The organism is Verrucomicrobiia bacterium (assembly GCA_035765895.1).
Lineage (GTDB): Bacteria > Verrucomicrobiota > Verrucomicrobiia > Limisphaerales > DSYF01 > DSYF01.
Genome location: DASTWL010000092.1, coordinates 1 through 57,671, shown reverse-complemented (window position 1 = coordinate 57,671; position 57,671 = coordinate 1). Strand labels below are relative to the sequence as shown.

48 protein-coding genes are annotated in these 57,671 nt (G+C 63.0%); 22 read left to right on the top strand and 26 right to left on the bottom strand.

Annotated features, from left to right (window positions below; genetic code table 11):
* Positions 1-37: 37 nt before the first annotated feature.
* The 6 genes from VFV96_18600 to murJ all read right to left on the bottom strand — a co-directional run bounded on the left by VFV96_18600 (position 38) and on the right by murJ (position 4,918).
* Positions 38-490 (bottom strand): R3H domain-containing nucleic acid-binding protein, encoded by a 453-nt coding sequence (locus VFV96_18600; GenBank protein HEU5072416.1) that lies wholly within the window; start codon positions 488-490, stop codon positions 38-40.
* 21 nt (positions 491-511) lie between these two features.
* Positions 512-2,305 (bottom strand): membrane protein insertase YidC, encoded by a 1,794-nt coding sequence (yidC, locus tag VFV96_18595; GenBank protein HEU5072415.1) that lies wholly within the window; start codon positions 2,303-2,305, stop codon positions 512-514.
* Between the two features lie 5 nt (positions 2,306-2,310).
* On the bottom strand, positions 2,311-2,607 hold the full coding sequence (yidD, locus tag VFV96_18590) for a membrane protein insertion efficiency factor YidD (protein ID HEU5072414.1): 297 nt from the start codon (positions 2,605-2,607) through the stop codon (positions 2,311-2,313).
* Complete coding sequence (rnpA, locus tag VFV96_18585; protein ID HEU5072413.1) at positions 2,604-2,987, bottom strand: ribonuclease P protein component; 384 nt, start codon at positions 2,985-2,987, stop codon at positions 2,604-2,606. Before rnpA ends, yidD begins: the two co-directional genes overlap by 4 nt.
* A 4-nt stretch (positions 2,988-2,991) precedes the next feature.
* Positions 2,992-3,129 (bottom strand): 50S ribosomal protein L34, encoded by a 138-nt coding sequence (rpmH, locus tag VFV96_18580; GenBank protein HEU5072412.1) that lies wholly within the window; start codon positions 3,127-3,129, stop codon positions 2,992-2,994.
* Between the two features lie 211 nt (positions 3,130-3,340).
* Positions 3,341-4,918: a murein biosynthesis integral membrane protein MurJ gene (murJ, locus tag VFV96_18575; GenBank protein ID HEU5072411.1), complete on the bottom strand. Its 1,578-nt coding sequence runs from the start codon at positions 4,916-4,918 to the stop codon at positions 3,341-3,343.
* Between the two features lie 183 nt (positions 4,919-5,101).
* Between murJ and pyrH the strand changes: the two genes are divergently transcribed.
* Both pyrH and VFV96_18565 read left to right on the top strand, forming a co-directional pair.
* Positions 5,102-5,827 (top strand): UMP kinase, encoded by a 726-nt coding sequence (gene pyrH / locus VFV96_18570; protein HEU5072410.1) that lies wholly within the window; start codon positions 5,102-5,104, stop codon positions 5,825-5,827.
* Positions 5,828-5,906: 79 nt separating this feature from the next.
* A complete protein-coding gene (locus VFV96_18565) occupies positions 5,907-6,560 on the top strand; it encodes a phosphoribosyltransferase family protein (protein HEU5072409.1) in 654 nt (217 codons plus the stop codon).
* Here the strand turns inward: VFV96_18565 and pyk are convergent.
* Positions 6,557-7,963, bottom strand: coding sequence for a pyruvate kinase (pyk, locus tag VFV96_18560; protein HEU5072408.1), 1,407 nt, complete (start codon positions 7,961-7,963; stop codon positions 6,557-6,559). The two genes, VFV96_18565 and pyk, sit on opposite strands and share 4 nt — an antisense overlap.
* Before the next feature lie 104 nt (positions 7,964-8,067).
* Here pyk and mutM point away from each other — a divergent pair, with 104 nt between their 5' ends.
* Positions 8,068-8,916, top strand: coding sequence for a bifunctional DNA-formamidopyrimidine glycosylase/DNA-(apurinic or apyrimidinic site) lyase (gene mutM, locus VFV96_18555; GenBank protein ID HEU5072407.1), 849 nt, complete (start codon positions 8,068-8,070; stop codon positions 8,914-8,916).
* Between the two features lie 19 nt (positions 8,917-8,935).
* On the opposite strand, the gene VFV96_18550 is transcribed toward mutM, so the two are convergent.
* The 11 genes from VFV96_18550 to VFV96_18500 all read right to left on the bottom strand — a co-directional run bounded on the left by VFV96_18550 (position 8,936) and on the right by VFV96_18500 (position 25,264).
* Positions 8,936-9,730, bottom strand: a complete 795-nt coding sequence (locus VFV96_18550) for a M48 family metallopeptidase (GenBank protein ID HEU5072406.1) — start codon at positions 9,728-9,730, stop codon at positions 8,936-8,938.
* Between the two features lie 9 nt (positions 9,731-9,739).
* Positions 9,740-10,477, bottom strand: a complete 738-nt coding sequence (locus VFV96_18545) for a prolipoprotein diacylglyceryl transferase family protein (protein HEU5072405.1) — start codon at positions 10,475-10,477, stop codon at positions 9,740-9,742.
* Positions 10,474-11,868, bottom strand: coding sequence for a radical SAM protein (locus VFV96_18540; protein ID HEU5072404.1), 1,395 nt, complete (start codon positions 11,866-11,868; stop codon positions 10,474-10,476). The genes VFV96_18545 and VFV96_18540 overlap by 4 nt, the downstream gene beginning before the upstream one ends.
* Position 11,869: 1 nt before the next feature.
* Positions 11,870-12,211 carry a hypothetical protein gene (locus tag VFV96_18535; protein HEU5072403.1) on the bottom strand — a complete coding sequence of 114 codons (342 nt, stop codon included), beginning with the start codon at positions 12,209-12,211 and terminating at the stop codon, positions 11,870-11,872.
* 93 nt (positions 12,212-12,304) lie between these two features.
* On the bottom strand, positions 12,305-14,185 hold the full coding sequence (locus VFV96_18530) for a TRAP transporter large permease subunit (GenBank protein ID HEU5072402.1): 1,881 nt from the start codon (positions 14,183-14,185) through the stop codon (positions 12,305-12,307).
* 10 nt (positions 14,186-14,195) lie between these two features.
* Entirely contained in the window at positions 14,196-15,200 is a 1,005-nt protein-coding gene (dctP, locus tag VFV96_18525; GenBank protein ID HEU5072401.1) for a TRAP transporter substrate-binding protein DctP, read from the bottom strand.
* A gap of 8 nt (positions 15,201-15,208) precedes the next feature.
* Positions 15,209-16,141 (bottom strand): TRAP transporter TatT component family protein, encoded by a 933-nt coding sequence (locus VFV96_18520; GenBank protein HEU5072400.1) that lies wholly within the window; start codon positions 16,139-16,141, stop codon positions 15,209-15,211.
* Between the two features lie 105 nt (positions 16,142-16,246).
* Positions 16,247-20,458, bottom strand: coding sequence for an ankyrin repeat domain-containing protein (locus VFV96_18515; GenBank protein HEU5072399.1), 4,212 nt, complete (start codon positions 20,456-20,458; stop codon positions 16,247-16,249).
* A 100-nt stretch (positions 20,459-20,558) separates the two neighbouring features.
* Positions 20,559-21,635 (bottom strand): adenylate/guanylate cyclase domain-containing protein, encoded by a 1,077-nt coding sequence (locus tag VFV96_18510; GenBank protein ID HEU5072398.1) that lies wholly within the window; start codon positions 21,633-21,635, stop codon positions 20,559-20,561.
* Positions 21,636-21,641: 6 nt separating this feature from the next.
* Positions 21,642-22,055, bottom strand: a complete 414-nt coding sequence (locus tag VFV96_18505) for a response regulator (GenBank protein HEU5072397.1) — start codon at positions 22,053-22,055, stop codon at positions 21,642-21,644.
* Entirely contained in the window at positions 22,052-25,264 is a 3,213-nt protein-coding gene (locus tag VFV96_18500) for an MASE1 domain-containing protein (GenBank protein HEU5072396.1), read from the bottom strand. The genes VFV96_18505 and VFV96_18500 overlap by 4 nt, the downstream gene beginning before the upstream one ends.
* 227 nt (positions 25,265-25,491) lie before the next feature.
* On the opposite strand from VFV96_18500, the gene VFV96_18495 reads away from it, so the two are divergent.
* From VFV96_18495 to VFV96_18470, 6 genes are all read left to right on the top strand, one after another.
* Positions 25,492-26,373, top strand: a complete 882-nt coding sequence (locus VFV96_18495; protein ID HEU5072395.1) for a LysR family transcriptional regulator — start codon at positions 25,492-25,494, stop codon at positions 26,371-26,373.
* A gap of 282 nt (positions 26,374-26,655) precedes the next feature.
* On the top strand, positions 26,656-27,741 hold the full coding sequence (gene pilM, locus VFV96_18490; GenBank protein ID HEU5072394.1) for a pilus assembly protein PilM: 1,086 nt from the start codon (positions 26,656-26,658) through the stop codon (positions 27,739-27,741).
* A 2-nt stretch (positions 27,742-27,743) separates the two neighbouring features.
* Positions 27,744-28,493 (top strand): hypothetical protein, encoded by a 750-nt coding sequence (locus VFV96_18485; GenBank protein HEU5072393.1) that lies wholly within the window; start codon positions 27,744-27,746, stop codon positions 28,491-28,493.
* A 3-nt stretch (positions 28,494-28,496) separates the two neighbouring features.
* A complete protein-coding gene (locus tag VFV96_18480) occupies positions 28,497-29,075 on the top strand; it encodes a hypothetical protein (GenBank protein HEU5072392.1) in 579 nt (192 codons plus the stop codon).
* Between the two features lie 9 nt (positions 29,076-29,084).
* Positions 29,085-29,558 carry a hypothetical protein gene (locus VFV96_18475; GenBank protein ID HEU5072391.1) on the top strand — a complete coding sequence of 158 codons (474 nt, stop codon included), beginning with the start codon at positions 29,085-29,087 and terminating at the stop codon, positions 29,556-29,558.
* Positions 29,512-31,386 (top strand): secretin N-terminal domain-containing protein, encoded by a 1,875-nt coding sequence (locus tag VFV96_18470; protein HEU5072390.1) that lies wholly within the window; start codon positions 29,512-29,514, stop codon positions 31,384-31,386. Before VFV96_18475 ends, VFV96_18470 begins: the two co-directional genes overlap by 47 nt.
* A gap of 65 nt (positions 31,387-31,451) precedes the next feature.
* Here the strand turns inward: VFV96_18470 and VFV96_18465 are convergent, their stop codons facing one another.
* The gene (locus VFV96_18465) at positions 31,452-31,808 is read right to left on the bottom strand and encodes a DUF971 domain-containing protein (GenBank protein ID HEU5072389.1); all 357 of its coding nucleotides are present in this window, start codon (positions 31,806-31,808) and stop codon (positions 31,452-31,454) included.
* A gap of 59 nt (positions 31,809-31,867) precedes the next feature.
* Between VFV96_18465 and VFV96_18460 the strand changes: the two genes are divergently transcribed.
* From VFV96_18460 to VFV96_18435, 6 genes are all read left to right on the top strand, one after another.
* Positions 31,868-32,545, top strand: a complete 678-nt coding sequence (locus VFV96_18460) for a metal-dependent transcriptional regulator (protein HEU5072388.1) — start codon at positions 31,868-31,870, stop codon at positions 32,543-32,545.
* A gap of 10 nt (positions 32,546-32,555) precedes the next feature.
* Positions 32,556-33,923 (top strand): Nramp family divalent metal transporter, encoded by a 1,368-nt coding sequence (locus VFV96_18455; GenBank protein HEU5072387.1) that lies wholly within the window; start codon positions 32,556-32,558, stop codon positions 33,921-33,923.
* A 98-nt stretch (positions 33,924-34,021) separates the two neighbouring features.
* On the top strand, positions 34,022-34,477 hold the full coding sequence (locus VFV96_18450) for a universal stress protein (protein HEU5072386.1): 456 nt from the start codon (positions 34,022-34,024) through the stop codon (positions 34,475-34,477).
* Positions 34,478-34,551: 74 nt separating this feature from the next.
* Complete coding sequence (gene der, locus VFV96_18445) at positions 34,552-36,099, top strand: ribosome biogenesis GTPase Der (protein ID HEU5072385.1); 1,548 nt, start codon at positions 34,552-34,554, stop codon at positions 36,097-36,099.
* A 283-nt stretch (positions 36,100-36,382) separates the two neighbouring features.
* Positions 36,383-39,502, top strand: coding sequence for a vitamin B12-dependent ribonucleotide reductase (locus tag VFV96_18440; GenBank protein ID HEU5072384.1), 3,120 nt, complete (start codon positions 36,383-36,385; stop codon positions 39,500-39,502).
* Between the two features lie 123 nt (positions 39,503-39,625).
* Complete coding sequence (locus VFV96_18435) at positions 39,626-41,212, top strand: hypothetical protein (GenBank protein ID HEU5072383.1); 1,587 nt, start codon at positions 39,626-39,628, stop codon at positions 41,210-41,212.
* 24 nt (positions 41,213-41,236) lie between these two features.
* On the opposite strand, the gene VFV96_18430 is transcribed toward VFV96_18435, so the two are convergent.
* Positions 41,237-41,737 (bottom strand): fibronectin type III domain-containing protein, encoded by a 501-nt coding sequence (locus VFV96_18430; GenBank protein ID HEU5072382.1) that lies wholly within the window; start codon positions 41,735-41,737, stop codon positions 41,237-41,239.
* Positions 41,738-42,149: 412 nt separating this feature from the next.
* Positions 42,150-43,010, bottom strand: coding sequence for a pantoate--beta-alanine ligase (panC, locus tag VFV96_18425; protein ID HEU5072381.1), 861 nt, complete (start codon positions 43,008-43,010; stop codon positions 42,150-42,152).
* Between the two features lie 186 nt (positions 43,011-43,196).
* Between panC and VFV96_18420 the strand changes: the two genes are divergently transcribed.
* Together VFV96_18420 and VFV96_18415 are read left to right on the top strand one after the other, a co-directional pair.
* The gene (locus VFV96_18420; GenBank protein HEU5072380.1) at positions 43,197-43,595 is read left to right on the top strand and encodes a hypothetical protein; all 399 of its coding nucleotides are present in this window, start codon (positions 43,197-43,199) and stop codon (positions 43,593-43,595) included.
* A gap of 217 nt (positions 43,596-43,812) precedes the next feature.
* Positions 43,813-44,271 carry a hypothetical protein gene (locus tag VFV96_18415; GenBank protein HEU5072379.1) on the top strand — a complete coding sequence of 153 codons (459 nt, stop codon included), beginning with the start codon at positions 43,813-43,815 and terminating at the stop codon, positions 44,269-44,271.
* A gap of 21 nt (positions 44,272-44,292) precedes the next feature.
* Here the strand turns inward: VFV96_18415 and VFV96_18410 are convergent, their stop codons facing one another.
* The 3 genes from VFV96_18410 to VFV96_18400 all read right to left on the bottom strand — a co-directional run bounded on the left by VFV96_18410 (position 44,293) and on the right by VFV96_18400 (position 50,116).
* Positions 44,293-45,144: a DNRLRE domain-containing protein gene (locus VFV96_18410; protein ID HEU5072378.1), complete on the bottom strand. Its 852-nt coding sequence runs from the start codon at positions 45,142-45,144 to the stop codon at positions 44,293-44,295.
* 205 nt (positions 45,145-45,349) lie between these two features.
* Positions 45,350-47,068: a DUF1501 domain-containing protein gene (locus VFV96_18405; protein ID HEU5072377.1), complete on the bottom strand. Its 1,719-nt coding sequence runs from the start codon at positions 47,066-47,068 to the stop codon at positions 45,350-45,352.
* A gap of 3 nt (positions 47,069-47,071) precedes the next feature.
* The gene (locus VFV96_18400) at positions 47,072-50,116 is read right to left on the bottom strand and encodes a DUF1800 family protein (protein HEU5072376.1); all 3,045 of its coding nucleotides are present in this window, start codon (positions 50,114-50,116) and stop codon (positions 47,072-47,074) included.
* A gap of 214 nt (positions 50,117-50,330) precedes the next feature.
* On the opposite strand from VFV96_18400, the gene VFV96_18395 reads away from it, so the two are divergent.
* Together VFV96_18395 and VFV96_18390 are read left to right on the top strand one after the other, a co-directional pair.
* A complete protein-coding gene (locus tag VFV96_18395) occupies positions 50,331-50,603 on the top strand; it encodes a hypothetical protein (protein ID HEU5072375.1) in 273 nt (90 codons plus the stop codon).
* Between the two features lie 11 nt (positions 50,604-50,614).
* Complete coding sequence (locus VFV96_18390; protein HEU5072374.1) at positions 50,615-50,953, top strand: hypothetical protein; 339 nt, start codon at positions 50,615-50,617, stop codon at positions 50,951-50,953.
* A 92-nt stretch (positions 50,954-51,045) separates the two neighbouring features.
* Here VFV96_18390 and VFV96_18385 read toward each other — a convergent pair whose 3' ends face one another.
* On the bottom strand, positions 51,046-51,465 hold the full coding sequence (locus tag VFV96_18385; GenBank protein ID HEU5072373.1) for a lipid-A-disaccharide synthase N-terminal domain-containing protein: 420 nt from the start codon (positions 51,463-51,465) through the stop codon (positions 51,046-51,048).
* A 370-nt stretch (positions 51,466-51,835) separates the two neighbouring features.
* On the opposite strand from VFV96_18385, the gene VFV96_18380 reads away from it, so the two are divergent.
* Positions 51,836-53,176: a DNA polymerase IV gene (locus tag VFV96_18380; protein HEU5072372.1), complete on the top strand. Its 1,341-nt coding sequence runs from the start codon at positions 51,836-51,838 to the stop codon at positions 53,174-53,176.
* A 37-nt stretch (positions 53,177-53,213) separates the two neighbouring features.
* Here VFV96_18380 and VFV96_18375 read toward each other — a convergent pair whose 3' ends face one another.
* Positions 53,214-55,685: a PKD domain-containing protein gene (locus tag VFV96_18375; protein HEU5072371.1), complete on the bottom strand. Its 2,472-nt coding sequence runs from the start codon at positions 55,683-55,685 to the stop codon at positions 53,214-53,216.
* 105 nt (positions 55,686-55,790) lie between these two features.
* Between VFV96_18375 and VFV96_18370 the strand changes: the two genes are divergently transcribed.
* Together VFV96_18370 and VFV96_18365 are read left to right on the top strand one after the other, a co-directional pair.
* Positions 55,791-56,135 carry a metalloregulator ArsR/SmtB family transcription factor gene (locus VFV96_18370; GenBank protein ID HEU5072370.1) on the top strand — a complete coding sequence of 115 codons (345 nt, stop codon included), beginning with the start codon at positions 55,791-55,793 and terminating at the stop codon, positions 56,133-56,135.
* 77 nt (positions 56,136-56,212) lie between these two features.
* Positions 56,213-57,671, top strand: a 1,459-nt coding sequence (locus VFV96_18365; GenBank protein HEU5072369.1) for a hypothetical protein, incomplete at its 3' end; no start/stop codon positions are given.

The window sequence follows — 57,671 nt, the reverse complement described above, 5'->3', positions numbered from 1 at the left end:
TGACCCCCAACTTCAAGGATTCATCCCCGGCGCCTGCTTAGCTTCTTTTGGGCCGGAACAAAATGGCCTTCTTGTCCGTCCCCTCCACTTCGACGCTGTGCGTCTCGATGTCCGGGTCGTCCTTAATGGCCTGGTGCACGATGCGGCGCTCGAAGGAGTTGAGCGGCTCCAGTTCCACAATGTCGCCCAGCCGGCGCACTTTCTCCGCCGCCTCCATGGCCTTCTTGATGAGCGCTTCCCGCGCCTGGTTGCGGTAGCCGCCCACGTCCACGGTCACGCGCGGCGCGTTCTGGTCCTGTTGGAACAGGAGCCGGTTGACGATGTATTGCAGGTCGGCGAGCGTCTGGCCCTGGCGGCCGATCAGGCGGCCGGAGTCCTCGGTTTTGATGTCCAGCAGGAGGCCGTCCTCGATTTGCTTCTCCTCGATCTCGGCGGGAAAGCCGAGCAGGGCGAGCACTTTTTCGAGCGTGGCTTTGGGTTGTGCAGTCATGGTGTGAAAACGGGCCCGGGTTTACCTGCGTTTGGCCGGCGTGGCAACGGCCGGCGTGGCGGGGGCCGGCGCCTTGGCCTTGGTCAGCTTGGTCTGCAGAATGGTCAGCAGGTTGTTCGTCGTCCAGTAAAGCGTCAGGGCGGCGGAGTAATTGTAGAGGAAGACCATGAACATGAGCGGCATGTATTTCATGATCTTTTGCTGGGCGGGGTCCATGCCCGGCGACGGCGGCGTGAGCCGCGCCTGCCAGAGCATCGTGGCGCCCATGATCAGCGGCAGCAAGTTGAAGGGGAAATGCGTGCCCGGCAGATAGAACAACGTGTCGGCCTGCGACAGGTCGTGCACCCACAGGAAAGGCGCGCCGCGCAGCTCGATCGCGCTGCGAATCATCGTGAAGAAGCCGAAGAACACCGGGATTTGCAGGAACATCGGCAGACAGCCGCCGAGCGGGCTGACGCGGTTCTCCTTCATGAACTCCATCAGCTTCCGGTTCATCTTGGCCGGGTCGTCCTTGTATTTTTCCTGCAATGCCTTCATCTGCGGTTGCAGGGTCTGCATGCGCTTCATCGAGCGCGTGCTCGCGGCCGTCAGCGGCCAGAACACCGTTTTGATGAGGATGGTGATGAAAACAATGGCGAGGCCGTAACCGAACTTGAGCGTGTCATGCAGCCAGTTCATGCCCAGGAGCAGGGCCTTGGAAACAAACCCGAAGAAGCCAAAGCCCATCAAGTGATCCAGGTCGTTCCCCTGCTGCGCGGCAATCTCCGCCAGCCGGCGATATTCCTTGGGCCCGGCGTAGAACGTCAGCGTGCGCTCGAACGTGCCGCCCGCCTTGACCGTGAAGCCGGGGTAATTGATGGCCGTCTGGAACCCTTCGGGTGCCGGCAGCGACGCGCTGCCCGGAATCGAATCATCGACCGGCGGCTTGGGCAGCTTGACGGTGTGGGCGACGACGGACGGCGCGTTGGTCGGCGGGATGGCGACAATGGCGAAGAACTGGTCGTGAGCCGCCACCCAGACCACGTTGCTTTCGCCACCGCGATATTCGGTGCGCGGTTCCTGATGGCCGGTGAGGCAGCCGGTGAAGCTGCGGTTGTCAAACCACGACTTCGGCGTGTCGTGCGCCTTGTTGCCATCCGACCACATCAGGCCCACCGTCGTGAGCGCCTGCTTGTCCAGCGGGTTCATGGGTGATGCCGTGCCGATGACCCATTCCTGCGAGCCCACCGACACGTCGGCCGCCGAACGGTTCTCCACGCGCACCGTGGCCGTGAACAGGTAATTGGATGACGGCACAAATTCTTTCACCACCACCAGGCCGTTGGTCAGGGCCTTTTCGGCCCGCACGCCGTTGGCCGTCCGGGACAACTGAAACTCGCCGTCTCCCTGCAGCGCCGCGTCACCCAGCAACGCCATGACCGGCACCGGTGCGCCGTGATTCAACGTGGCGACGTTGGTGGAGGCCGTCCTCTGGCCGCGCGCCACGAATTCGGGATACCGCACCAGCTCGATTTCCTTCAAGCCACCGCCATGCGAGGTGAAGATGTAACGCGCGTTGCGGTTGGTCAGCGTAAGGGTCGTTTCGGGCGCGGCCGGCGTCACAAAAGGCGCCACGGCGTTGGTTGACGCCGCCAGCGCCGGCTCGGTGGACACATTGGTGGCCGCGGTTGCGGCAAGGTTGTTGGAACTCGCGGTGGCCGCGGGAATCGCACCGGGGGGCAACGGCTTGGTGAGAAACTTCGGAACGATGACCACGCTCCACAGCAAGATGAAGCCTAGTGACGCGCTGACAACGATGATTGCTTTGCGATCCATGAATTTTAACAGCCGCAATCGCCCGGCGACGAGGCCAGTTTGGGCGCGGTCGCCCCCGGCCGCCGGGGCGGTACAGGATCGTGACCACAGCCACCCCAGGGATGACAGCGCCCGATCCGTTTCAACGCCAGCCAGCTGCCGGCCAGCGCGCCGTGGACCCGCACCGCCTCGATGGCATACGCGGAGCAGCTGGGTTCAAAACGGCAACGCCCCGTCGGACCAAACAAGGCGGTCTTCAACGGGGACAACGTCCAGCGATAAAGCCGGCCCAAAAAAATCAGCGTGTGCTGCAGTGGATTCATTCGCTTGCCGCCGGCGCCTTCAGCAAACCGGCCTTGCGCAACGCCGCCAAAAAATCCCGTTCCACCGTGACAAAATCCCCGCGCGCAATGGACGGCCGCGCAACCAACACCAAATCCACGGGCCCGGCGAGTTCAAGTTGGTGGAGGCGAAACGATTCGCGTAGGAGACGTTTAACCCGGCTCCGCAGGACGGCTCCCCCAATTTTGCTGCCGGCCACCACGCCCAGCCGCGAGGCGGACCCCGCCGGCAACCGCAACCAGTTGGCCACCAGACAACCGCTGGCCAGCCGCCCGCCCTGCTCCCGCACCCGGGCAAAATCCCGGCCGTGCTTGATGTGCATCCCGCGCCCAAAGCGCAGGCGCTGAGCCGGGCCCGTCATGGCCTCAAACCGGCGTCAGGCGCTTGCGCCCGGCACGACGACGGCGCGCAATGGTGGCAGCGCCGCGCTTGGTCTTGTTGCGCGCGCGGAAACCATGCTGGCGCTTGCGGCGAATTTTCGACGGTTGGTATTGGCGTTTCATAGCTTGGCAAAAAATCAATTCCCGCCGCGAACCCGGCCCAGAGTCAGTTTGACCCGGACCCACCGCCGCGAGCGGAGCGCCGGAGAATAACAATGAAGCCCCTTGTGTCAAGGCAACCGGGCGGGTTCGGGAACGGTGAAAACGGCCGTTCGACGCGGACGGCCCGCAATTGCTCCCGTCCATCACCCGGCGGCGGCCCGTCGAGCAAACCTCAACCCACCCGGCGCCGCCAGCCGGTCAGCAGTTTTCCGATTTCGCCCGCGGAGGGCACCCTCAGCCACCAAGCCACGGCCCAGTAGGCCAGCGCGGCGACGGAAGCAGGGGCAAAGACCGCGCCAATTTTCAATGCGAGGTTGCCATGCCCGAGATGGCTTTCCCAAAACCGACCGCCAAACCAGGCCACCAATCCCGCCACCACGCCCGCCGCCAGCAGCGGGTTCAAGGCCTGCCGCAGTTCATGCCAGCCCAGGCGCCGGAGTTTCCGTCGCAGGGCATACGCGAGCAAACCGGCGTTGAAGAGCGCGCTCAACGTGTTGGCCACGCCCAACCCGCCCTGCTTGTAGCCGGGTTTGAACAGAATGAGCAGCACCACCGTGAACACCAGGTTCAGCACGAGGCAAAACACGCTGACCAGCATCGGCGTCCGCGTGTCGCCCAAGGCATAGAACGCGCGGGCCAGCACGTTCACCGTGGAAAACATGACGAGGCCGGGCGCCAGACACGCGAGCGCAAAGGCCACCGCATCGGTGGAGCCATCGGCCGCGAAACGGCCGCGTTCGTAAATGACCCGGATGATCGGTTCGGACAATGTGACCAGCAACACGGACGCCAGCAGATTCAGGAACAACAGGTGCGACACGCCCTGCCGCAACGTGGCGCGGAAGTCGTCATATTTCTTTTCCGCGGCCAGCCCGGTCAACGTCGGCAACAGATATGTGGCCAGCGAAATGCCAAACAGGCCCTGGGGCAGTTCCATCAACCGGACCGAATACTGGAACGACGCCACGATGCTCGCCCCCACCCAAAAGGCGAGACTTTGCGTCAGCAGGACGTTGATCTGATACGACGCCATGCCGATGGTGCCGGGGATCATGCGTTCGATGACGTGACGCACAGTGGGATCTCCGAATGGCGAAACCCACCGGAAGCGAAAGCCTTCCCGCCGCAGGCTGGGCAGTTGAAACCCCGCCTGCGCCACGCCGGCGAACAGCACGCCGATGGCCAGCGCGAACACCTTTTCCCGCAGTTCCGTGCCGAAGTGCGGCGCCAGAAACACGACCGCCGAAATCATCACCACGTTCAACATCGTGGCGCCCATGGCCGGAATGAAAAAATGCCCGCGGGCGTTGAGCATGCCCATGAACACCGCCGCGAGGCAGACCAGCAGCATGTAGGGAAACATCCACCGCAACAGGTGCAGCATGAGCGTGGTGGCCGCGGAAAAATGGCCCCAGTGCAACGCGACACTCAGCCCGATCATCGCCAGCGCAATGATGACCGTGGCCGCGAGGATGAGCGCCGAAATGGTCACGTTCGCGGCCCGCCACATTTCGGCTTCGCCCGCCGTGCGCTCCTTCTCCTTGAAAATGGGAATGAACGCCGCCGTCAGCGCGCCCTCGCCCAGCAGCCGGCGGAAGAGGTTGGGAATGGTGAACGCCAGCATGAACGCGCCCGCGACCTCGCCGGAGCCCATGAACCAGCTGTAAACCATTTCGCGCACCATGCCGAGCAGGCGGCTGGTCAGCGTGGCGACGGCCATCGCGCCCGAAGACTTGAGCATTTGCGACATGCGCGCGCAGCCTACGGATTCGCCCCGCGGGGTTCAAAGTCCAAAGTGACAATTCGGCGTTGGCGGCGAACGGCAACGCCTCCGGCCGCGCCTTTTCAACCTGCCGGTCCCGGCTTGGATTGACCGTCTCCGGCGAGGTTGCTATTAACAGCGCGCCCACTTCCGGGCACACGCGCGCACACCATGAAAAACTCACCCCCACCCAAATACCGCAGAATTCTCCTCAAGCTGAGTGGCGAAGCCCTCGGCGGCCAGGCCGGCATCGGCATTGATCCCGACGCCGTGCATGGCATGGCCGCGCAGATTCGGGAGGTCAAGGAACTCGGCGTGCAGGTGGTGGTGGTCATCGGCGGCGGCAACATCTTCCGCGGCCTGCCCGGCAGCGAGAAGGGCATCGAACGCGCCACCGGCGATTACATGGGCATGCTGGCCACCGTCATCAATTCGCTCGCGCTCCAGGACGCGCTCGAAAAACTCGGCGTGCCCACCCGCGTGCAAAGCGCCATCGCCATGTCGCAGGTGGCCGAGCCCTTCATCCGGCGTCGCGCCGTGCGCCATCTGGAGAAGGGCCGCGTGGTGATTTTTGGCGGCGGCACGGGCAACCCGTATTTCTCCACCGACACCGCCGCCGCCCTGCGCGCAAATGAAATCGGCGCCGAGGTCATTTTGAAGGCCACCAAGGTGGACGGCATTTACGACTGCGACCCGAAGAAGAATCCCAAGGCCAAACGTTTCACCGACATCAGCTATACCGAAGCGCTCGTGAAGCGATTGAAGGTCATGGATTCCACGGCGTTCTCGTTGTGCATGGACAACAAGATGCCGATCGTCGTCTTTGATTTCTTCAAGCCGCACAACCTGCGCGACATCGTCATCGGCAAAAAAGTCGGCACGCTGGTCACCAGTTGACCGACGACCACTCTCGCGCCCGCGGGCCGCCTGGTTCGCGGGCGTTTGCATTTGGGACGCGGCGGCTGGAAGTTGCGATGTGAGGTTTGCCAATCGCAAAGAGGCCGGTGCATTGTTGGGGCGTCGGTTGAAGGAACGCGGAACGCCCATCGACATGGTGCTCGGTTTGCCGCGCGGAGGCGTGGTGGTTGCGGCGGAGGTCGCCCGCGCGCTGACCCGGCCGCTGGATGCTTTGGTTGTGCGCAAAATCGGCCATCCGGTGCAGCGCGAATTCGCCGTCGGTGCGATCGCGGAACGCGGCATCCAACTGCTTGATCCGGCCGCGCCCACCGGCAGTCCGGCGCTGGACCGGGTCATCGCCGAGGAAAAACAACGGCTGGCGCGGGTGGAACGCCTGTTTGCCATCAACCGCCGGCCGCCACTGTCCGGGTTTCAGGTGTTGTTGGTGGACGACGGGCTTGCCACCGGTGCCACCATGGAGGCCGCCGCCCGTTCCGTGCGCGCCCAACGGGCCCGGCGCGTTGTCGTCGCGGTTCCGGTCGCTTCCACCCACGCCGTCAACCGCCTGGGCCGGCTCGCCGACGAGATCCTGACCTTGATCAACGATCCCGCCCTGGAGGCCATCGGCTGCTACTACGATGTCTTTGACCAGACGAGCGACGAAGAGGTCATTCAACTGCTGGATGCAGGACGGCAAACGCCGCTTCCCGCACCCGCCGCCGCACCCGGTTAGTCGATGGTGCGCATTTGCACCGCGTCGATGATTTCGGTGCCGGTGGAAACCGCGCCAATCACCACCGCCGTGCTGCCCGCTTTCAAGGCTCCTTCCGTCCGCAGCAGGTTGAGCGCTGCATTGATGGTGTTCTCGGGTTGAATGCGGTCGAACGGCACGATCTTGGGCACCACACCCCAGTTGAGCGCGAGCGCGTTGGCCACGTGCTCGCTGTCGCACGCCACATAAATCGAGGAATGACGTGGCCGCATCCACGCCGCGTAGCGCGCCATGTTGCCCGCGTAGGTGAAGACGACAATTGCCTCGGCCTTGAGGTCGTTGGCCATGACCACCGCGCTCTTGACCAGCTTCTGCCGGGGGGTCGTAAGCACGGCCTGCTCCTGAAAATTGGCGCCGCCGCTGCGTTCGATGCGGCAGGCGATCTTGTCGAGCACCTCGATGCACTTGAGCGGATTCTTGCCCACGGTGGTTTCGCCGCTGAGCATGATGGCGTCCGCCTGCTCGTAAACTGCGTTGGCCACGTCGGTCACTTCGGCCCGCGTCGGATGCGGGTTTTCAATCATGCTTTCGAGCATGTGGGTCGCGATGATGAACGGCTTGCCCGCGCGCATGCAGGTTTTCACGATGCGCCGCTGAATGATCGGCAGCTCCTCGTAGGGACATTCGATGCCCAGGTCGCCGCGCGCCACCATGATGGCGTCCGCCTCGCTGACGATCGCGTCGAGGTTCCGAACGGCCTCCTGGTCTTCGATCTTGGCGACGATCTGCGGCGGATTGCTCCGGTCGCCGATCACCGCGCGCAACTGCAAAATGTCCTTGGCCTCGCGGACGAACGAGAGCGCGATGTAGTCCACACCCACTTCCAGGCCGACCGCCACGTCGGCCAGGTCCTTGGCCGTCAACGCCGGCAGGCTGACCTTGACGCCGGGCAGGTTGATGTGCCGGCGGCTGCCCAACTGACCGGGCGTCAGCACTTCGCATTCGATCTTGTTCTCGTGCTTCTTCAACACGCGCATGTGAATCGTGCCGTTGTCCACGAGCACGATGTCGCCCACGCTGATGTCATTCACGAAGTTCTCGTAGTTCACATCCACCGAATGATGTTCCTCGCGCGTCTCGCCGCGCACGGTGAAGGTGAATTTCTGGCCCGGCTTGAGATCGAGCTTCGTCGGCAGGTCGCCCGTGCGAATGGCCGGACCCTGCGTGTCGAGCAGAATGCCGACAAACCGTCCCTGCTCCTTCGCGGCGGCGCGGATTTCCGGCACGATGCGGCGGATCCAGTCGTGCGGCGCGTGCGACATGTTCAGGCGCGCCACGTTCATGCCGGCGGCCACCAGCTTGCGGATCATCTCCGGCGATTCCGTGGCCGGGCCCAGGGTTGCGACTATCTTCGTTCGTCTCATATCAAAACCGGCCGGGAGCTTAGTGGGGCCACCGGCGCTGCAAAGCAAAAACACCGGATCCAGCCGCGGCTTTTATTGTGCCGTGGAATCATTAAATTCAGCGCGTGCCGGAACTGCCTGAAGTGGAAGTCCTCGCCCGCCACCTGCGCCCGCTGTTGCGCGGCCAGACGGTGCGTGGTGTCGAAGTGTGTCGCGCCAAGGTCATCCGCCCGACGAGCGCACGCGCGCTGGCGCAGCGGCTGACGGGCGCGCGGTTTGCCGGTTTGCGCCGGCGTGGCAAATACCTTTTGTTTGACTGGCAACCACCGAATGGCCAGCCCTTCACCTGTCTGGGGCACCTCGGGATGACGGGCCGGATGTTTCTGCAACCGCACGCCGCGCCCCTGCCCCGGCATGCGGCGGTCATTTTGGATCTCGGAAAACTCCATTTCGTGTATGAGGACACGCGTTACTTCGGCCGCTTCACGCTCGACACAACCGCGGTGGAGTCGCTCGGGCCGGAGCCGTTGTCGGATGAATTTACCGTGCCTGAGTTTGCCGCCGCGTTGACGCGTTCCACGCAGGCCATCAAGGTGAGGCTGCTCGATCAATCGCTGGTGGCCGGCGTGGGCAACATTTACGCCAGTGAAGCCCTGTTTCGCGCGCGGCTGTCACCCCGCCGTGCGGCGCGCAGTTTGAAGCGCGCCGAAGTGACCGCGTTGCACGGTCAGATTCGCGCGGTGTTGCAGGAGGCCATCGACTGCGGCAGCACGATCCCGCTGGATTTTGCCGGGACGCAGGCGAAGGACCGGCTGTTCTATTTCGGCCGGGCCGCTGAAACGCCGGATTATTACACGGAACGGCTCCGCGTGTATGACCGCGCCGGGCAGCCGTGCCCCGATTGTGCCGCGGCGATCAAGCGCATCGTCCAGGCGGCGCGCAGCACGTTTTATTGCGCCGTCTGCCAGCGCTAGAACGGAACGGACCGACGCTTCAATTCGCCGCCGGCTTGAACTGCGCCTTGGCCTCCGGCATCCAGCCTTTCAACTGTTCGATGCGCTTTTCGTCCAGCGGATGCGTGCGCAGGAACCACGGCGTATTCGCGCCCTGCTGCTGGTTGAAGGCTGCAAAGCGCTGCCAGAATTTCACCGCCTCCTCGGGATCGTATCCCGCGCGGGACATGTAAAGGAGCCCGATGTGGTCCGCCTCCGATTCCTGGAGCCGGCTGTGGGGCAAAGCCGCCCCGAGCTGGCTGCCCAGACCGTAGCTGGCCACAAAGGCGTCGTGATACTTCGACTTGCTGGTGGACGCATCCACCACCGCGCCGAGCAACTGGAGCCCGACCGCTTCGCTGATGCGTTCGCCACCGTGCCGCGCCACCGCATGCGCCACTTCGTGCCCGAGCACGGTCGCGAGGCCCGCTTCATCCTTCGTGATGGGCAGGATGCCGGTGTAAACGCCGACCTTGCCGCCCGGCAGGCAGAAGGCGTTCGCTTCCTTGCTCTCGAACACGACGAACTCCCACTGCGCGTTCGGCAGGGGCGCCACCGCCGCAATGCGTTTGCCCACCCGCTGCACCAGCGCGTTGATGGCAGGATCGTGGTTGATCGGCACTTCCTGCTTCATTTTGTCGAACTCGGAAAAGCCCAGCTGCATTTCATCGCTGGGCGTCATGAAGTTGAACTGCCGCCGGCCCGTTTCCGGGACCGTGGTGCAGCCCGCCAGCAGCACCGCCGCCAGCAAAATGGACAACCAGCCCGTCGTCGTTGCGAACCTCGTGCGTTTCATGCAGCGACTCTAGCGCACCGGGCCCGCGGCTTCAATCGGCGACGCTCTGGAACCGCCGGCGACCGCCGCGGAACGGCGCTGAAGAAAACGGACCGCGCCCAACGCCAGCAGCGCCAATGCCGCCATTTGATACCCGGTCAACGGCCCCAAAATTTGCGGCGTGTCCCGCCAGAATTCGTGCGCGAACCGGAAGGCGCCATACGCCATCAGGTAGAGATGAAAATGCTGGCCGGAGAAAATTCTACGTCGGCGCAGCCAGAGAACCGTTCCCAGCATCAGCGCATTGAAGAGCAATTCCGTGGCGGCCGCGGGCCAGCGCGCCACGCCCGCCGTGTCCCCCACGGCATACCACGCCGGCGCACACACGCGGCCCAGGCAACAGCCGTGCAAGAGGCAGCCCACGCGGCCCAGCATGATGCCCAGCGGCGCGATGACCGCGAACCAGTCGCCCGTCGCGCCGGAATGGGCCACCAGCCGCTTGGCGATTTCGACGCCCGCGTAACCCCCGAGCAGCGCGCCCGTGATGCTTTTGCCAGTGGCCAGCACGAGCCAGCGATTGGCGTCGTGCCAGTGCAGCCAGCCTTCCGCCGCGAGATAGACCAGTTTGGCCCCCAGAAAGGCGCCCGCCAGCGCCGCCACGTAAATTACCACGAGCCGCGCATCCCGCCGCGCCACGCGCGTCCACAGCCCAATGCTGACGCCGATGCCCGCAAGCATCAGCCAGCCGTAGGCAGTGGAGACATTCATCGGCAATCGGCGAATCCGGAGTAGTAACGGCAGAACGAATCCAGCTTTCCGTCCGGCCGGATGACGTGCGTGCAACAGCGGTCAATGCGATCCTCGTCCCACGTCAACGCGTCCATGAAGGGCTTGATGAACAGCCGGAACGTGTGCGTCTCGTCCAGCTCGAATTGCTTGAGCAGGTCGCCCAGCGGCTCGGATTCGCATCCGCACTTCATCAAGTCCTCCAGCCGGTAGCGCACCTTCGTGCCCAGAAAATCCTGCACGTTCGCAAAATCAACGAAGTCGCTCACCGACCGCACCTGACCGTCCAGCTTCAACAAATAACCGATCGTGGCGCAGTTCGGGTCGCCGCACGGCAGAGGCGTGAAATCTTCAAACCGCAAACAGCCGGCCGATTGCGCGACCGCCGCCAGAATGATGTCCGCCGTGTTCAAACGCGCCGCCGGCTTGGCCGCGGGCATGCGCCCGCTGCCGAACATTGGCTGGAAGCTGATGCCGCGCACGTTGGGCCAGCGCAGGCCAAATTCAATCGCCTCCCACAGGAACGCCAGATTCTCCGGCGTCACGGTCATCGCGAGCGTGACCGGCAGTTTCATTTCCCGGCAACGTTCGAGGCAGCGCTCCCGCGTCGCCCGCAAATCCGCGCCCCGCAGGAATTCCTGGCCCGCCGCCTGCGGACCATCGAATTGCAGGTAAAGCTGGAACCGGCCGGGGCGGAATGTCGCCGCGAGTTCCCGCGCGAAGGCTTCGTCGTGCGCCACGCGGACGCCGTTCGTGTTCAGCAGCACGTAATCAATGCCGGGCTGGGCGTGGAGCCACCGGAGCAGCTCGAAGAATTGCGGGTGCAACGTGGGTTCACCGCCGGACAGTTGCAAAATCTCAATGCCGCCTTTGCGGTCAATCACACCTTGAATGCGCCGTTGCAAGTCCGCCAACGGCACGGCATCCACCCGCGCGGCGGCGCCGGGCGGCGAATCCGCGTAGCACGTCGGGCAGGCAAGGTTGCACGAGTGAACAATTTCGATGAGAGCGAGGCAGGTGGACAATTTTTCCATCACGCCCACGGCGTCGCCGGGATGGGCATTGCGACCGAGCGTGCCAACGTTCGAACCGTCCGCCGAGCAGCAGGTGCCGGGCGAAGCTGCCCCGCCGGAGCAACACGCGTTCTCCGGCCGGCCCTTGGCCAGCCAGTAAAAGCGCGCATCGGACGCGAGACAGACGCTCGCCTCGCCATGCGTCGGACAAAGGCGCTTGAGCAGGACGCGCGCGGGAATTGACCCCGTGCGCCAGACTTCCGCCGGACAGGGCGCGTGACAAACGGGACAGCGCGACGTAGTGCGCTTCAGCAGTTCATCCGTCAGCCGCAACCGGGGCAATGAATCGCGAATGGCCACGTCAGTGGACGTTGAAATTGTAATTGCCCAGCAGGCACCCCGTGAAGCACAGCGCAAAACTCAGCGCGCCGAACACGATGAAGAACGCAAAGCTCAGGAGCACGACCGCATTCGTCGTCTGGCCGAGCCGGCGCGCGAGTTGAATGCCGCAGACCAGGCCCGCCAGCGCGCCGCCAACGAACGGGCACGCGACCGGGAAGCTCTGCCACCCGGCCATCGCCGTCAGCAACGTGAGAACCGGCGGCGCGAGCAGCACGGCGAAAAACAGGAACCAGTTGATGCGGCGGACCGCCATGGGCGGCGCTTCGCCGGGCAGCGGCGGGGGAATTTCGGTGGGGTTCATAAAGTTTCAAAGGTCAGTCCGCCACCGACCGGGAAAATTCCCTTCAGCGGTGCGGACCCGAATTGCGGACATACGGTCCGCCCGAGTTGGATGTCATTTGAACAGTCCGGGCAGCCACGTCGTCAGCCACGGCACGTAGGTGATCAGCAACACTCCGATCACCATCACGGCCAGCATGGGCAGGGATGCGCGCGTCACCTCGCTCATCGGTTTGTTGAAGCGATACGAGGCGAGCAGCAAATTGATCCCCACCGGCGGCGCCAGGAAGCCGAGTTCCATGTTGGCGAGAAAAATGATGCCCAGATGCACCGGGTCGATGCCGAACGCCGCGCCAATGGGCACCAGCAGCGGCACCACCACGACGATCGCCGCGTAAATCTCCACCAGTCCCCCGATGACGAGCAGCACCACGTTCAACACCAGCAGGAAAATCCATTTGGAATGAATCGTCGTCGTCGCCCACGCGACCGCCTGGTCGGGAATTTGCGCGTCAATCAGGTAATGGGTGAAACCCAGCGCCACGCCGAGAATCAGCAACACGCCGCCAATGAGCAGACCGCACTCCGTCATCACACGCGGCACGTCGCGGAACAGGTGCAGGTCGCGTTGAATCACGACGCTCACCACGAACGTGTAAAACGCCGTCAGCGCCGCGGCCTCCACCGGCGTCGCAAAACCGCTGAACAGCGACGTCAGGGCGACAACGGGCACGAGCAGCTCCCACTTCGCCGCCCAGGTGGCCGCCCACGCTTCGCGCGCCACGAACGGCGTGCGCGCGGAATCGCCCGCCCGCTTGCCGATGCGCAGCCCCCACAGAACCGTCAACCCCACGAGCAGCAGCCCGGGCAGGAAGCCGCCGAGAAAGATTTCCTTGATGCCAATGCTCACCTCGCCGCCGCTGCTGGCGATGATGGCGTAGAGAATCGGCGGCAGGCACGGGGGAAACAGCATGCCAAGCGAGCCCGCACCGGTCAGCAAGCCAAGCGAAGAACGTTCCGCGTAACGCGCGGAAACCAGCACCGGCATCAACACGCCGCCCAGCGCCAGAATGGTGGCTCCCGAGGCGCCGGTGAACGAAGTGAAAAACGCGCACACCAGCGTCGTCACAATCGCCGGCCCGCCGCGCAGGCTGCCAAACCACGCCTGGAACAAGCGCACCAGCCGTTTCGCCGCGCCGCCTTCCGCAAGGAAGTAACCCGCCAACGTGAACAGCGGCAGGCTTGGCAGGGTGGCGTTGACCGTGAGCTGGTAATGTTTCAGCGGAATCGGCCCCACCGGCTCGCCGCCGGACCACAGCATGATGAGCGCAATGCCGCCAAGCGCCGTAAAAATGGGTGCGCCAAAAATCACCGCCAGCAGCAGCACAATCATGGCCGGCCAGCGGAGATTTTCCGGCGGAATGCCCGCGTCCAGGGCCACCGCAATGAAGCCCGCCGCGAGAACCAGCGTGACCGCGCGCCAGCGCCAGCGATCGGCGGCGTGCCACACCAGCCGCACGGTCACCAGCGCGAAGCCGACAACAATGAGCGACTGCACCACCCAGCGCGGAATGCCAAAGGCAAACTCCTGCCCGAGCGAGCGCTGCGACATGACAAACTGCCAGCTGGCCGCCGTCAGCAGGGCGCTGATGGCGGCCGCAAAGCCATTGCTGAACACCCGCGCCGCCGTCAGCCAGCCGTCCTTGAGCCAGTGCGTCGCAACGGAAAGGGAGAGCAGCCGGTTTTCCCGCGCCGCCAGCGCGCCGCCGAGCATCCCGACGGCGAGCACGAGATGCTGCACCATCGTGGCCGAGGCCGGGACGCCGGTCTTGAAGAATTGCCGCAACGCCACCTCCACCACGGGCAGCAGCGTCATGGCCGCAAGCGCCGCCACGACAATCAGGTTTTCACCCTGACGCACGACCTTCCAGCCCGCCGGCAGATTGGCCGGTTCCGGGGCGGGAACTTCCGGGCTCGGTGCGGAGGAATGGCTCACGCGAGGGAAATCACTTCTTCTGCGCCCGGTATTCGGCGATGAACTTCATCGCCTGGTCAAAGATGTCCTCGGGCACGATTGAACCGCGAATTTTCGGATACACCGCTTCGGCCGCCTGCCGCCATTCGGCTTCGACGGCGGGCGGAATCTTCGTCACTTTCAAGCCGCGCTTCTCCATCGCCGCGACGGATTCATCCATTTCCCGGCGGCCGGCGGCTTTGATTTCCTGGCCGGCCGTGGTGGCGTCCGCCTGCAGCTTGGCACGGACTGCCGCCGGGATTTTCTCCCAGGTCTCCTTGCGCACGACGAGCGCGCCGACAATCGGAGCCCAGTTCACCTCGGCCATGTAAGGCGCCCGTTCGTCGATCTGGCTGGCCATCGCAAAAAACGGCGGCACGGGCACGGCATCGATAAGCCCGGTCTGCAAACTCGGCACGATGTCGGCCGTCTCCAGCGGCACAGCATCAAAGCCCGCGGCCTTGTAAATCTCCACCGACGCCGGCGTGCCCGACCAGGTGAACAGCTTCAACTTCTTGAGGTCGGCGGGATGCGTCACTGGTTTGTTGGAGAAGAAGCGCACCCAGCCCGCATCGGTCCAGAACAGCACCACGAAGCCCTTCCTCGCCATGCGCTCCTCCAGCAGGGGCCGCAATTTTTCGCCAACATAATCCACCTCGTCGAGGCTGTTGAAACCCATCGGAATGTTCTGGAGCCCCGAAACGCCCGGCTCGATTTCGGACAGCCCGACGGCGGTCAGCAACGCCGCCTGAAGCGAATCGAGCTTCATCAGGCCGACCATTTCGGCTTCGCCGCCGAGTTTGCCGCCGGCATACACGTTCAACTGCACGGTGCCGCCGGAATCCTTGCGCCAGGCCTCGGCCATGGTCATGAGGGATTTGTGATACGACGTGCCCACCGGCACCAGCGTGCCCAGCTTGAGCCGCGGCGCGGCCTGGGCGGTGGTCAGGGCGAGCGCCGCAACAATGGCGGCCATCAGAATGGGGATGCGTTTCATGTCAAAACTTAGTGCGACGCCGGCGGCGGCACGTTCAGAAATAAATCTTCCTTTTTCGTCAACAACCACCGTGCACGCCGCTGCATGATAAGGTTCACGAGGCGCGTTTGCGGATGCTCGTCCGGATTGATGGCAAGGGCGCGGTGCAGCAACGCCTCGAATTGCGGCAGGTCCTGCTGGGCCACGCACACGGACTCGGCATACGCCACCAACGGACCGGCCTCGTGACCGCCCGTCAATTCCATGGCCCGCTCAAAATGCTGTCGCGCGCGCGCCACCGGATCGCCCGGCACGCCCTGCCGGCTCATTTCGTAACTGATGAGGAACCCGTGAATGGCGCCCTCGTCCCAGCTTTCGTCCAGCACCAGCGCCCGGTCAATCAACGCCTCCATCTGCGGAATCTCGGCCAGCAGCGCCGGATCATCCTTGCCCAGCGAAATGGCCGCGCCCCACGCGGCCGCCGTCCAATACACCTGCGGCACATCGGCCTTTTTGAGCTGCGCCACCGCCTGACGCGGATGAGCCACGAGCGCGTTGGTGAAGCCCGGGTGCGCCGCTTCGAGACCGCGCAGGCCGTAGCCGCGCGCCCGCAGGTAAAGCCGCTTCGCCCGCGTGCGCAGCGCCTCGGCCCGCGCGAAGTCCGTGTCTTCGAGCTCGTCGGCGTCCTCCTGCACGAACGCGTAGCCGTATTGCGTGAACCCGCTGGAGGAGGCGAGCAACAAACCGCGATGCCGCGGGCTTTCCGCCAGCAGGGATTCCATCAACTTCAGGCTGAACGGCACGGCGGCCTTGACCAGGTCCGGATCATCATCGCTGGCGAACGTGCTGCCGCCGGACGCCAGCGCATCGCCCAGCTGGTTCACGGCAAGCCGCCGAAACGAACAGCCCGTGCCCAGCGAAGCGAGCACCAGGATCGCGAAAATGAGTTGCAGCCGTTTCATGTTCCGGGAAACCACCCACGGCGAACGCCGGGGAAGTTGGAAGGTGTTTTAGCAGGAAGCGGCTGCCAAGTGAAAATTGATTTATGTGAAGGACCGAAAGTTCCATCAATGTTGGGCCGCCGCCGCTTCCAGCTCCCGCAACCGGACCTCGCGCTGTGGCGACCGCTGCATGGCCGGGTCGTAACGGTAGGAGGTCCCCGGCGGCCAGGGAAATCCAAGGTGTCGGCCGCGCGTATTGGCCCGGGCAAGTTCCAGCGGCGTTTCCTTCTGGCGGTTCAGCGCCTTCAAGTCCGCGCCGTGCGCCAGCAACAACTTGAACATGTCCACCTTCCCCAAGTGCGCGGCCCAATGCAGCGGCGAGTTGCCGAAATAACCGCCCTGCACCGGCGAAATCAAATTCACGTCCGCGCCGCGCGCCAACAACAAGCCGGCGAAGTTGGTGTTTCCCAGCGCCGCCGCCAGATGCAACGGCCCCATGCCGCCCGGTCCCAGAATGTTGGGTGAGGCACCCGCGTCCAGCAGCACGCGCCCCAGTTCGACGGCATCGTTCATCGCGGCGGCGTGCAGCGCGGTCCAGCCGCCGGGAATGGGCGCGTTCACCGGCGCGCCGTGCTGCAACAGCCATTTCGCAACTTCCGTCCGGCCGGCCGTCGCCGCATCATACAGCGGCGTCGCGCCGTTGCGATTGGTCAGGCTGACGCAAGCGGGATCGGCCGTCGCGAAGGCGTCCAACGCAGCGATGTCGCCCTCCTCGATCGCGTCGAAGAACGTCGGACGGCAGCCCTGAATTCGCAGCCATTCCGCCAGGTCCGCGCGTTTCGCGGCGGTGGCACGAAACAGCAACGAGTGTCCGTCGCCATCGGCGGCCTCCACGGAGGCGCCCGCCGCCAGCAACGCCTGCAAGCCATCCAGCCGGCCGAACCGCACGGCTTCAAACAGCCACGCGTCAGGCACCGGACGAGGCGCAGCTTCCAGCAGTTTTTGAAATTCAGTCATCCGCCCCAGACGCAACGCCGAAAGCGCATCCAGCGGCGCGCCCAGTTCCAGCAGGCGGTTGATGTTTGTGGGATCGCCTGCATCCGTGGCCGCCATTAACGCCGTCGCCCCGTCGCGATTGGTCACCGTGGCCAGACTCGGATCCGCCGTGAGCCAGCCGTTCAAATCCGCCCGATCCCGCAGGCGAATGGCGTCGAAGAACCGATGTTGCGCCCCCGGTGGACGCACCTCCTGATCGAAAAAGCCCGGCGACCGCTCGACGGCCAGGCGCAGGGCGGTTTCGCCCGCGGCATTCTTCAGCGTGGGATCGGCGCCGATTTGCATCAACGCGCGCGCCAGAAAATCCTTGTCCGCCTTCAACGCCAGGTGCAACGGCGTGTCCCCCGCGCTGTTGGTGAAGTTCACCAGATGCTGGTTGGTCAATACGCGTTTGAAGCCCTCCATGTCGTCCCAGTAATTTTGCAGGTGCGGAATCCAAAGGTGAACGGGCGCGTCGCCCACCGGATCCCGCGCGGCGTAATCCCAGCGCGCATCAAACAGGATGGGGCCGATCTGGCCGAAGGGATGCACAAAGCCGTTGCTGGAAGACGCCAGCCAATGCAGCGGCGTCAGCCCGGCCCGGTCGCGGGCATTGGGCTGCGCGCCGTTCGTGAGCAGCAGCGGAACAAAGTCGCGCGCCGGATAGTCCCAGTTCGAAGCGTAGTTTCGCATGACCCAATGCAGCGGCGTGTCGCCGCGCGCGTCCGCCAGATTCGGGTCGGCGCGATTCGTCAACAACATCTGCACGAGCCGCGACCGCTGCCAGTCGTAGCCATCGTTACGGAACGACAACGCGAGGAGCAACGGGGTCTGCCCTTGCCGGTCGCGCACATTCGGGTCCGCGCCAGCGGACAACAAGGCCGACACACGATCGAGATTGTCGCGCGCGCCCAGCACGGCGACGTGCAACAACGTCCGCCCCCGCGCATCCCGCATGTCCACGCCGCGCCCGGCTTGCTTGAGCAGAAAGGCCAGCTGCGCAGGTGAAGCGTTTGTGACTGCGAGATGCAGCGGCGTGAGGCCGTTCGTGTCGGTCAAATCGAGCCGCGCCCCCGCGTTCAGCAAAACGGCCAGGCGGTTCGAGGTTTGGTTCAGGTCATACCAGTTCAACCAGTTGGCGCCGCACAGGACGTGCAACGGCGTCTGTCCAGCGTGATTGGTGGCATTCACACGCGCGCCGTTGTCGAGCAACCACGCGCTGAGACTGGTGTTCGTCCACACCGGTCCGGCCGGCGGGGTGAGGACTTTCTTGGTCATCAGCCAGCGCAAGGCGCCACCCACGAGGCCCGGCTGGGCCAGGCGATTGCGCTCCCACCGCTCCCACCATGACTGGGCGGCCTCGTGATTGACCATGTCATCCTGCTCGGCCGCGAGCAGGTGCAACGCCGTGTTGCCGTCGTGATCGGCGGCATTGAGGTTGGCGCCCGCTTCGCGCAGAAACGTTATGGCGTCCCACCGCCTGGCCGTGGCCGCCAGTTCGAATGGTGTGCGGCCCGAACCATCCGGCGTATCGAGCGCGAGCCGGTGCGCGGACAGCACCCGCAAGGTGGCCACGTCGCCCCGCACCGCCGCCAGGTGCACCAACGTGCTGCCGCCGAGGCCGTTGGTGGGACTGGCCCCGGCGTCGAGCAGCGCGGCGACTTCGGGGCTCATGCCGGCTTCCACGGCCGCGCGCAACGGCGTCTGGCCGGCGTGATTCGTCACCTCCAACGGCGCGTGCGCCCGCAGCAGCAGCGCCAGCGCGTTGGTCTGCCACGTGCGTGCGGCCAGGTGCAAGGGCGTGTCGCCCGTCTCGTCGGCGCGCTGCACGTCCGCCTTGGCCGTCAGCAACGCGTGCAGCAAGGTGGCGTTGCCAGCCTTGGCGGCGAGATGCAAGGGCGTCGTCCCGGCCGGGATGTCGCCGAGGTTGCGCGCGAACCGCACTTTCCGCGTGGTCGCAACGGAAGGATCAGCGCCCGCCTGCAACAACCGTTGAACCACCCGAACAATCGGTTCATCCGGCGCCCCCGGCCGCGCCAAACCCGAACGCCCCGGCATCACCATCTGCTGGCGCACCGCCATCGGGCCGAATGCAACCATGCCACCCCAAGGCGCATTCAACGCCGCGTAGTGCAGCGGCGTGCGGCCGTAACCGTCGCGAGCGCCGGCCAGATGCGGATTTTCGCGCAACAAGGCCGCGAGTTCGTTGGTGCGGCCCAGTCCCGCCGCGGAAAACACATCCAGCCGCGCGCCCTGCGCGAGCAGGAAGTCCGGGATGCTGGCGGGCAACGCATTGGTGTTCGACGTGGGTGACGCTGGTCCAATACCGGACCCGATCCAAGTGAATCCGGGACTGACCGACTGGAACGACAGTCCGCGACCGACCAGTTCCTGCAACGGCGTCAGCCCTGCGGCGTTGGTCTGATCGATGGTGAATCCGGCGTGAAGGAGGAATGCGACGAGATTGGTGCGCTGCCAGCACACCGCCAGATGCAGGGCCGTGTCACCGAGCGGGGTGAGCCGCGCTGGACCGGGCTGGTTCGTCAGCAACAAATCGCCGAACAACGCCTGTGGTGGCGACGAACTGGGCCCCGACCAAAGGCGCGGGCCGAAGCCAAACGAACGATAGTTGCTCTCGCGGCTCAGGCATTCTTCCACCAGCGAAACCGGGCTGCCCGCACGCACAGGCGCGAACGGATCGAGCCCGTGTTGCAACATCAGCGGCACCAGATTCGTGATGCCCGGCTCGCCAGGGTTGCCCGGATACCAACTCTCGAAGAAGACGCCCGCGGCGCTGCGCCCGAAACGATTCGTGCCCATCACCGAAGCGCCCGCCTCGATCAACTGGCAGGCCATGTTCCACCGGCGGGACTGGAGCGCCTGCACGAGCGGTGAATCGTTGAACGGCCCGGCCACATCGGGATTCGCCTTTTGCTGAAGCAGGAAGGCCAGCAGCTCGGGCTGGTTCTGCGACACGGCGCGATACAACAATGGTTGCCCGTATTGTTGCAGGTCGTCGACGCGACCGGGAAACTCCTTCAACCACGCCGCGGCATTGGTGAAGTCGCGCGTCTCAATCGCTTTGACGATGGCGGAGGCGAGCCAGTTGGAGCGGCCCAGCGTTTCGGCCTGCCGGGTGATTTCGGCCGGCGTCAACGACGGCTGGCGGCCCTGAAGCTGAAGACGCGCCGAGCGGATTGCGTTGGTCAGCGCCGCGTCCGGCGGCGGGCTGTTTTGCGCCGCGGCGCCGAGCAGCCCCAGCCCCACGGCCGCAATTGTTAACAGGCCTCGCATGAGTGGCATGACTTTAAAGGGTCAGACGGACGGAACAAGCGATTTGCTCCCGCCCAAACCCCGGTCATGCCCGGCCGCGCGGCCCGCCGGCCGGTGCCGCCGAAGCGGCTCAAATGCGGCCCAACAACTGATAAACCGTCACCGCCCCGTGGCCCTTGACCGGCACGCCCTCGCGACGTTGGAAGCGATGGCTGTGTTTAACGCGTTCGAAGGTGGCGCCCGAAACCGTGATGGTGCCGGGCTCGCCGGCGGCTTCCAGCCCGAAGGCCAGGTTGACCGAATCGCCCCACAGGTCGTAGCTGATTTTCTTCCGGCCAATCACGCCCGCCACGACGGGCCCGGTGCTGATGCCCATCCGAACGCGGATGGAGGTGCTGTATTCGCGATTGATGCGCTCCACTTCGGCGCGCAGGGCCAGCGCCAGCCCGGCCACGGCCTCCGCGTGATCCGCGCGCGGCTGCGTCAGGCCTCCCGCCACCATGTAGGCGTCGCCGATGGTTTTGATTTTTTCGAGCCCCTGCCGCGCCACCACCTCGTCGAAGGCGCAAAAGATTTCGTTCAGCAGACTGACCACCTGATCCGGGCTGATGTGCGCGGACAATTCGGTGAAACCAACGAGGTCCGCCACCAGCACGGTGACCTCCGGATGATGCTCGGCAAAGTGCGTCTCCCCCCGCTTCATGCGCTCGGCGATGGCGGGCGGCAGGATGTTCCGCAGCAGGCGTTCCGATTTTTCCTGCTCCTGCTGCAATTGCGCAAAGAGGCGGCGCAGCTGAGCGGCATTGCGCACGCGCAGGGTCAAATCCTGAATGTCCACCGGCTTGTTCAGAAAGTCGTTGGCCCCGGCGGCCACGCCCATCATGCGCTCCTTGCGTTCGGAAAGCGCCGTCACCATCAGCACCGGAATGCCCGCGGTCGCGGGGTTGTTTTTCAAACGGCGGCACACCTCGAAACCGTCCATGCGCGGCATCATTACATCGAGCAGCACGACATCGGGTGGCCGTTCGGCGATCTGTTGCAGCGCCTGCTCGCCATCTGCGGCTTCGGCGATTTCGTAGCCGTGCGCCTCGAGGGAATCGCGCAGCAGCATGCGGTTTTGTTCTTCGTCGTCCACCACCAGCACATGTCCCCGGGGGGGCGGTGTGGCGGGGTGGACCGGTTTGGCTTCGAGTGTCGTTGTGTTCATGTGTCCTTAATTCGTGGGGGTATCGATGGTCCGGCGCAAATGGGCAAACGCGATGAACCCGGCCACCTTCTCGACAAAGGTGCGGGTGTCGATGGGTTTGGTGAGGTAGCCGTCGCAACCGGCAGCCCGGGCGATTTCCTCGTCGCCCTTCATTGCATGTGCGGTCAGGACGATGATGGGCAGATCAGTCGTCAACGGTCCGGTGCGCAACGCCCGGATGGCGGCGAGACCATCCATGCCGGGCAGGCTGAGATCCATAAGAATCAAATCCGGCAGATGCTGGGCGCGGTGCAAGCCCTCCTCGGCCGTGCGGGCGGGCCAGACGACATAGCCGGCGGCCTCCAGCAGGTCGGTCACCAGTTCCAGGTTGAGCACGTTGTCCTCAACCACCAGCACGCGATGGGGCGAAGGATTGTTCATGTTTGGACGGTGGCTTCGGCGGTTGCCTCCAGCCGCGCCAGGTCTTCAAACAACCCGGCGTGATTGGTCTTGAAGGTGATGGAGTGGACGTGGGCCGCGAGGCGCTGGCGCTCGTCTTCGTTCAGCACCGTGCCCGTATGAATCAGAATCGGAATCTGCCGGGTCTCGGGCCGCGCCCGCAGCTGGTCCAGCACCTGACGGCCGTCGCATTCCGGCATGCTCAGGTCGAGAATGATGGCATCCGGATGAAATCCGGCGGCGAATTCAATGCCCCGCCGGCCATCCGTGGACGGCAGCACTTGAAATCCCTTGTAAAGGAGCGTCTTGGTCAACAGCTCCAGCAACGCCGGCTCGTCGTCGATCACCACCACGGTGCGGACCTCCTTGGCACTGGTGGATGCCGTCGGGCGAATCGCCTCCACGAGCCGCGGCCGGAACGGTTCCCAGCCGGCGTCACTTTCAGTCCACAGTTTGAAGCCGGGCGAACCATCGGCCGTGGTGGAGAACACGATCGCCGGCGTCCCGCCCGGAATCATGGAACGCAGATCAGCCGTCCCGGCGTCGCCCGCCGGCAGCAACTGTTCATCCATGGCCACCGCGTAAGGCCGGCTGCGCTGCAATTCACTGCGCAGCGCCGCCACGCCCGGCACCGCGGCCACGCCGTAGCCCGCGCGCCGCAGGCAATCGCTCACCAGCTGCTGCCGTTCTTCAGCCGTTGCCACCACGAGCACCAGTGGCCGCAGCACGCCGTCGCTGGAGGCGAATTCGCCCGGCCGTTCATCGTTCCGCACCAGTGGCAGCAAAAACGTGAAGGTGCTGCCCCGCCCTTCGACACCTTCGCTCTCCACCCACAACCGGCCGCCGTGCAACTCGACCAATTTCCGGGTCAACGTCAACCCGAGCCCCGTGCCCTGTTGTTGCCGGCCGTAGGAGGAATCCACCTGCTCAAACTCATGAAAGATGCGTTCATGATCACGCGGGTGAATGCCGATGCCGGTGTCGCCAACGCCCACGCGCAGCCAGCCCGACACAGTCGGATCCGCGTCAGCCCCGGCGGGTTCGCCGGTGGCTGTGACGGTGACGCGCCCGGCATCGGGCGTGAACTTGATGGCGTTGCTGAGCAAGTTATACATGATCTGCTTGAACTTGCTTTCGTCAGCGTTCAGCGGCGCGAGGTCCGCCGCCACCTTCATTTCCAGTGCGATGTGCTTTTTGTTCGCGAGGGATTTGACGATGGCCTGCACGTTGTTCAACGCGTCGCCCACGTTGAACGCGGTGCGGGCCAGCTCCATCCGGCTGGCCTCGACTTTGGAGAGATCAAGGATGTCGTTGATCAACTGGAGCAGGTGCCGGCCGCTGTTCAAAATGTTGCCGGCGTAGCGCAACTGGCGTTCGTTTAGCGGACCGAATGTTTGATCGCCGAGGATTTCGGAGAACCCGATGATGGCGTTGAGCGGCGTGCGCAACTCGTGGCTCATGTTGGCGAGGAACTGGCTCTTGGCCCGGTTCGCCGCCTCCGCAGCCTCCTTGGCCTGTTGCAGCGCTTCCTCCGACCGTTTGCGCTGGGTGATCTCCGACAGCAACCCGTCCGTGCACAACACGCCATCCGCCACGCGCGTCGCCGTCGCCCGGCTCTGGAGCCAGATCCATTCGCCGTCGGCGCGGCGGAAGCGATATTCGACGTCCAGTTGTTCGCCGCCCTCGAACAGTTTTTGATACGCCGTTTCCACCTGGGCCACGTCATCGGGGTGGATGCCGTCCAGCCACCATGCGCCCGGCAGCGACATGATTTCGCGCGGCTTGAAGCCAAGGATGGTCTCGACGTTGTCGCTGATGTAAATCAACTCGCGGCGGGCGTTCACCGTCCACACCACGTCGGGAATGTTGGCCACGAGCGAACGATATTTTTTTTCACTGGCCTGCAGGGCCTGTTCGGATTGTTTGCGCGCGGTGATGTCCTGAATGACGGCCTGAAATTCATGCGGCCCGTCGCCCTCGGGAAACAGATGCCGCACGGTGAACTGCTGCCAGAGTTCCGCGCCGTCCGCGCCGGCGACGCGGTGGTCGAACGAAACCGCCGGCTGCGTCGGCGGCAGATCATTGAAATAACTCAACGCCACCGCGCGATCTTCGGCATTGAGCGTTTGCAGGAAATTTGTTCCCAGCAGTTCCGCCTGGGTCCGGCCGCGAAACCGGCAGTAGGCGCCGTTCACAAACGTAATCTCGCCGGTGGGCGTAAACCGGCAGATAAGATCAGTCTGATCCTCCACCACCGCCCGAAACCGTCGTTCGCTCTGGGACACGGACCGCTCGGCCAGCCGGCGTTCGGCGGCGGCCGCGGCCAGCAGCATGTTCGTGACTGCCAGAATGCCGATGTAACTGCCAATCAGCATCAAGCTGTCCCGCTCGGTGTGCGTGACAAAGGGCCCGCGCCCGTGGAGCAGCGAGTGAATGGCCAGCACACTCACCACCAGGGTGCCGGTGGTCGCGCCCCGCTGGCCAAACCGCAGCGCGCCCCAGACGAGAAAGGGGAAGGGCAGATACGCCAGCGGATAATTTTGAATGCCGTAAACAAACCACGATTGAAACGAAATCAGTGTGCCCACGACGAGCCCGACGGCACAGATCACCGCTTCCGCGACCAGCCGGGGCTGCCACGAAATGCTGGCGGCCGGCGTGGCCCAGGTAATCAGAAACGGCGCCACAACCAGGGCGGCAAGCGCGTTGGGCACCCACCATTCCAGAATGCCCGGAAACAAATTCGTCCACGCCACGTTGCCGGCGTAGGCGAGCCCGACGACGTTGAAGGCGGCATTGACCGTGGTGCCGAGGAAACACGCGAGGCCGATGTAGCCCACGACGCCGCGCGTGCTTTCCATCGCATTGTTGAAGACAAAACTCTGCCGGAGCAGGAAGGCGCACACCACCGCGCCGACGGTGTTCCCGACCGCGGTGCCGAAGGTGAAAAAGCCCAGCGGCACGCCGTTCATGAGGGAGAACAACACGGCGCCCAGCGCCACGCCCGGCCAGAACCGGTAGCCGAACAACAAAATGGCCGCCAGGGCGATTCCTGCCGGCGGCCAGACGAGGGCGACGCTGCCCGACATGAACGAGGCCTGCTTCCCCAACATGCCGCCCACAAAATAAAAGGCCGTGAGGATCACCACGCGGGTGAACGTCGTCAGATTCTTGTTTTGGCTGAATTTCAAGCGTCCAGCGGCGGCGGCGAACTCCCTACCGGCGAGCCCCGCGGCGCATCCACGCCACCAACGGCCCGTTCACCGGCCGGAATTCGGCCACACCAACCTCATGTATCGGCGGATTCCGGGTTGGACTTTAGGCAAAAACTTTGTGCGATCGCCGAACACCGCCGGTGGCTGAACGCTTGCAATTCGAAGGCGGGGTTTCCAGCATGCCGGCGGTTGCCCGGAAGCCTATGAATATTCACCACTTGGAGCTGTTTTACTATGTGGCCCGTCATGGCGGCATCACCGAAGCCGTGCGCAACATGCCTTACGGCATCCAACAACCGGCCATCAGCGGCCAGGTGGCCCAGTTGGAGGAGCATCTGGGCGTGACCCTGTTCCACCGGCGTCCCTTCGCCCTCACGCCGGCCGGCGAGAAGCTTTACCAGTTCATCCAGCCCTTCTTTGCCAATCTGGGCGCCCTCGAAACCGAACTGCAAGGCGGCCAGGCCCAGCACATCCGCATCGGCGCCTCCACCATCGTGCTGCGCGACCACCTGCCGGACCTGATCCAGCATGCGCAAAAAAAACTGCCGCAGCTGCGCGTGGCGCTGCGCGAGGGTTATCAGGGCGAATTGGAAAGCTTGTTGTTGCGGGAGGAAATCGACCTCGCGGTCACGCTCATTGAAAAGCGCGCCACCCCGGGCATCAATTCGCAGGTGCTGCTGGAGCTGCCCCTGATGTTGCTCGTGCCCGCCAGCAGCAAGATCACAAACGCCGAGCAGTTGTGGGAACAGGACCCCATCAACGAGGCGCTGATCTGCATGCCCGCCGCGGAGGTCATCACCAAACATCTGCAACAAACGCTCGCCCAACGGGACATCGACTGGTTTCCGAGCATTGAAGTAAGCTCGCTGGATTTGATTCAAACCTACGTGGCGCATGGATTTGGCGTGGGCATCGCCGTGCAGATTCCGGGCGTCAAAATTGGACCGGGCGCCCGCATCGTCCCGTTGCCGGACTTCCCGAAAGTGGCCGTCGGCGCCCTGTGGCGCGGCCGCGCCACGCCGCTGATTCAACTCTTCGTCGAGGCCTTGCAACAGCGGGCCCGGCAACTCGCCAAGATTGGTTGAAGAACAAGGCAGGATTGCCCTGCCTTTGGACAGCCGCCGGACGCTCACCGGCGCGCCGGATGGCATTTCTCAGTTTCAGCAGGCCGTTTTCGCATAATTGCGCAAGCTGGCGCGGCGGTTGCTAATAGCCAGCCGACTGCGGGAGAAATTGCAGCACCGCGGGTCGCCGGGCTCGGAACGGCGGGAACGTTGGTTCTGCCCCGGAGACAGTTTGTGCGCCGCTGTTCGGCGCCACAAGGTTGCCGGCTTGAACGCAAAAAATTTTACCGAACACGAAACGCCATGGCGCTGCCATTTCTAAACAGCTCCGGCCCCAAGAAACGGGATAGCATCATCTCCGTCGATTTGGGGGGACGCACCACCAAGGCCATCCACCTGCAAAAGAAGGGGGACAAATTCATCCTCACCGGCTTTGCAGTGCTGGACGCGCCCATTTACGAGAAGAGCCTGTCCGCCGACATGCTGGGCGAACATTTGAAGGCCGTGGCGGAGGCGCTCAACGCGCGCACCAAGGCCACGACGCTCGTGCTGGGGGTGAATGATTCCGTCGTCCGCCACGCCGAGCTGCCGCTCATGCCGGTGGACGACATGCGGCAGGTGTTGAGGATGAATTCAAAGAACTACCTGCAGCAGGATCTGCCCGGCTACGTTTTCGATTGCTTCATTGCGCCTTTGAGACAGGCGCCAACGGCGCCCAGCGCCGAAGGCAAGGCAAAGCTGCCCACCGGCCTGCAAAAACACCGCGTGCTCGTGGGCGGCGCACGCCGCCAGTTGATGGACGACCTTCAAGAGGCCATCAAAGGCGCCGGACTGAGCGCGGAGAGCGTCACCCCGGCCATCGTCGGTCCGGTCAATGCGTTTGAGCTGGCCATGCCGGAAATTTTTGCTCGCGAAAACGTCGCGCTGATTGATGTCGGCTTCAAAAACACCACCATCAGCATTTTGCAGGAAGGCGATCTGGCCCTGAGCCGCGTCGTCAACATCGGCGGCGACAAATTGACCGCCAGCCTGGCGGAAGCGATGGGCATCAGCTACGCCGAGGCCGAGGGCATCAAGGTCGGCATGGCTTCCGAGGTCCAGCCGCATCTGGAGCCGATGGTCACGGCCCTGGGCCGCGAGCTGCGCGCATCCATTGACTATTTCGAGCACCAGCAGGACAAGATCGTCTCGCAGATTTTTGTCTCGGGCGGTTCCTCCGGCTCCGAACTCATCAACCAGTTGCTGCAGGTCGAGCTGATGGCAGAATGCAAAACCTGGAATCCAACCGTTTTTCTGCAACCCGCCCTGCCCCCGCAACAAACCGCTGAACTGGATGCGGTCGCCCCGCAACTTACCGTGGCCATCGGCGCTGCCGTGGCCGCCCTGTAACCATGCCTATACGACTCAATCTACTTGCAGAAGCCCAGGCGGCGGAGGAATTGCGCCGCAAGGATCCCGTCAAGCGCGCCATGATCTTTGGCGCCCTGTGCGTGGCGCTCATGGCCGTCGCCTCGGTGGTCATTCAGTCCGATGTGATCCGCACCGACGCCAAGGCCAAGGGCTTCGCCCGGGAAATCCAGGCCATCACCAACGACTACGCCGAAGTGATGGGAGACTACAACAAGCTGCAGCAGCTCAACCTCAACGTCCGGGGGCTGAACATCCTCGCCTCGGAACGGTTCCCTGAAGGCAGCCTGTTGAACGCGCTGCAAAAAGTTTACGTGGACAACGTCCAGCTCATTCACCTGCGCACCGAGTTCAACTACACGGTCACCGACGAGTCGAAGTCGAAGTCAGCGGACAAAAAGGTGCTGAAGCCCGCCACGTCCGCCGAGAACATCACGCTTGTGCTGGAGGCCCGCGACGCCAGTCCGAACCCCGGCGATCAGGTCAACAAATTCAAGGAGGCGCTGGCCAAAAACAATTACTTGTCCAGCTTGATCGGCACGAACAACGAGCTGCGCCTGGTCAGCCTTTCGCCCCCGCAGGTCTGGCCGGAAACCGGACGGCCGGTGGTGCAGTTCACCCTGCAATCGCAGTTGCCGGAAAAGGTCCGCCTGCCGATTACGTCATCCACCCGTTACGCGCCCTCCACCGGGAAAGCGAAGCTCGTTGCCAAAAAAGCCACCCCTGAGGATTAACCCATGAACAAGCTGCCCAAGGAAAAGCGAAACAAGGTCATTCTGGTCTGGCTCGTCACGGTCATGCTGGCTGCGGCGTGGGGCTTTGCCATCCTGTCCTACCAGCTCGATGCAAAACGGCATGCATCCGACACCACGGAGAAATTGAAGAACCAGCTTGCCGACATGCAAAAAATGCTGGCGCGCAAGGATCAGATCCAGGCGGACCGCGACACCGAACAGGAGAAGCTCGATGCGTTGGAAAGCCAGATGGCCAGCGGCGACATCTACTCGTGGGTGGTCACCACCATGCGCAACTTCAAAGAGGGCCGCAAAATTGACATCCCGCAAATCAGCCAGCCGAACCGCACGGAGAACACGCTGCTGCCCAAGTTCCCCTACTCCCAGGCCACGCTGACCGTCGCCGGCACGGCCTATTATCAGGATCTCGGCATGTTCATCGCCGACTTTGAAAATCAGTTCCAATTCGCGCGCATCATCAACCTGGACGTGACTCCGAACACCGGCCAGGCGGCGAGCGAGCCGGAAAAGCTCACGTTTAAAATGGACATCGTCTTCCTGGTAAAACCGAATCAGTCCTGAGGCCCGTCGATGAAAACACTCCCACAATTCCGCTACTCATTGCTGGCCGGCCTGGCGCTTTCATCGGTCCTCATGGTGACGGCCAAAGCCGCCACCGCGACGAACGCACCGGCCAAAGCGAAACCGCAACCCGCCGCGACCAATTCGGTGATTGAGATTCCCAAGTCCGAATTCTCCATCCCCACCACGGTCGCCGACGGCCGCGATCCCTTCTTCCCAAATTCGAGCCGGCTGGTGGCCAAGGCGGCCACCGGCAAGACTCCTGCAGCCCCGGTTGTGAGCCTGGTCCTGCAAGGCATCTCCGGCACCGAAGCGAAACGCTTCGCCCTCATCAGCGGCCGCACGATGGTCGTTGGCGAAGAAGCTGACATCGCTGTGGACAAGTCCCGCGTCCGTGTCCGCTGCCTTGACATCCGCGAAGACTCAGTCGTCGTCGATGTGGACGGCAAACAGCAGGAACTCAAGCTGCGTCCCGGACTTTGACATACACCGCCGCCCGTGCCCACCAAGGCATGTCCCAAGCACGGACAATCAGCCACACAACTGTGCGCAACTTGGATGGCAAAGCGGCAAAACCGGCCCGAAACCGTGCTTGGCACCCGGGCTGCTAAAATTCCCTCGTATTGGCCGAAAACAAATTAACAAACGGGCGATGGCCCTGAACAACAACAACCGCATGAAACCGAAACTGATCCTAACCACCCTGGGCGTCCTGGTGGCCACCGCCATGATGACTCACGCACAACAGTCCGCCGAGCCGGCGACACCGGCCCCGGCGGAAACTCCAGCAGCCGCCCCGGCGGAACAACCCGCCGCGAGCCCGGCACCCGTCGTCGCCGAAGCAACGCCGGCCCCGGCTGCCGAAACCGCCGCCCCGGCCACCGCAGCCGCTCCGGCTGCCACGGAGGCCGCCGCCGCCCCGACCGGCGGATCGTCAGGCGTCATTCCGCTCATTGTCATCGACGACACTCCCCTGCTCGATGCGATCCGCAATCTCGCGCGCCAGGCGGGCATCAATTTGATGATCGATCCCAAAGTGGCTTATGGCCAGGTTGGTCCGGACGGCAAGGCCGCGCCGCAGCCGACCGTGTCCATCCGTTGGGAAAACATCACCGCCGAACAGGCCTTCAACGCCCTGCTGAGCAACTACGGTTTGCAAGCCGTGGATGATCCGAAAGTCAAGATCACCCGCGTCACGGTGAAAGATCCGGCCGCGCCCGATCCGCTCGTCACCCAGACGATTCAGTTGCAATACGCCAGCCCGAGCAACGTGCTCGCAGCCGTCACTGCCTCCTTCACCGACAAGCGCAGCAAAGTGGTCGCCGACACGCGCACCAGCCAGTTGGTGGTCGTTTCCACCGAGAAGGAATTGAACGATGTGACGAACCTCGTTGCCCGCCTCGATACGCGCACAAAACAGGTCCTGATCGAAGCGCGTTTGGTGGAAACGTCAATGAATCCAAGCACGGTCAAGGGAATTGATTGGTCCGGCACACTCAAAGGCCAGAACGTTAGCTTTGGCAACAATCGCCAGTTTGGACCGGTTAATAGCGCATCCGAGCAAGCTCCATTGGCGTCTGATTACTCGAAAGTCATTCTTGGCACGATGGGAAGCCCGGCCACTGCCTTCTTGAATGCTGACGGAGTTAATGCGGTCTTGTCTTTCCTCAACAATGACACGGAGTCGAAAATCCTTTCGTCTCCCAGGACCGTCACATTGGACAACGACACCGCACACATTGAAGTCGGCACTGAATATCCAATCATCAATGTCACTGCGGGCACCGCAAACACGACTGGCGGGTCGCAAATCGCCTACTCCAACTTGACGGTCCGCCTCGATGTGACTCCCCGTATCTCCGCCAACGACTTCATCAACCTGAAGGTGAGTCCGCGCGTGATGCGACTGGATAGTGTGCAAAAGTTCAACGTGGGCGGCCAAGGCTTTGATGTGCCAATCTTTGCCACGCGGACGCTTGAAACCAGCGTCATGATTCCGAGTGGCAACACACTCGTCATGGGTGGCTTGATCCAAGACAATACCAGCACTGGCAACGTCAAAGTTCCGGTTTTGGGAGACATTCCAGGACTTGGCTTGCTCTTCCGACAGGATAAAAAGAGCCGCGAGAAGGGTAACCTGATTGTCTTCATCACGCCAACCATCGTTCAAGACGAAGACTTTCAGCCGACGAAAACCACTTACCTGAAAACGGCTATGCCCAATGACGACTCCGGCGAACCCGACTGGAGCGCTTGGGACAGTGGCAAGCCCTACGATTGGAGCAAGCGCGACGGTTCGACCGTCAAGTAAACCTCCATCGGCAAACTCTCACACCGCTGCTGGTCATCCCAGCAGCGGTTTTTTGTTCACCCGCTTCAGGCATCCGCCACGCGGGCAAGATAATCATACGAGTAAATGCCGCTGTTGTGCCCGTCTTCCCACGACGGCTGGAGGGCGTAGGTGCCAACCGGCGTGATGCGCCGCAGCCGGAACGACTCGGGACGCAAGGCAATATCCGGGCCCTTGTAAAGGTTGCCCAATACGTCCATCTCCCCTTTGCATCCAGCGCACGGACAGGCCCGGCGCAGTTTTTCCAGCGGAATGAAGGATTCCGTGCCGTCCGCCCATTTAATTGCCAATTCGTTTCCGACCTGTTGCACATCCACGAGTTTCACCCGGCCATCCTGCCCGAGGCGGCCGCCGCGGACAACCGGGCAATTCCACCGCCACACCCTGCCCAATCTCGGATTGACATTCCTAAATAATTTATTAGTTTTGCCTAAATTATGTTATGCGCACCGAGGCGGTGGAAGATTACTTGAAGGCCATCTTTCTGGTGGAAGCTGACCAGGGCGAGGCAACCACCGTGCTGTTGGCCGAGCGGCTCGATGTATCGGCGCCCAGCGTGACGGGCATGCTGAAAAAACTGGCAGAACTCAAACTCGTGAAGCATGCCCCCTATCATGGGGTGGTGCTGACAACCGCCGGACGCAAGATTGCGCTGGAAATCATCCGGCATCATCGCCTGCTGGAGCTCTACCTGGCCGAGGCGCTCGGATATTCCTGGGACAAGGTGCACGCCGAGGCTGAAAAACTGGAGCATCACATCTCGGAGGAGTTCGAGGATAAAATCGCCGCCCTGCTCGGCCATCCGGAAACGGATCCGCATGGCGACCCCATCCCGGCCAAGGACGGCACCCTGCCCCGGCAAACCACCCTGCGTCTGGCCGAAGCCGGGGAGGGCGAATGCGTGGTCGTGTCGCGCGTCATGGCGCAGGACTCCCTTCAACTGACTTATCTTGCCTCGCTCGGCATCCGGCCCACCGCCTGCATCGAGGTCATCGGCAAGGCCCCCTTCGAAGGTCCGCTCCACCTGCGCGTCGGCTCGAAGGAACATCACGTCGCCTTCAATCTCGCGCGCCAGATCTGCGTGGCGCACGCGGATTCCCCGGACGAAGCCGCACGTTGACACACCAGCCATGAATGGGAATAAACCAGCCAAGCCGGTTGCGGAAACCGGCTGGCGCTCGTCGCGCGAGACACCAAGCCTGCCCGAAGTTCACCGCTCCGTGCTCGTGCCGGCGCGGTTCAATTTCTGGCGGAAGCTGCTGGCGTTTTCCGGCCCGGGCTACCTCGTGGCCGTGGGTTACATGGATCCCGGCAATTGGGCGACGGACTTGGCCGGCGGTTCACGTTTCGGCTACACCCTGCTCAGCGTCATTCTACTGTCCAACCTGATGGCCATCGTCCTGCAATCACTGGCGGCTCGTTTGGGCATCGCCACCGGGCGCGACCTTGCGCAAGCCTGCCGTGATCATTACTCGCGGCCGGTCACGCATGTTCTCTGGCTGCTCTGCGAAATCGCCATTTGCGCATGTGATCTCGCGGAGGTCATCGGCTCGGCAGTCGCGTTGAATCTGTTGTTTGGCCTGCCGTTGGCCTGGGGCTGTGTGATCACCGCTTTTGACGTGATGGCGGTGATGTATTTGCAAAACAAGGGATTTCGCTGGGTGGAGGCCTTTGTCATCACGCTCATTCTGGTGATCGGCGGATGCTTTGCCGTGGACTTGATTCTGTCCCGCCCGTCCCTCAGCGGCATCCTGGGCGGGTTCGTGCCGCGGCTCGAGGTCATCAAGAATCCCGAAATGCTTTACATCGCGATCGGCATCCTGGGCGCCACGGTGATGCCGCACAATCTCTACCTGCATTCCTCCATCGTGCAGACGCGGAAGTATGAGCAAAACGCGTCCGGCAAGCGCGAGGCAATCCGTTTTGCCACGCTGGATTCGACCATTGCCTTGATGTTCGCCCTGTTCATCAACGCCGCCATCCTCATTCTGGCCGCGGCGGCGTTTCATCGCACCGGCCAGCAGGTGGAGGAAATCCAGGACGCCTACAAGCTGCTCGCGCCCACGCTGGGCACGACCGTCGCAAGCATCCTGTTCGCCCTCGCGTTGCTGGCCTCGGGACAGAATTCCACGCTGACCGGCACGCTCGCCGGTCAGATTGTCATGGAGGGCTTCCTGCAAATTCGCCTGCGGCCGTGGCTGCGGCGCTTGATTACGCGGGCGATTGCCATTATTCCCGCCGTGGTCGTCACCGCCATTTCCGGCGAGGCCGGCACCGCCAAGCTGCTCGTGTTCAGCCAGGTCATCCTGAGCCTGCAACTCAGCTTCGCCGTCATCCCGCTGGTTCTTTTCACCAGCGACCGCCGTAAAATGGGCGAGTTCGTCATCCCCGCGGGATTGAAGATGCTTGCGTGGCTGATCGCGGCTGTCATCGTCATCTTGAACCTTAAACTACTGGCAGATGAATTCGGCATCATCACGTGGCTGGCCGGGAAGTGAAGCACCAGCGCGACGCCGGCCGGAAAAGACCCGTCGCGTCATCTCGACGGAACGCCGTCCTGTCCCGAACGGCGGCATCGCCGCATGATTAACCACGAATGAACGCGCGAGGCGCGCCCTGCTCCGCCATGTATCACAAAATTCTCGTTGCCCTGGAAAACAGCCAGACTGACCGGACGCTGTTGCCCCACGTCAGCCATTTGGCGCACTGCGTCGGTGCAGAGCTACTGCTTGTTCACGTGGCCGACGGCTGGGTGGCACGCAATTTCGACCGGCTGAAGCTGGCGGAGTCTCAAGAAATGAAGGATGACCGCGCCTATCTTGAAACCACGGCCGAAACGCTGCGCGCAGACGGATTGAAAGTCACGACGCTGCTGGCCCTGGGCGATCCGCCGACGGAAATCCTGCGGGCCAGCGAAACGGAAGGCTGCGACCTCATCGCCATGACCAGCCACGGCCACCGGCTGATTGGTGATTTTATTTTCGGCAGCGTCATTCACACCGTTCGCCACAAGGCCACCGTGCCGCTCCTCGTTCTCCGCGCCCAAACGTAGGCCGGCAGTTGACGCCTGCTCTTCGCTGTTCCTTTTCCCTTTCGTCACCGACGGTGGTCCGGCATTTTTGCGGTATGTCAGGACTGATTGCCATTGTGGGCCGGCCGAATGTCGGCAAGTCCGCGTTGTTCAACCGCGTCGCCGGACGGCGCATCGCCATCGTGCATGATTTGCCGGGCGTGACGCGCGACCGCGTCAGTGCCGAGGTGGAATGGGGGGGCCGGGCGTTCACCTTGGTGGACACCGGCGGCATCGGCTTGCTGCGCCGTGAAAAATCACCGGACGCCATCACCACCGCCGCCATTCAACAGGTGGACATCGCCCTCGAATCGGCCGCTGTCATCGTGCTCGTCGTCAACGTGCAGGAAGGCATCGTGCCGCTCGATCAGGAAGTGGCCGCCCGCCTGCGCCAGCGCGGCAAGCCGGTGTTGGTGGCCGTGAACAAGGTGGACACCAGCAAGGCCGAAGCGGGCCTGGCCGAATTTGCCCGGCTCGGCTTCGAATCGCTGTTTCCCGTCAGCGCGATTCACGGCGGCGGCATTGCCGAACTGATGAACGCCGCGTTGAAGCTGCTTCCGCCCGATTCACGGGCGGCTGCCTTGCCAACGCACACGCCCGGCACACCCGAAGACTCCACCCAATCACCAACAGCCCCGGCGACCCCGGCACCCCTGAAACTGGCGATCGTCGGGCGGCCGAACGTGGGCAAATCCTCCATCATCAACGCGCTGACGCGATCGGAGCGGGTGATCGTCAGCCCGATTCCCGGCACCACCCGCGACGCGGTTGACGTGCCGTTCGAAGTCGAAACCGACGGCGTCCGGCAGCAATACGTTTTGATCGACACTGCGGGCATGCGCAAAGCCCGGCGGGTGGATGACACGGTGGAGTTCTTCAGCGTGCAGCGTTCGGAGGATTCGATCGAGCGGGCCGACATCGTGGTGCTCGTGCTGGATGCCGAAATGGGCGTGACAGAGCAGGACAAAAAAATCGGCGACAAAATCGTGGCCGCCCGCAAGGCGTGCATCATCGTCGTAAACAAATGGGATTTGGTGGCCGAAGACGTGCGCAAGGCGCAGGAGGAAGAAATGCGCCGACGGCAGAAAAAGCATCATGGCCAGCGCGGAAAAATGGTGATGCTCTCCGAATTTGGCCAGTGGGTGCAGGAAAAGCTGTTCTTCATCGACTATGCACCGGTGATCTTCACATCGGCCAAGTCCGGCTTTCAGCTCGAACGTCTGCTGGAAGCCGTGCGCTATGTGGCGGCGCAGTTGCAGCAGCAAATCCCCACCGCCCTCCTCAACCGCACGTTGCATGACGCCGTGGAGAAACGTCAACCCGTGAGCGATCTCGGCCATCGCCTGAAGTTCTTTTACGCCACGCAGGTCAAACAGGCTCCGCCGACGTTCGTGCTCTTCGTCAATCGCGACGAGCTGTTCTCCGACCAGTATAAGAAATATCTCGCCAACGAACTCCGCACGGCCTTCGGTTATGAGGGTTGTCCGCTGCACCTGCTGCCCCGGGCACGGCCGAAGACCATTGATCCCAAGCGGAAGTTCAAGCCGACTCCCAATGCCAGGCGCCCACATCCGGCGAAAAGGCGTTCGAAAAGAGCAAAATAGCGGTTCTCCACCTGCCAAATCGGTGCCCATTTCCGCCCCTCGGGACGGCGCCTTTCGCTCGTAAATATCGTTCGCGTAACTTTTTTGAAAAAAACCTTGGCGGCCCAATTGGTTGTGGGTAAGGTCGCCGCAACCCCCAATCGGTTGGGGCGAACCACCCCCAAGAAACCGCAAAATTGCTCAGGATTATTGCCGTTTTGGGGGGCGGCTGACGGTCTGGGTTGATGGTAGGACAACTTGGACAGGTAGCCGGATACAACGATAGTTTTGAAGGAAATTTGCCATGATCGACGCGCGCGATGAAGTTTTGCCGTCGGCACCCACCAAGAACGGGCGCCGAAACACCAGCAAGAGCCCTGTGAGCTCCAAGCGTTCAACCAGAAGGCCGGGCCTGACCCGGCGGGAAATGCTCGCCATTGACCGGGTGTTCAGCGACGCCCGGGTCAATCCGTTCGACCAGATTGAGTGGGACCGGCGCACGGCGGAAATCACCGACGATTCCGGCAAGGTGATTTTCAAGCAGGAAAACGTCGAAGTGCCGAAGACCTGGTCGCAACTGGCCACCAAAGTGGTTGTCTCGAAATATTTCTACGGCGAGATGAACACCTCGGAGCGCGAAGTGTCCGTGCGCCAGTTGATCCACCGCATTACCCGCACCATCGCGGACTGGGGCATCAAGGATGGTTACTTCAGCAAACAGGACGGCGAAGTGTTCTATGAGGAGCTGACCTGGCTTTGCTTGAACCAATACGGCGCCTTCAATTCACCCGTGTGGTTCAACGTCGGCCTCTACCACCAATACGGCATCGGCAAGAACTCCACCAAGGGCAACTGGCACTACAATCCGGCCACCGGTGAGGCCCAGCGCGCCGCCACCCAATACGAGTATCCGCAGTGCTCAGCCTGCTTCATCCAGTCGGTCGAGGACGACATGGAAAGCATCATGCACCTCGCGTATGCCGAGGCCATGCTCTTCAAGTTCGGCTCCGGCACCGGCACGGACTTGACGCCCATCCGCAGTTCCAAGGAAAAGCTCTCCGGCGGCGGACGCCCCAGCGGTCCCCTCTCCTTCCTGAAGGTTTACGATCAGGTGGCGAACGTCGTGAAATCCGGCGGCAAAACCCGCCGCGCCGCGAAGATGAACACCCTCCGCGACTGGCACGGGGACATTGAGGAGTTCATCGATTGCAAGCAGAAGGAGGAGCGCAAGGCTTGGGCGCTCATCGAACAGGGCTACGACGGCTCGTTCAATGGCGAAGCTTACGGCTCGGTCATGTATCAGAACGAAAACCTCTCGGTCCGCGTCAGCGACGAATTCATGCAGGCCGCCGTGGATGGACGCGAGTGGTGGACGCGGTCGATTACCACCGGCAAACCGCTTCAGAAGAAAGACGCCAGCACCCTTCTCGATAAAATTGCCGAGGGCACCTGGGTGTGCGGCGACCCGGGACTGCAATACGACGGCGCCATCCAGAAGTGGCACACGTGCAAGGGCACCGAACCGATTCACTCCACGAATCCCTGCTCGGAATACGTGTTCCTGAACAACACCGCCTGCAATCTGGCGTCGCTGAACCTGATGAAGTTCAAACGCGAGAACGGCAAGTTCGACATCGAACGCTTCAAAGCGGCCGTGCGCATCTACATCACGGCGCAGGAAATTCTGGTGGACAACGCCTGCTACCCCACCAAGACCATCGCGGAAAACTCGCACATTTACCGCACGCTCGGCCTCGGCTACGCGAATTTGGGCTCGCTCATCATGAGCTACGGACTGCCTTACGACAGCGACGAAGGTCGTGCCCTGGCCGGAGCCATCACCGCCATCATGACCGGCGAAGCGTATGCGCAGAGCGCGGCCATGGCCCGCAGCCTGGGGGCGTTCCCGGGTTATCGCGACGCGCGGTGCTCGGGCGTGACCAAGCCGCTGGCCAAGGACAACATCGAATCCACGCTCGGCGTCGTCAAACTGCATCGCAACGCCGTCGAGGACATTCATCCGAGCCGGGAATTCAACTATCTCAAGAACGAAGCCCGGGACTGCTGGAACCGCGCGCTTGAACAGGGCCTCCAATACGGTTACCGCAACGCCCAGGTCACCGTTCTCGCCCCCACCGGCACCATCGCCTTCCTGATGGATTGCGACACCACCGGCGTCGAACCCGACATTGCGCTGGTGAAATACAAGCTCCTCGCCGGCGGCGGCATGCTCAAGATTGTCAACCGTGGCGTGGCCGATGCGCTGCGACGCTTGGGCTACAACGAAGGCGAGATCAAGGGCATCCTCGCCCACGTCGAAAAGCACGACACCATTGAAGATGTGGAAGAAAACGGCCAGGTGATTCCGTCCGGCCTCAAGCCGGAACATCTCGCTGTGTTCGATTGCGCCTTTCGTGCAGCCAAGGGCAAGCGCAGCATCCATTATCTCGCCCATTTGAAGATGATGGCGGCAGCCCAGCCCTTCATCAGCGGCGCCATCAGCAAAACGGTCAACCTGCCGAACGAGGCAACCGTGGCGGACATCCGCAACGCCTACGTTGACGCCTGGCGCATGGGCCTCAAGTGCGTCGCCATCTACCGGGATGGCTCCAAGCGCTCGCAGCCCCTGAACACGAAGAAAACCAACGAAGGCGGCGACAAGTCCGCCGCCGCCACGGCCAACGTTTCCGCCCTCGAACTCCGGATCAGGGAGCTCGAAACCATGGTGGAACGACTCCAGCAGGAATCCGGCAAGCCACTGCGCCGGCGCCTGTCCGAAACGCGTCAGGCGCTCACGCACAAGTTCGACATCGCCGGCCACGAGGGCTACCTCACCGTCGGCCTCTTCGATGACGGCACGCCGGGCGAGCTTTTCATCACCATGGCCAAGGAAGGCTCCACCATCGGCGGTCTGATGGACTCCATCGCCACGCTGACCAGCATGTCATTCCAATACGGCGTGCCGCTGGAGGCGCTGGTGCGGAAATTCTCGCATCAACGGTTCGAACCGAGCGGTTTCACCAAGAACCCCGAAATTCGGAACGCCTCGTCCATCACCGATTACGTGTTCCGCTGGCTGGCGTTCCAGTTCCTGCCCGGCTACCGCGAGGCCCACTCGCCCAGCCGCGGCCAACAGGAGCTGCCCATGCCCGACCTCGTCGAAGAATTGAAGAAAAAAGTGAATCGCCCGGTCGCCGAACTGGCCATTGCGGACAATGACACTGATGTCATCCCGGTGTCATCCACGGCGGCCAGCCGGATGCCAAAGGTCCTCTCCGCGCCGACCAAGCCGGCGAACGATCTGTTGAAAATGATCGTCGGCCAGCAGGACGCACCCACCTGCCCAAACTGCGGTCACGTCGCCGTGCGCAATGGCGCCTGCTACAAGTGCCTGAATTGCGGCGAGAGCCTCGGTTGCTCGTAAGACGGCCTTTTTCACGCCATGCCGGAGGAGCCATCCTCCGGCATTTTTATTTTCTGCGTTGCCATGGACCATGGTCCGATTCAGTTGACGGGGACGCGGGTTGCCCGGAGGATTTTCTCCACCATGAAGCCAGCCTCCTCTCACCCGCGCCTGATCTCCCGTCTGCTGCTGCTGTGCGGGCTGGGGGTTTCGCCGATGGCCATGGGCGGTGTGACGGTCATCACGCACGGGTTGAACGGCACCACCACCGGCTGGGTGACCGGCATGGCCAATGCCATTGCGAGCCACGCTTCCGGAAAAGCGGCCAATGCGCCCATTTACAAGCTCACCGTCAGCAACACTGCGGGCACGCTCACGACCTCGGCCAGCAAAGTCAGCGGCGGTGATCCCCGAACCATCGCCACCGGCGAGATCATCGTCCTGATTGATTGGGGCGCCGTGGCGGATGGCAACTCCTTCAACACCGCTCAAGTGGCCGCCGCCGTGGCACCGGATTTCACCACGACCAATTTCATTCCGGAGCTGGGCGGTCACGCGCTGGTCGAATGGCCGTTGCATTTCATCGGCCACAGCCGCGGCGGCTCGTTGGTATGCGAGCTCAGCCGCCTTCTGGGCACGCAGGGCATCTGGGTGGATCACGTCACCACGCTGGATGCCCACCCGCTGAACAACGACGGTTTCAACGATTTCATCTACAGCGCCCATGACGCCACGGCGCGGATTTATGAAAATGTGCTGTTCGCCGACAGCTGCTATCAAAACGCGAGCCTGCTCATCAACGGCGAGCCGGTGCCCGGTGCCAGTTGGCGCAAGCAAAGCACCTTCAGCGGCGGCTATACCGATACGTTGTCGGGCAATCACTCGGACGTTCACCTGTGGTATCACGGCACCATTGACTGGAACATTCCCACCTCGGACACGGAAGCCAGCTTGACGGGTTCCGAGCGCCAGACCTGGTGGACCGCGGCTGAAAGCATGGGGACGAACTCCGGCTTCTGCTACAGTTTGCTGGGAGGAAGCAATCGCCTGAGCCTGCTGCAACCGAATGGCGCCAACTCTTCGCCGGTCCGCGATGGCTTCAACCAGAAATATGATTTGGGTGCCGGCATGGCGAACAATCGCACCGACCTCTCGACCAACTCCGGCGAGTGGCCCAACGTCATCCGCCTCGATCTGACCACGCCGAATCCGATTGCCAGTGGAGGCATTGCCACGCTGCAAATCTATTATCAATGGGCCGTGCCCGTATCCGAAACCCAAACGGTGCAGGTGTATCTTGATGATGATGCGAACCCACGGAACGGGAATGAACGGCTGGCATTGACTGGAACCGCATCGGGAACAACCGACAGTCAGGTTGGCTCCGGCACCATTGCCGTTCCCCTTGATCCGTTCAGCGTGCCGGCGGGAGCCTATGCCGTTTTCGTCAAGGTCACCGGCGCGGGACAATCCCGGATATTATACGCTCCGGAATTTCTGCGGGTTGTGCCAGACATGACTCCGCCCACCCTCGACCTTGCAGCAGGGACGCAGGGAACCCTCACGTTGGGCGTCAATGGCGCCGCGGGTCAGACCGTTGTGATTGAGGACTCCGTGGATCTGCGCGAATGGCAGGCATTCTGGACCAATCAATTGCCCACTACGCGCTGGGAAATGCCGTTCGGCCCGGCAGGTTCGAATCAATTCTTTCGTGCCCGCCTGCTGCCGTAGGCGAAACACGACACTTTCCTGCCGTCAGGGCGCCGTAACAATGCGATAGAAACGATGGTCGAACTCCGCGGACTGCGGATCCACCCACGACGTCCAGGCATTCGTCACCGACTGCACCGTCTGGAGGGTCGTCCAGTTTTTCAGGTCGGTGGTGGCCTGCAGCAGATACGTTTTTCCCGGTTCACTCACGAAATTGAGTTGCACGCCGGCCGCCGGCTGCACGGACAGATTCATCGCGCCCGGAATAACATAGCTGACCTCGTTTGCGGAGGGGCTTTCCACATTCGCCGCATCGTAGGCGCGCACCGTGACGTAGTATTTCAAGCCGGGGCTCAGGTTGCTCACGGTCGCGCTCGTCTGCGTGCCCACATCAAACCGTTGCTGATACGCGCCGGACGTGGTGCCGACGTAGAGCGCGTAGCCGGTCACACCAGAACTTGGGCTCGGATCCCATGCGAGGGAGAGATTCCCGGCAGAGGCCGCGACGGCGAAACAAAATGACAAGATTCCAACAACTGTCTTCATGCTAAAACTCGGGCGCTTTTGGTTTGGATCGTTGTGTCACCCGTTGAACGATCACGAACCGCTCTTTAGCAGGGCACTTGCCAAGTGGGAAAACGCCGGTCCCGCGAGGGCGTGTCCAATTTTGCAGGCGGACACCGCGAAAACGTGCATCGCCCATCCACACGCGAAACAGTTGATTAAAATGGAGTTTGCCGGGAATGACGTGAGCCGCGCCGCGAGCGTGTAGCAACGTGAGACGGCACCGAAGAGTGCCGCGGGAAACTGGGCGGCGCGTGATGAATGCCGCCCGGAAAAAACTGCCGTATCGCGCTGGGTAAATTATGCCAGCCGCAGCGGGCAACGACGCGCCGAATCGAGCTTTAATTACCTCCGATGATGCGGCTCATTATCGCGCATCACGTGGCGGTTGAGATCACAGCGATCCGTTGTCAATCAAACGTGTCCGCCCGAAGAACACGGCCAGGGCCAGGTGGGTTCCGCGGCGGACTGTCTGGACCGGCACCAGCGTTTCGCCATCGAAGAATTCGACGTAGTCCAGCCGCGCCGCCGGGCGTGTGGCCGCCAACCGCATGATTTCCCGGCGCAGGGCGGCCGCGGTCCGGGGGCGTTGCCGCACCAGGCGCCGCGCGTGGGTGATGGCGGCAAAGAGAACGCTGGCTTGGGCACGCTGTTCCGGATCAAGATACTTGTTTCGCGAACTCAGGGCGAGACCGTCCGGTTCGCGGCCAATGGGCGCCACCACAAGGCGCAGCGGGAAATTCAAGTCGGCCACCATGCGGCGCACGACCGCCGCCTGTTGCCAGTCCTTCGCACCAAAAACCGCCACTTCGGGCAGCACCAAGTTGAAGAGTTTCGCCACGACAGTTGTGACGCCACGAAAATGGTGCGGCCGGGACGCGCCTTCCATGCCTGCCGCCAATTGCTCTTCGACGACGTAAGTGCTGTAGCCGCCCGTCGCCTTGCCCGGATACATCTCCGCATCCGTGGGAATGAACACCACATCTGCGCCTTCCGCCCGACACAACCGCAGATCCCGACGTAAATCACGCGGATACTTTGACAGGTCTTCGCGGGGCCCAAATTGCGTCGGATTGACGTAAATGCTCACCACCACCAAGCCGCGCCGCCCCACCTCGGTCCGCGCCCGGCGGACCAAACTCAGATGCCCTTCGTGCAGGTAACCCATCGTCGGCACGAAGGCGATTCGCCGGCCCTGACGCCGCCAGGCGAGCGCCTGACTCTGCATGGCCGCTGCGGATTGAATGACGCGCATGCCCCAAGTTGACGCATGGGGACAACAGCGGCAATGGCTTTGTCGCGCCCGCTCCACCATCCCGACGCCTAACCAGCCTTCCACTGCGTCAGACGAAGTAATGCATCAATTAAATTCCACTTGCGAACTTCGACCAGTTTGGTAGCTCTGGCAGCGTCTCCCAAAACCAAAGAGAAGGAAGAAACCATGATCAAGCTCACCTCCAAATTCATGTTCGTCATCACGGCGGCAGTGGCCCTCGCGGCACTTCCGCTTCAGGCCCAAAACACCAAGGCGCCGAAAAAAGCTGACGCGGCCCAAGAAGGCGCTGCCAAACGCAACAAAGGCAGCCGGCCCATTCCGTTTCACGGCAAGCTGGCTTCCAAGACCGACGCCGGCATCACCGTCGGCTCACGCACTTTTCAAGTGACCTCCGAAACGCGGATCGTCAAGAACGGCAAACCGGCCACGCTCGCGGACGGCGAAGTGGGCCAGGAAGTCGCCGGCTCCTATGTGGAACAAGACGGCAAGCTCACCGCCAAGCTGGTCCGCTTTGGCGGCAAGCCGGAAGCCCACAAGGAAAAGGCCAAAGAGGAGAAAAAGTAAATCGTCACGCCGAAGTTTCGACCAGCAACCGGCAGGCTCACGCGAGCCTGCCGGTTTTGCTTTGGCCAGCGATGCAGAGCGCCCTCGGCGCTGCCGACGAACGAGTCCGTCTGGCGCAACGGAAGCAATGCCCGCCCCGTCTCCCGAGACGGATCGGCCACCGCGAGGGCGGTCTGCAGCGGCAGCCAGAGCCGCCGGGCAGCATATCGAGTTTCACGTGACAGGCATGCTGCCGGCGCCGCGTCTGCGGGAGCCGGATTATCCGTATCTCTATCGCGACGTCGCCTTTCCCTGGCGGCCCGCCGCCTTGAATGGCGCGGACTGGGTGCAGGCGGCAAACAGTGACGCGCGTTACAGCGCCGTGGATCTCATGGAAATCGCGGTGGTCGCCGACACCGTCATCCTGATCGCGCATGATGACCGGCTGCCCCGGCCGGCCTGGCTGACCGACCGGTTCAATCCCACCGATTGGCAAATCACGATTGGCGGGCAGACGATGCACCTTTTTTCCCATCGGGCGGAACGCGATGAAAGTCTGACGCTGGGGCCGAACGCCAGCGAGGGCACTGCCCGAACAGGCAACATGTATGTGGTGTTCGTCAACCGGCTTCCCCAGGGACACGCGGACGTGGCAAACCGTTCCGTTGAACAAAATCCTTTGGCCGTCACCAAGTGATGCCGTCGTTGCGTCACCGGCTCAGTAAACCTTGATCCGATAAAGCCGCCCCGGCAGGACGATGGGATCGAGGACCAACACATCCGTCACTTCGGCAAACACGCCCAGTTCAACCAGCGTTTGCCAGGCGCCGCCGCCTGTCGGATCGCGGAACTCCAGCGTGTAGCCCTGCCCTGTTTCGGCGCGAAAGCCCACGGCGAACCGGTCGGCCGTGACTTCTGCGCGCGCGATTTGTGGCGGCACCAGGTAATCGACATTCAGGCGCGGCCAGTTGTCGGAATTCGCATTTTGCCGCGACCCAAAGCGGCGCGCCGTGAACGGCGTGGCTTCCTCATCGCACAGGAGCAGCCAGCCAAAATTGGCGGCCGGATGCGCCGTCCACCCTTGCACGTCCGTGGTCAATTCGGGCGTCGGGCCGAAGGTGTAAGGCGAATCGCCCAGCTCGTAAATGAACTGTGACGCACTTTCCAGCGTGGCGAAATCCACGCCGGCCGCGCCGCCCGGAACCGACCACGCGTTGCTGGCGTAATGGGCAAAGCTCCAGGTGGCGTCGCCCGGATGAGCCGGCAGGCCCTGACCCGCGCTTTGGCCGGCCACGTTCGTGCCCTCACCCCATTCCTGAAACACGCGATGCAGGCTGAACGGTGCATCAGCGGGCGTCTCGGCCGGCACATGCACCACGGACAGCACGGCGGTGGCCGAAAGAATCACGGCGTTTGTGGGAATCGTGCTAAGATCAAAGCGCAACAGGCCGCGATTGCGCGTGCCGTTTTGGGTGGTGCCCGCGTTGAAGAATTCCTGACCGCCGTTGTTGTTCGTCGGGGCCACCTCGATCAGGCCGGTGTCGGCACTGGACACCAACGAGACAGACACCGCCGGAGCACGCAGCACCGCGACCAAGCAAACCAGAACAACCGCAGACCTTAGATACCGCGACCCCAGCCCCGAAGCTGACATGGCTTGCATGCAGTTCCTCTCCTTCCTCGTTTGGCCTCAACGCCCCTTTCGGCCGGCCTGTTCCCTGCAAGGTGCGCCAACCCGTCCAAAACGCAATCCTTCGTCCGCGACCCGGAATCGTTCACAGAATGCCGACCTCGCCCCGAATTTGCACCCCATCCACACCGGAAGTGCCGCCCGCGAGCAGATTTTCATTTGCGTTCGCGTAACCCGGGATGATGCGGTTCAACTGGTTTTGCGTCGCGCCAAGGTGTTTGCGGATGATTTCGCCCAGCACGGAACGGTAATCGCACGAACGGCGCAGGTAACCGGCGGTGATGCCGGTGTTCGCCGCGAACATCGTCCCGCATGTGGCCAGATTCGACGTGCGCGGACCGGTAATCCACGGAATCGCCTCGCCGGGCGAGCAGCCAAAAACGCCCGGCGCGTCAGGCGCGGTTTTCGCGTGTCCATGCACCGAGCCGCCCGCCACGAACATCACGCCGGCTTCGGCATGGTCCGTGCCATAGTCGGAGTTTTCCACCGCGGTGCGGCCAAATTCGGAGAGCGTCACCACCACGACATCGTTCCAGTTCACCTTGTTGGCGTAGAGCGTAAAGTATTTCCGCAGCGCATACATGGACCAGCCGATGGCCCGTTGCAAATTCGCATGCGTGCCGGTGGCGGCGCCCTCGCTCTGGTGCGTGTCGAACCCGCCCAGTTCCGTGCCGGCAATGATTGCGTCGGTGTTGTTCAGGATCATGGCCGCCGCCTTGAGGTTCGTGAAAAACGATTTGTGCCCCGACGCGATGACCTGCTTGTTGGCATCAAAGGCCGCGGCGGTGGTTCCCGCCGTGCGCCGGTAGCCGCCGTTCTTGTCGTCGGTGTTCGGAAAGAGAAAATAGCCCTTCGCCGGATCACCGATGGACGCGCCGCTGCTGTTGATGGGCGCCCACGCGGTGTCGCCATCGGTCTTGAGGTCATCCTGAAAGATGTTGCCGGAGTCGCCAAAGTTCAGGTTGCCAAAAATGCTCAGCGTGTTGGCCATGTTGGCATACTGCAATTCCAGCAGTTCCCGGTTGCGCTTGTCGGGAAACGGAAAGTTGTTGGCGGCTTTGATCGCGTTGAGCGCCTTGTTGTCGCCCGCGGGCGTGGGCACCCCGAGCAGATCGTAGCGGGTTGGGTCGGTGAGATTGGTCATGGCGGCGGCCGAGCCCCGCAAAATCAGCGGCAATGCCGACTGGATGGAAACCCCGGTCAACGGCGACGTGTTCGCCAGCCCGGATTCAATGATGGTGCGGTAAAAAATGCCGTCCTTGGACAGGTTGTTGTTCGGATTGCCGTTCTCCCAGTAGTTCTGCGAGTCGAAGTGCGAGCGGGATTGTTTGGGATAGGCCACACGATGGATGAGCGCGAGGTCGCCCGCGTTGTAAACGGGCGCCAGAAACTTGAGCGCGGGATGCAGCGCGGCGAAGCCATTCCCGAGCGTGATGGCCTTGCCATAGGAATACGTCGCATCCGTGGCGCCGCGCAGGGCGAAGGTGGCATCCGTGTATTGCGTCGCATCAAACGCCGGGCCGGTGCCGCCGTAATCGATGCCGGCATCTGCCGGAATGCCAATGCTGGGGCGGTTCACGTAGTATTGCGGGTCGCCCACCGGGATCACGGAGTTGAGCGAATCGTTGGCGCCGCGCAGCCAGATGAACAGCACCTTCTTGCCGTTCAAGCCGATGTTGCCCTCGGCCAGGGCGCGCTTCATCACGAACGGAATGTCGGCGAGCGTGGAGAGCGCGATCAGCATGCTCGTCTTGAACGACTGGCTCAGGAACGAGCGCCGCGTGAGAATGTTGAGGTTTGCCATAGGTCACTGCTCCTGAAAACGGGGCATCGTCAGCAACATCGCCACCATGCCGCGCACCCGCGTGTCGTAGGTGGAACTCGTGTTGCTCAAGCCGCTGAACGGATCGGGCGTCACGCCGTCGTCCTTGAGGTTGAGAAAATTGACCGCCGCCGACCGGTAGAGCACCAGGTTGCCCGCCCCTTCGCCGGGGAACAGGATACCGAGGAAGTAATCCGCCACCGCCCCGCTGTCGTTCCAGCTTCCGGATGGAACCTTGAGCTTCAGCAGGGCGACAGGATTGCACACATTGTTGCCCGCATCGCTCCGCCCGCTGCCGCCGGCGGCGATGCAATAAGCCTGGTCGTAACGCAGCCGCTCGACCAGCGTGCCGGCACTGATCCAGCCCGCCGCGCTCTCGGGGTAACCGTTCGGATCCTGCCGGTTGAAGAGGCTCATGGCGCCCATGCGGTCGAGCGGCGTTTTGAAGGAATACCCGTCGGTGCCGGCCGTGGTGGTGCCGTCCGGGTTGGACGCCCGGAGCGCCCGCACGCTGCTGGCCACAAACTCCAGCGGCGTCTTGACCTTGTGCAGTGAACCGCCGTGCCCGCGGAACAAATTGGACTGGAAGATCACATTCAGCACCGGCCGGATCTGCCCTTTCGGCACGCTGTTTTCCCACGCCAGCATGCATTGATGGACCAGCTCCGCCTCGGCCGAATGATTCGGGTCGGTGTAGTCGTAGAAGGCGTAATCGTTGGTCAGGGCCTGATCACAGGTGGGATTGGGAAAATCGTCGTGCACGAACAGCCGGCACAGCTTGACGCTGAGGTATTCCTCGGTGAAGGGCTGGTTGGCGAGATGGGCGATGACGTCGTAGCCGTCCTGAATGCTGTTGGTCGTGCCGGTGGCCCGGGCCGGCAGCGCCAACTGATAATAGCGGCCCGCCCACGGTGGACCGAACCGGGCGGGAACCGTCTTGGGCCCCAGCGCCACGAGATTGGTCGTGGTCGTGTCCCACACCGAGAAAATCGGTGCGCGGTTGGTGCCGTGATTGCCCGCCTTGTAGTTGAAGGCCCACACGCCGACGATGTTCGACTTGCTCTGGCTGGCGATGCCGGGCTGGTAGGTAACGGACGGCGGCGCAAACGGATTGTTCGCATTCGCCGCGTCCACCAGTTCCACCGACCAGCCCGTCCACGCCCGCGACATGGCGATGATGTCATTCTGGTCGTAACCATTGTCCACGCCGAAGGTGAAGAGTTCGAGCAGTTCCCGGGCATAGTTCTCGTTGGCGACATTGTTGCCGTTCGCCTTGCTGCCGACGGTGTCGAGGTAAACGATCATGGCCGGGCTCTCGGCGCTGATTTTGAGCAGGTCGTAGAAGGTGCACTGCGGATTCAGCATGGCGTTGCGCCACCGGGTCATCTCGCGCCATTCCCAGTCGGCGGCGAGCCGGTTCAGCACCGTGCCGTCGGAATAAAACGCGTTCAAGTAGTCGTAGCTCTTTTGGTATTGGGTGACGAAATGGTTCTCCCAGAACTGCGACAAAACCTCCAGCAACTGGCGCGGGCTGTTAACGGCATGCTGGCAATACCACGCCCGCAAATCGTCAATGCCCGTTCCGTTCGCCGTGCTCAACCGCCGGTAAAGCCCGCCGGTGTCCGTGTCGGGCGTGCTGTTGATCTGGCCGCCCGTCACCTGTGTCGTCAGCGTCCGGTTCGGCGTCGCCGTGCCATACCAGTAACTCAGCGTGTAAACCTGGTTCGTGGCGAGCGCGACGCTCTGGAACACCGAGCCGTTTGTTTGCGCCCGGCCGCCGGCGGTGGCCACGAACTGCAGGCTGTTCGACCCGCTGTGCGCCAGCGCCGCGCTGATGGCGGAGTTGGTGAAGTTGGACGCGGTGATCCACGGCGCCAGCGCGCCGGTTTCAAAGCCGCCATTGACGAGCAGGTTGGGGCCCGCTTCCGGCACGGTGCCCGCCACCAGCTTGACGTCGTCGATGTAACACGTGCCCGCTCCCGACGGGAAAAAGAACACCTGGGAATTGGTCGCCGTGGCCCGGCCCGTGGCGGTGCAGTAAACCCACGTCGGGTCGGCCGGCAGATCACCGGCGGAAGCCAGCAAACCGCTCGACCCGCTCACGCCCACCGTCAGTTTGCTGGAATTCGCGGTCGGCAAATACCAGTAACTCACCGTGACGATGGCATTGTTGGTCAGCGAGGTGACGAATGGCTGCCAGACCGCGGAGGCCGTGTTATTGGCACCCCCGGCGGCCGCCACGAGATTGAGGCAGCGACTGCCCGCGTGCGCCACGCCATTTGTGATGAAGGAGCCGCTGTAACCGGCGGCCAGGGTCCACGGCGGCGTCAGCGCCGATTCAAAATCGCCATTCAAAAGCAGGTTGGGTCCGGCGGCGTTGGTGCCTTCAAAGAGCTGCACGTCGTCAATCAAGACCGAACCCGGCTGCGTCAGATAGACGAAGAGGTTCGTTCCATTCAACTTTCCCGAAGCCACAATCCGCACCCAGTTTGTGGCCGGTCCCGGCGCCGCGCTGTTGGTGACATCGACGACATAGGTGTCAGACGTCTCGGGGATGCCATCCATGTTCAACTGCTCGGCGATGTAGGCATCCGGGCCAATGGCCGCCACGCGCTCCAGTTCGTCGGGCGTGGGACCATACGCCAGGCGGTTGAGCACCTGCGCCGTCAGCAAGGCGCTGCTCGACAGGGGCGTGGCCTGGAGCCGATACAACTGCACCGGGCCCGCGGCATTCGTGGCGCGCCATTCGTAGCTGATGTTGGTGATGTCCCCGCTGTCGAAAAACGCCACGTTGGTGTAGGCGGCGGGAAAAAAATTCGTGTCGGCGCCGAAGCCGGCGACCAGGTTGCTCGTGCTGAGAAACGTGTAGGCCTGCACCGCAGGATACAGCGGGAAACGCAGATCACGCTGCGCGCCTTGAACGGTGAAATTGGTGATCGTGGGCGGCGGCGGCGCGGAATAATCGTCAGCCCGCAAGTGGATGGCGCCGACCGCCACGGCTCCGGCCAGCAGGCACGGAAAGAGTTTCATGGGAGGAAACGGGTGATGTTTGGGATGGCAACGAGGCGCGCCTCGCACGGGTTACATCAAGTTCAATGCGCCGTGGGGTGAACGGGCCAAAGCTGGCACTCCGGTTGGGGAAAGCAACCCCAAAACGGTGACGTCTCCGCAACGCACCCGCGGCGTCCCGCAAATGTCTTGGCCCAACCACCACACTTGGCTAGAGTCGCCCCCACAATCGAACATGAAAAACAGTTCCCTCACCTCCGTTCTCATGGGGCTGACCGCGTTCAGCGCGGTGGCTTCCGTCGTCCTTTGTTGGATGACGATTTCGTATTCGCGACAGATTCGCTCGATGCAGCCGCAGATGGTGGGCATCAACAAAAGTGTCGGCGCGGCGCAGTTGCTCCACGGCGAATTGGTGGAATTCAACAAGAAGTCCCCCAACCCCTCGCTGCAGGCCATTCTCCAGTCCGTTGAACCCAAGGCCAATCCGGCGCAACCCACGGCCAAGTAATTTCCTCCGCCATGAACGAAACTCCAATTTCCCCGGGCAGCGAAGATCTCAAGGAAACCTGCGCCACGTTGCGGCACCAGCTCAATTCCGTGCTGATTCTGCTGTTGGTGGTCAGCGCCACCATGACCATCTTCTTTCTGCGCCAGGTCAGCCTGGCCCGGAAGGACATTGAGTCCATGCGTCCCGTGATTACCGGCTACCAGACCAACACCGGCCCCGCGATTCAGGAATTCACCCGCAAACTCCAGGAATACGCCAAGACGCATCCGGACGTCGTGCCGATCCTGGTCAAATACGGCGTGGTTCAAGTCGGCAATCCGTCGGCGGCAACCACGGCGCCCAGGAAATAAACGGTCCGCAAGACTTTACCCCCAACCCGGCCTGTTGATGCAGGCCGGGTTTTCTTTTTCCAGAGCGCCGGTCTGCGACCGGCTTTGCCGCTTCAGCCGCCTGGCGTCGGGGCCGGCTCCACCGCCAGCTTGGTCCCGCAATGGAAGCAGTAGTTTGAATTCGGCGGACAGATTTCGTTGCAAGACGGGCAGTCCAGATGTGCCTGCTTGTGACGCCGATGAATGATCAAATTCCGAATGTAGGGAATCCACGTGAACCCGTAGGCGAAGATGAAGACGGAATCGTGTTTGAAGAACAACGCGTAGCTGAGCAGCAGCAGAGAACCGGCCAGGCTCAGCCACCAGAACGCCGACGGCACCACCACGCGCTTCTTCTTCTCCGTGGCATACCACTGGACCAGAAACCGCGAGAAAAACACGACGTTGCCCAGCCAGCCAATGACTTTCCAAACGTGCCATTCAATCCCGAGAAAATGGCCGTCGTGCCAGATCAAGTTTGTGAGCCAGTCCATACGCCGCGCAGCCTACGCGGCGCCGCCGCGAACGGGAAGCCGGAAGGATGGGCGGGCCAAACGGCCGGGGCTGGACCGAAAAACCCCGGGAAATTTCGCTCCAGCCTCAGGAGCGGAGTCTCCAACGCCAGGAAATTTCTCTCCGCCCCGCGGAGCCGAGTCTCCGACCCTGAGAGGGAAGTCTCCACCCCTCGGGGCGGGCGCTCCGCTCCGCGGGATTTTCCGGCTGGCCCGCGGGCCAGCCGCTCCGCTCCGGAGGGTAGGCGAAAAAATCCCGGCCCGCCCCGGACAACCGCAGTCCCTGCGAATAACTTTTCCCAACTTTGTGGCTTGTTGGCGGGGCGGGCGGGCTTACGCTGGCCGGTGGCTCATGAATCCGAACCGCATCCTGCATCTCGACGGCGACAGCTTCTTCGCCAGTTGCGAAGTCGCGTTGCATCCCGAGTGGGAGGGCCGGCCGGTGTGGGTCGGCGGGGGGCGGCGCGGCGACGGCATCGTGATCGCCGCGAACCGCGCGGCCAAGCAGTTCGGCATCCAGACCGGCATGGCCTGTTTCGAAGCCAAACGCCGTTGCCCGCACGGTGTGCTCGCGCGGCCGAGCTATGATGAGTATCGCCGCCTGTCGCAGGCGATGTTTCACATCATCGAGGAATATTCGCCCACGCTCATGCCGGTTTCGATCGATGAGGGCTTCGTGGATTTGTCCACGATGGCGGCGCACGTCTGGCGTAACACCACGCCGGCCGATTACGTCAATGGCATCCGCGAGCGCATCCGGACCGAGCTGCGCCTGCCCGTCTCCGGCGGACTGGGCAGTTCGGCCAAGCTGGCCAAACTCGTTACGGATGTGTTCAAGCCTGGCTTTCACGAAGTCAAACCGGGTGAGGAGAAGGAATTCCTGAAAGAACGTTCGTTGCGGGAATTATCCGGCATCGCCAAAAACCGCCAGCGCGCCCTGGCCGGCCTCGGCGCGCGCACGTTTGGCGACGTGGCAAAGCTGCCCTCCATGCTGCTCAAGCAGAAGTTCGGCATCTGGGGCCAGCAGCTCTGGCTCTTCGCCAACGGCCAGTGGAACGAGCCGCTGCTGCTCACGGTGAAGGATCGCACCACCATTTCCAGCGCCACCACCCTGCCCTACGACGAACCGGATTACGAGGCGGCCCTGACCTTCACGCTCAGCGAGGCCACGCGGCTCATCGGGCAGTTGCGCCGCGAACAACTTCAGCCGCGCGAGCTGTCGCTCAGCATCCGGTTCACGGACTTCACGGAAGTGAACGGCGCCCACCGGTTTCAACATCCGCAGTTCCGGAATTCCATCATCAACGACGTGATGGAGGCGTTGTTCCGCGACATCATGGGCGGCGCGTTCAAGCCCGTGCGGCAAATCCGCGTGGCGTTCTGGAATCTTTCCCGGCTCGACACCCAACCGACGCTCTGGGGCACCACGGACGCCGAACGCTGGGGCGCGCTGGATGAGGCCACGCACGAACTGAACGCGCGGCTGGGCAAAACCGCATTGATGACCGGCGCCCAGCTTGCCCTCCGCGAACTGGACACCGCGCACAAGAATCCCAAGGCGAAATGCCCGTTCGTGCCGCAGCGCGAAATGGTGAAGAAACTGTGGGGCACGGACGCCGATCCACTGGCTCACAAAGGCGTATGGGAACAGCGCCTCGCCAAGGTCAGCAAGCAGCACAAATACAATCATTGATCGCCGGCGTAACCTCCGCACCCGCATTCCCGCTGGCTCAAAGCTGCCGCAGCCGGTAAAACCGCGCCGGGCCATCGCCAGGCACCGTGACACTAATGGCGCCACCCAACGACGAAACGGGATTCGTCACCGCTGTCCAAACGGGCGGGCTCAACGTCGGGGTTTCTTCCAGCAGGGCATCGCCGGCCGGCATGGGCCAGGTCAAGGTCAGTCCGGCCCCCGGAGCAGAAGCCAGCGCCAACGCGGCGGGAAGCTGCACTGTAATGCTGCCGGAGTTGGTAACGCTGGCACGGCCAGGGCCCGCAACCACCGTGGCAATGATGCGCCAGTTGTAGCTGCCCGGCGTGGCATAGGAATGCGTGGCGTATTGGCGCGCGTCGTGCACCGAACCGTCGCCAAAGTCCCAGTCATAGCTCGGCGTGCCATTCACATTGTCCGGCGTGGCCATGACCCCAAACGGCGCCGGCCAGCCCGCCGACCAGGCTGATGGCACGTGCGCCACCGACGAAAGCGTAAACGGTCCCTGGGCCACGGCAATGGAACCCGTGGCGAGCAGGGAGTTTTGCGCACCGTTCCAGGCGGCGAACGTAAAGGTGTCCGTGCCCACAAAACCCGGATCCGGAAAGTAAGTGGCGATGGTTCCGCTCAAGCCCGCGGCCCCATGCGCCGGCTGGCCGACAATCCGTGTCGTGGCGCCCGCGCCCGTCACCGGCAAGGTAATCATCACCGGCTGTCCACTCAGGGTGTTGGTCGCGAAATTGCCTGCGGTCGGAGCCGCCACAACGTTCGGATTATCGCTAAACGGACCATTGTGACAGTTGTAGCAGCCCACTTCCGCGCCCCGGAACAATTCGTTGGTGATCGAAATCCCACCGTCGAAATTGGCGACCAAGGTGCGCGTGGCCTGGGCCCGGGAAAGCACCGTGCCGCGATAATCCAGGCCGTGACACGCCTGGCACTGGGCATAATTGCCGTTGATATAATCGTGGTGCCCCGAAACCCAGCCGGCGCCCAGCGGATGCAAACCATGCGGGCCGTTGTGGGCGGTGGTCGAGTTGACGGACATGGAAGTGTGACAAGCAGTGCATTCCACCATCATGCCGGCGTGCCCTTGGAGGCGTTCATTGCGCAGATTGTCGTTGCGATGCGTCGCAGGAAATTCCGCATGCGTCGAGCCGTGGCAGGCCGAACATTGCAGCCCGCCATGCCCGGCCGAGAACCGGTAAAGGGACAGTCCCGCCGCTGGAATGTCGGGCTGGGTGGCGAACGTCGATTGCGCATTCGTGCGCACCGTCCAGGTGCTGGTATCGGAAAACACCGAGGTGAAGCGGATCTGCCCGCTGTTGGTCGTGGCGGTGCCGGTGTGGCAGCCCTGGCAATTGGGCTCCATAAACCAGCCCACCCGTGCGCTGGAACCGACCTGGCTCATATTGCCATGGCAGCTTTGACACTGCATTTCCATCGAACCATCCGCGGCAATGGCGCCACCCATCGCACCGCGCAGGCATTTGGTGGTCGAACCGGGATGGCAACGGTAACACGCCGCCCGATTTGCCGAGTTGTCAAGGGTGAGATTCAACTCCGGATCCATTACTGTCGCGTGCAGGGCGTGGATGGACGTGGTGAGCTGCGGGATGGTGCCAAAGCTCGGCGTGCCGAGGGCTTCCGACGAGTGGCAATTGGCGCACAGCACGGGCTGACCGTCCGCCACCACGCCACGATACAGCCCCAGCGGGTTGTAACCGCGATCCGCCAGCGCGGCCACGTAGAGGTCGTGATGCTGGGCAAAATTGCGCTCGTCGTGCAGCCGCAGGATGTTCAGACGGTAATCCCGCTCCGGATTCGCCGCCCAGACCCAGCCGGCCGCGGGCTGCGCAGCCGTTTGCGTGCCCGATGCATGACAGGCGCGGCAGTCCATCTCGTCGGAAACGGGCAGCACGATGTCGTTGGTTGCAACGGGCGTCCCGCCGCTCCGGGCGATGAGCCGCATCAGCGGGTAAGGATTCTTGTTGCCGACGTCATCGTAAGGCGTGAGCGGAATGCCTTCGGCGCGAAACCAGTTGACCGGTGTGAGCACGGCCGGCGCCGAAACCGGCGCGGGCTGGTTCGTCGGCTCGAACAGCATCGCCTGCGGTGTGTTGTTCGTGCCCGGCATGCCCCAGCCGGCCAACCCCATGTCGGCCGGCAGCGGATTGGCGGTGTAGAGCTGCTGATAGAAATCGTGATAGTTGCCCTTGCCGACCGAGGTGGAGTTAAAGGAGCCATCCGGGTCGGCAACGGCCTGGTAGGTTACCGAGTAGCCCACGCCATTGGTGAACAGCCTGCCGCCGACGATGAGTTGCGCCTCGATGGTGTTGTAAGGCGGCAGGATGCTGAACACGGAATAATCCGAATCCATGCAGTGCATGCCGAGGTTGTTCCAGCCCAGCAGCTGGTTGTCCACCGCGTGGCCGGAAAAAGCGCCCGCGCCCAAGACGACCGTCAAAACCACAAGCCAGAGTCGCTTCATAAAGAACAGCTCCTTTCAGTTGGCAGCGTCCGGGTTTGCCGATACAACTGGCGCGGGCGCGCATGATGAGATGATTCGTGTTCAACGATATGCCCATTAAGTAATATGGCAATCAAAAATAAATCCACCCTGTCGCCGGCCCAACTGGCCATCGTCGCCCGGCTGTTTGCCGTGCTGGCCGAACCCACCCGGCTGGCGATCCTGCAGGCGCTGCAACCGGGCCCGCTGTCCGTCAACGAACTGGTGGAAACCTGCGGCCTGAAGCAGGCCAACGTCTCCAAGCACCTCGCCCTGCTCCACGCCCAGCATCTCGTGAAGCGCGAGCGCCGTGGAACGTCCGTCATCTACGCGGTGGCGGATCCGATGGTTTTTTCACTCTGCCAGCTGGTCTGTTCCAAGATGGAACGCGACGTGAAGCGCACCGCCGCGCTTTTTGCACCGGAGATTTGAACGCGCCCGTGGTGGGGCCGGCGCCAAACAGGTGAAACTTTTTCCCGGCTCCCGCGTCTGTTGGTGGCATATTGCGCATGTTGCGTGGCAAGCATATCTGGTTGATTCCGCTGCTGACCGCCCTGCTCGTGGCCGGAGTGGGCTGGTGGGCAGACACCCAGTTGCGTCAAGTGATCCGCCAGGAGCTGGCAAACGATCTGCAATCGGCGCTGGATGCCAACGCCACCGCCCTCGAAATCTGGATGGCCAACCAGAAGCGCATCGCGGCTTCGCTCGCCGAGGAACCGCGCCTCAAGGAACTCGCCAACCGGCTGCTCTCCGCCGACCATGCCAGCGGCACCAACCGCACCGCGCTGGCCGAACTATCCCGTCAATTGCTCGTGAGCGAACGATTCGGCGAGCGCCTCCACACGTTGGGCTACACGATGGCCCAGGTCGTGGACACCAATCTCATGGTCGTCTCGGAAAACGCCCGCGGCCGCGGCCGCATCGGCCAGCCCGTGCTGGCAGACCTGGCGCCGAAGTATCGCGAACTGTTTGCCACCGGCGAACCCCAGATCATTACGCCGTTCAAGGCGCCCCGGCCGCCCTGGTTGCAGCGGAACCCGCCGCGCCCCCGTTCTCCAGACAATGGCCATGAGCCGCCCGAGCGCATGGGCCGCCGGTTTGCACCGATGCTGCGCGATCCGGCCGTCATGCAGGTCGCCGTGCCGTTGAAGGACAGCGCGGGCGCGACTCACGGCGCGCTGGTGCTGATCATCAATCCCAACGCCGAATTCACCCGCATCCTCTCGGTGGCCCGGTCGGGTGATTCCGGCGAAACGTTCGCGTTCGACGCGGAGGGCGTGTTGCTCTCGGAAAGCCGCTTCGACGCGGAGTTGAAGCAGTTCAAGCTGATCCCGGATGAAGCGGGCGCCGTGTCGGCGTTGAACCTGCGCCTGCGCGACCCGGGCGGCGATTTGAGCCAGGGCCACGTCGCCGACACCAACGGGCCATTGATGCTGATGGTGGAGCGCGCGGTGTCCAGCGGATCGGGCGTCGCCACCGAGCCGTTCCGTGATTACCGCGGCGTCCCGGTCGTGGGCGCCTGGCGCTGGCTGCCGGATTACGGCTTCGGCGTAGGCACGAAGGTGGACGCGCGCGAGGCGTTCCACACGTTGCGCGTGGTGCGGTCGGTGTTTTTGATTCTGTTCCTGCTCCTGCTGTTCACGGCCCTGCTGATTTTGCTGTTTTCCTTTTCCCAGGCCCGGGTCCGCCGGCGGCTGACGGAGGCCGAATTGAAGGCCCGCCAGTTGGGCCAGTATCATTTACAGGAAAAAATTGGCGAAGGCGGCATGGGCTCCGTTTACAAGGCGCATCACACGTTGCTGCGCCGGGAAACCGCGCTCAAGCTGCTGCCGCCGGACAAGGCCGAGCCGTATGCGATACAGCGCTTTGAGCAGGAGGTGCAGCTCACCTGCCGCCTCGCGCATCCGAACACCATCCAGGTCTTTGACTACGGTCACACGCCCGACGGGATTTTCTACTACGCGATGG

Bases quoted from the DNA above. Each gene is read 5' to 3' on its own strand.
- VFV96_18600 (HEU5072416.1), bottom strand. From the start codon at position 490: ATGACTGCACAACCCAAAGCCACGCTCGAAAAAGTGCTCGCCCTGCTC.
- yidC (HEU5072415.1), bottom strand. From the start codon at position 2,305: ATGGATCGCAAAGCAATCATCGTTGTCAGCGCGTCACTAGGCTTCATC.
- yidD (HEU5072414.1), bottom strand. From the start codon at position 2,607: ATGAATCCACTGCAGCACACGCTGATTTTTTTGGGCCGGCTTTATCGC.
- rnpA (HEU5072413.1), bottom strand. From the start codon at position 2,987: ATGACGGGCCCGGCTCAGCGCCTGCGCTTTGGGCGCGGGATGCACATC.
- rpmH (HEU5072412.1), bottom strand. From the start codon at position 3,129: ATGAAACGCCAATACCAACCGTCGAAAATTCGCCGCAAGCGCCAGCAT.
- murJ (HEU5072411.1), bottom strand. From the start codon at position 4,918: ATGTCGCAAATGCTCAAGTCTTCGGGCGCGATGGCCGTCGCCACGCTG.
- pyrH (HEU5072410.1), top strand. From the start codon at position 5,102: ATGAAAAACTCACCCCCACCCAAATACCGCAGAATTCTCCTCAAGCTG.
- pyk (HEU5072408.1), bottom strand. From the start codon at position 7,963: ATGAGACGAACGAAGATAGTCGCAACCCTGGGCCCGGCCACGGAATCG.
- VFV96_18550 (HEU5072406.1), bottom strand. From the start codon at position 9,730: ATGAAACGCACGAGGTTCGCAACGACGACGGGCTGGTTGTCCATTTTG.
- VFV96_18545 (HEU5072405.1), bottom strand. From the start codon at position 10,477: ATGAATGTCTCCACTGCCTACGGCTGGCTGATGCTTGCGGGCATCGGC.
- VFV96_18535 (HEU5072403.1), bottom strand. From the start codon at position 12,211: ATGAACCCCACCGAAATTCCCCCGCCGCTGCCCGGCGAAGCGCCGCCC.
- dctP (HEU5072401.1), bottom strand. From the start codon at position 15,200: ATGAAACGCATCCCCATTCTGATGGCCGCCATTGTTGCGGCGCTCGCC.
- VFV96_18520 (HEU5072400.1), bottom strand. From the start codon at position 16,141: ATGAAACGGCTGCAACTCATTTTCGCGATCCTGGTGCTCGCTTCGCTG.
- VFV96_18515 (HEU5072399.1), bottom strand. From the start codon at position 20,458: ATGCCACTCATGCGAGGCCTGTTAACAATTGCGGCCGTGGGGCTGGGG.
- VFV96_18510 (HEU5072398.1), bottom strand. From the start codon at position 21,635: ATGAACACAACGACACTCGAAGCCAAACCGGTCCACCCCGCCACACCG.
- VFV96_18505 (HEU5072397.1), bottom strand. From the start codon at position 22,055: ATGAACAATCCTTCGCCCCATCGCGTGCTGGTGGTTGAGGACAACGTG.
- VFV96_18495 (HEU5072395.1), top strand. From the start codon at position 25,492: ATGAATATTCACCACTTGGAGCTGTTTTACTATGTGGCCCGTCATGGC.
- pilM (HEU5072394.1), top strand. From the start codon at position 26,656: ATGGCGCTGCCATTTCTAAACAGCTCCGGCCCCAAGAAACGGGATAGC.
- VFV96_18485 (HEU5072393.1), top strand. From the start codon at position 27,744: ATGCCTATACGACTCAATCTACTTGCAGAAGCCCAGGCGGCGGAGGAA.
- VFV96_18480 (HEU5072392.1), top strand. From the start codon at position 28,497: ATGAACAAGCTGCCCAAGGAAAAGCGAAACAAGGTCATTCTGGTCTGG.
- VFV96_18475 (HEU5072391.1), top strand. From the start codon at position 29,085: ATGAAAACACTCCCACAATTCCGCTACTCATTGCTGGCCGGCCTGGCG.
- VFV96_18470 (HEU5072390.1), top strand. From the start codon at position 29,512: ATGTGGACGGCAAACAGCAGGAACTCAAGCTGCGTCCCGGACTTTGAC.
- VFV96_18460 (HEU5072388.1), top strand. From the start codon at position 31,868: ATGCGCACCGAGGCGGTGGAAGATTACTTGAAGGCCATCTTTCTGGTG.
- VFV96_18455 (HEU5072387.1), top strand. From the start codon at position 32,556: ATGAATGGGAATAAACCAGCCAAGCCGGTTGCGGAAACCGGCTGGCGC.
- VFV96_18450 (HEU5072386.1), top strand. From the start codon at position 34,022: ATGAACGCGCGAGGCGCGCCCTGCTCCGCCATGTATCACAAAATTCTC.
- der (HEU5072385.1), top strand. From the start codon at position 34,552: ATGTCAGGACTGATTGCCATTGTGGGCCGGCCGAATGTCGGCAAGTCC.
- VFV96_18440 (HEU5072384.1), top strand. From the start codon at position 36,383: ATGATCGACGCGCGCGATGAAGTTTTGCCGTCGGCACCCACCAAGAAC.
- VFV96_18435 (HEU5072383.1), top strand. From the start codon at position 39,626: ATGAAGCCAGCCTCCTCTCACCCGCGCCTGATCTCCCGTCTGCTGCTG.
- VFV96_18430 (HEU5072382.1), bottom strand. From the start codon at position 41,737: ATGAAGACAGTTGTTGGAATCTTGTCATTTTGTTTCGCCGTCGCGGCC.
- panC (HEU5072381.1), bottom strand. From the start codon at position 43,010: ATGCGCGTCATTCAATCCGCAGCGGCCATGCAGAGTCAGGCGCTCGCC.
- VFV96_18420 (HEU5072380.1), top strand. From the start codon at position 43,197: ATGATCAAGCTCACCTCCAAATTCATGTTCGTCATCACGGCGGCAGTG.
- VFV96_18405 (HEU5072377.1), bottom strand. From the start codon at position 47,068: ATGGCAAACCTCAACATTCTCACGCGGCGCTCGTTCCTGAGCCAGTCG.
- VFV96_18400 (HEU5072376.1), bottom strand. From the start codon at position 50,116: ATGAAACTCTTTCCGTGCCTGCTGGCCGGAGCCGTGGCGGTCGGCGCC.
- VFV96_18395 (HEU5072375.1), top strand. From the start codon at position 50,331: ATGAAAAACAGTTCCCTCACCTCCGTTCTCATGGGGCTGACCGCGTTC.
- VFV96_18390 (HEU5072374.1), top strand. From the start codon at position 50,615: ATGAACGAAACTCCAATTTCCCCGGGCAGCGAAGATCTCAAGGAAACC.
- VFV96_18385 (HEU5072373.1), bottom strand. From the start codon at position 51,465: ATGGACTGGCTCACAAACTTGATCTGGCACGACGGCCATTTTCTCGGG.
- VFV96_18380 (HEU5072372.1), top strand. From the start codon at position 51,836: ATGAATCCGAACCGCATCCTGCATCTCGACGGCGACAGCTTCTTCGCC.
- VFV96_18375 (HEU5072371.1), bottom strand. From the start codon at position 55,685: ATGAAGCGACTCTGGCTTGTGGTTTTGACGGTCGTCTTGGGCGCGGGC.
- VFV96_18370 (HEU5072370.1), top strand. From the start codon at position 55,791: ATGGCAATCAAAAATAAATCCACCCTGTCGCCGGCCCAACTGGCCATC.